Raw genomic sequence first — 56894 nt, forward strand, 5'->3', positions numbered from 1 at the left:
GGCCGGTCCCAGTCCTTCACGCCCAGCCGGTCCAACAGCGTCTTCGCGTGGTGCTCCGTGTCCCAGCCGCCCAGCTGCTCGATGCGGTCCGACAGCGTCGCGAGCTGCTCCATCAGCTTGCCCTGCGCCTCGGTGGGCGTGGTCTCCAGGCGGCGGGTGAGCTCGGCCTGCGCGGCCAGGGCCTCCCTGAGGGGACCCTGGGCCACACTCAACTCCGAGGCCACCGTGGCGCCCGGGGCGAACTCGGGCTCCTGCGGCAGATAGGTGACGCGCGCGCCCCGGCGGAGCTGCAGCTCCCCCGCGTCCGCGCGCGCCACTCCGGCCAATATCTTCATCAGCGAGGACTTGCCGGAGCCGTTCACTCCCACGAGGCCCACGCGCTCACCTTCTTCGATGGTGAGCGTCAGGCCCTGGAAGACGGTACGGCTGCCGAAGGAGAGTTGGACGTCGGCGGCGCGGAGCAGGGTCACGGGTGGTGCCTCGGATGAAGTGCGGAGGTTCTCGTCGCGGGTGCTTCTTTACAGCCACTTGGGCGCGCGAGGCCTCTGGGAAACGGCGGGCGGTGCCGCCGGGGCCGCGGCCGGGGGACGCTGCCCCGACTGGGTCTGCTGGCCGGCCGGCCGGTCGTTCCGGGCCGGACGCGCTGACTCCGCGCTCCGGGGGCCACCCGCGTTCCCGCCGCGTCCACCTCGGCCACCGCGCCGGCGGCGGCCACCCCCGTCACCGGGGCCACGCTGCTCGCCACGGCCCTGGCCGGGGTTCGGCTGGGGCCGGGCACGGACCATGGTCCCGCCTCCGGGCTGGGACTGCTGGCCACGGCTCGGGGCTGGCTCGAGCGACGTGGGCGCGGGGGCCGCCTGGCCCGAGCGGTGCGGATGGGCCTCCACCACCGGCACGCGCCGGCGGATGGTGCGCTCGATGTCCTTCAGGTACGCGCGCTCCTCGGTGTCGCAGAAGGAGAGGGCGATGCCCGCGGCGCCCGCCCGGCCGGTGCGGCCGATGCGGTGCACGTACGTCTCCGGGATGTTGGGCAGGTCGAAGTTGATGACGTGCGTGATGCCGTCGATGTCGATGCCCCGCGCGGCGATGTCCGTGGCCACCAGCACCCGGCAGGCGCCGGACTTGAAGGCCGCCAGCGCCCGCTCGCGCGCGTTCTGGCTCTTGTTGCCGTGGATGGGCTCCGCGCCGATGCCCGCTGCCTCCAGCTGCTTGGCCACCCGGTTCGCCCCGTGCTTGGTGCGCGTGAAGACGAGCACCCGCTGGATGTCGCGATCCGTCTGCAGCAGGTGCACCAGCAGGCCGCGCTTCTGCTCCTTCTCAACGAAGTACAGCCGCTGGTCGATCGTCTCCGCCGTGGTGGCCACCGGCGCCACCTCGACCCGCACCGGGTTCGTCAGGATGCTGTTGGCCAGCCCCTGGATCTCCGGCGGCATGGTGGCCGAGAAGAAGAGCGTCTGCCGCTTCTTGGGCAGCGCCGCGATGACGCGCTTCACGTCATGGATGAAGCCCATGTCCAGCATCCGGTCGGCCTCGTCGAGGACGAAGACCTCCAGCGCCTTGTAGGACACGAAGCCCTGCTGCATCAGGTCCAACAGGCGGCCCGGCGTGGCCACGAGGATGTCCACGCCGTTGCGGAGCGCCTGCTCCTGGGCGTTCTGGCCCACGCCGCCGAAGATGACGGCGGAGGTGATGCCGGTGTAGCGGCCGTAGGCACGGACGCTGTCACCAATCTGCGCTGCCAGCTCGCGCGTGGGGCTGAGCACGAGCGCGCGGATGGGGCGCCCGCGAGCGGGGGGAGGGGGGCGGCCGACGGAGAGCCGCTGGAGGATGGGCAGCGTGAACGCCGCCGTCTTGCCAGTGCCCGTCTGCGCGCAGCCGAGCACATCCCTGCCCTCGAGGACATGGGGGATGGCCTGGGTCTGGATGGGGGTGGGGGTGGTGTAGCCCTCGGCCTTCACGGCGCGCAGCAGGGGTTCAGCGAGCTTCAGATCTTCGAAAGTCATAGGTTCTCGGGGAAGCCCCGGAAGGGCCCGGCGAACAACGGGGAAAGCCGGGCCCGGGAAAATAAAGAAGGCGCCCCCGGGGGAGGCGCCTCCTTCAACAGCCTGGAATTGTCAGGCCTTGGCGCTCGTCACTACTTACGCGCCGCCTGCTCGGCCGCCAGCTTCTCCTTGTACTGCGCCATGAGAGCCTCGGCCTCATTGCGCGGCACCGGGGAGTACTTGGCGAACTCCATCGTGTACTCGCCCTTGCCCTGGGTCGCCGAGCGCAGGTCCGTGGAGTAGCCGAACATGGTGTTCAGCGGCACCTCGGCCACCACCGTCACGTAACCCTCGGCCGTGCTGGACTCGAGGATGGTGCCACGGCGCTGGTTGATCTGTCCGACCACCGAGCCCTGGAAGTCCTCGGGAGCCTGGACCTCCACCTTCATCATCGGCTCGAGGATGATCGGCTTGGCGGCCGAGTAGCCCTCGCGGAAGCCCATGATGGCGGCGGTCTTGAAGGCCTGCTCGGACGAGTCCACCGCGTGGAAGGCGCCGTCGTTGATGACCACGCGCACACCCACCACGGGGAAGCCGATGAGCGAGCCCTTCTTGATGGCCTCCTGGAAGCCCTTGTCGCACGCGGGGATGAACTCGCGGGGGATGGAGCCGCCCACGATGTCGTCCACGAACTCGTACTGCTGCACGGCGTCGGCCGGCAGGGGCTCCACGTAGCCGCACACGCGCGCGAACTGACCGGAACCACCGGTCTGCTTCTTGTGCGTGTAGTAGAACTCGCCCTTCTGGGAGATGGTCTCGCGGTAGGCCACCTGCGGCTTGCCGGCCACCACCTCGCAGTTGTACTCGCGCTTCATGCGCTCGATGTAGATCTCCAGGTGCAGCTCGCCCATGCCCTTGATGATCGTCTGGCCGGACTCCTCGTCACGGTTCACGCGGAAGGTCGGATCCTCCTTGGTGAAGCGGTTGAGGGCCTTGGAGAAGTTGGCCTGGGCGTCGCGGTTCTTCGGGCTCACCGCGAGCGAGATGACGGCGTCCGGCACGAACATGGACGTCATCGTGTACTGCACGGTGCCGTCGGTGAACGTGTCGCCGGAGGCGCACTCGACGCCGAACAGGGCGACGATGTCACCGGCACGCGCGTCGTTGATGTCGTTCATCTCGTTCGAGTGCATGCGGACGAGGCGCGGGACCTTGACCCTCTTCTGGTTGGCCTGGTTGACGATGAAGTCACCCTTGCTCACCTTGCCCTGGTAGATGCGCATGTAGGTCAGCTGACCGTAGCGACCGTCTTCCAGCTTGAACGCCAGGCCCACGAAGGGCTTGTCCGGGTTGGACTCGAGGATGACCTTCGCCTCGGCGTTCTTCTGATCCAGGGCCTCGTTGGTGACCTCGGCCGGGTTGGGCAGGAACGAGCAGATGGCGTTGAGCAGCAGCTGCACGCCCTTGTTCTTGTAGGCGGAGCCGCACATGACGGGCGTCATCTTCAGCGCGATGGTGGCGCGGCGGATGGCGGCCATGAGCTGCTCGTTGCTGATGGCGGCGTCGGCCAGGAACAGCTCACCCAGCTCGTCGTCCACCTCGGCGACCTTCTCGATCATCTCCAGACGGTCGGCCTTGGCCTTCTCGACCAGGTCGGCGGGGATGGCCTCCTCGCGGATGGTCTCGCCGCTCTCACCGTCGAAGTAGAAGGCCTTCATCTGGATGAGGTCGACGAGGCCCTGGAAGCGGTCCTCGGCGCCGATCGGAACCTGGAGGCGCACCGGGTGGTGGCTCAGCTTCTCCTTGAGCTGGGCGGCCACGCGCTCGTAGTTGGCGCCCGCGCGGTCCATCTTGTTGACGAACGCGATGCGGGGAACCTTGTAGCGCTTCATCTGCCGGTCCACCGTGATGGACTGGGACTGAACGCCGGACACCGAGCAGAGGACGAGGATGGCGCCGTCGAGCACGCGCAGGGAGCGCTCCACCTCGATGGTGAAGTCCACGTGTCCCGGGGTGTCGATCAGGTTGATGTTGTACTCGCCCCACATGGCGTAGGTGGCGGCAGACTGGATCGTGATGCCCTTCTCACGCTCCAGATCCATCGAGTCCATCTTCGCGCCGACGCCGTCCTTGCCACGGACCTCGTGGATCTCGTGGATGCGGCCCGTATAGAAGAGGATGCGCTCGGAGAGCGTCGTCTTGCCCGAGTCGATGTGGGCGGAGATACCGATGTTACGAACCTTTTCGATGGGAACTTGGGAGGCCACGAGAGTCGGTCCTTCTGCTGTATTGAAGTCCTGCGAGAACAGGGCAGGGGGCGCCCTTACTTCCCGCCGCTTGAAGTTTCCAGCCAAATCGGCATGGAGCCGGGGAGCCGTCTACTCCCTCTCAAGCCCAAGGGGAAGCCCCCCTGGGTGCTGGGCCGCTGGAGGAGCCCCGCCTACATTCGCCGTGTCATAACCCTGAAGCCACCTGAATACTTCTGTCGCCCCCAGGGATTTCCGGGGGTAAGGGTAGGAGGATACCCCCGGGCGGTTGCCTGGGAGGGGAGGAGTCAAATGGCGAAGCCGAGTGGATTCGACAGGGACATTGGCTACCTGATGCCCTTCCTGGACAGGGTGACCGCCGCGGCCGGCGAGCTGCAGGACGCCAGCGCCCGCGAGGAGCTCCAGCGCCTGATGGCCGAGGAGAAGGCCCGGTGGGCGCGAATCCAGGAGCTGCTCGGTGGCGCCTCCGGGCGGGGCACGTCCTCCGCACCTTCCGCGTCCCGGACCCCTCCGACCGCGATTTCGCGGACTCCGTCTACCGCGCCAGCGGTGGCCCGAGCCCGTGCCGATGAGATCAACCGGGTGCAGCCTCGCGAGGCGGGACTCACCGTGGGAAGTCTGAAGCGGCAGTCCTAGTCCGGGACTCGGGGTGGCGCGGGGGTAGACCCTCACCCTAGCCCTCTCCCAGAGGGAGAGGGGACATCACACGGTGAGGAATCAAGTTAGACCCTCTCCCCCTGGGAGAGGGACGGGGTGAGGGTATGGGGTGTACTCGGGTTCCCCCCAGTGCCTTTGCTCCACGGGTTGGAGAACGGGGTCAGGTACCCTCACCCTGACCCTCTCCCGGAGGGAGAGGGGATTGGGCGTAGCGGAGACCCTCGGAGACCTCGGTGTCGGTGAGGAGCCGGAAGGAGCCCTCGGGCACGTCCAGCTCCACGCCGCCCACGGCCTCGCGATGCAGGGCGCGTACAGGCAACCCCACCGCCCCCAGCATCCGCTTCACCTGGTGGTTGCGGCCCTCGGTCACGGTCACCTCCACCGTGTGCGCGTCGCGGACCCGCACCTTCGCCGGCCGGGCTGGACCGTCCTCCAACTGCACTCCCCGGCGCAGCGGCTCCACCCGCTCCTCGTTCGCCTCGCTGAAGACCGTGGCCACGTAGCGCTTGGTCAGGTGCGTCTCGGGCGACGTGACGTGCGTCACCAGCTTGTCGTCATTGGTGAAGAGGAGCAGCCCGGTGGTGCCCCGGTCCAACCGGCCCACCGCGTGCCACGTGAAGCCGGCCAGCTCCGGTGGCAACTGGGGCAGGAGCACCTCGTAGACAGTGCCCACCCCGTGCTGGCCCACCGTGGAGGTGAGCAGCTCCGCCGGTTTGTGGAAGACCAGCACCCGGGTAGGGGTCTCGAGTGACACGGGCAGCCCGTCCACGCGCACGCTGGCCCCCTGGGGCACCGGGGCGAGGGGTTGCTTCACCACCCGCCCGTTCACCGAGACCCGGCCAGCCTGGATGGCCTCCTCCGCCTCCTCTTGAGGAAGCACCCCGGCCCGCGCGAGCGCGCGCGAGAGCCAGTCTGGTTTCGCCTTGCCCTCCCATCGTCCGGGGTGGACGTGCTTGGAGGGGGAAGAGGGGGGGCGGCGGGCTGGGGGCTTGCGAGGGGGCATGCTCGGGGCACTGTAACGGCCGCGAGTCAGTGCCGCGACGGTTCGTCGAACGCACCGCCCTCGGCCGAGCCGGGCGTCGGGCCGGGCTCGCCCTGGGGCATGTGCCGCTTTTCGCCCTCGGTGCCCTCGGCGGCATTGGGGGTGCGCTTGGGCCCGTTCTCCTTCTCGGCGGGCGCCTCCCGGCTGGGGCGGTTCTCCGGGGTGTCGTTGGCCCCGTCACCAACGGCCATCCGCTCATAAGGCATGCGCCACATGGTTCGCTCCTTCCAGCGTGGAATCTTCAGAGAAGGTAGGGACCTGGAGCGCGCTTCACGGGGGAGCCTTCCTGGCCGCTCGCCGGACGCCAGGGGGGAGGAGCGGACTTGTCACCGGACGCCCGCTCGCTCAGGCTCCCCGGCCCCTTCCCTGGAGGACCCGTGGTGCGTTCCATCCTGCTGCTCATCCTGCTCGCGGTGCCGGCGCTCGCCGCCGAGCCCGCTCCCGTTCCCAAGCGGCCCGTCCACACCTACTCCATCGTGGCGCGTGACCCCGAGACGGGGGAACTGGGTGTGGCGGTGCAGTCGCACTGGTTCTCCGTAGGCTCGACGGTGCCCTGGGCGGAGGCGGGCGTGGGGGCGGTGGCGACCCAGTCCTTCGTGGATCCGACCTACGGGAAGCTCGGGTTGGACCTGATGCGCGCGGGCCGGGGCGCCCCCGAGGCCCTGGCGGGGCTGCTGGCGGCGGACTCCGCGAGCCAGGTGCGGCAGGTGGCGATGATCGACGCGAAGGGCAAGGTGTCGGCCCATACGGGGGAGAAGTGCATCGCCGCCGCGGGCCACATCGTGGGGGAGAACTTCTCCGTGCAGGCCAACATGATGGAGAAGGACACCGTGTGGCCGGCGATGGCCAAGGCCTTCCGGGAGGCGAAGGGCGACCTGGCGGAGCGGATGTTGGCGGCGCTCGAGGCGGCGGAGGCGCAGGGGGGCGACATCCGGGGCCGGCAGTCCGCGGCGCTCATCGTGGTGTCGGGCAAGTCGACGGGGCGTCCCTGGGCGGACCGCCGGTTCGACCTGCGGGTGGACGACAACCCCCTGCCGCTGAAGGAGCTGCGCCGGCTGGTGACCCTGCAGCGGGCCTACAACCTGATGAACGAGGGGGACCTGGCCGTCGAGCGCAACGAGACGGACGCGGCGCTGAAGGCGTACTCGGCGGCGGAGGCGTTGGCGCCGGGGAACGCGGAGATGGTGTTCTGGCACGCGGTGTCGCTCGTCAACGTGGGGAAGGTGGACGAGGCGGTGCCGCTCCTCCAGAAGACGTACAAGATGGACGCGCGCTGGAAGGAACTGCTGAGGAGGCTGCCGAAGGCGGGGCTGATTCCGGACGACCCGAAGCTGCTATCGAAGCTCCTGGGGACCGCGCGCTGACTCCCTCTCCCTTCGGGAGAGGGTTGGGGTGAGGGTACCTGACCCGGTTCTCCAACCCGTGGAGCACGGGGACTCGGTAGGACGATACGTTCGGCTACTTCGCCGTGTTGTCCGCCACCGCAGTGCTTGGAGCAGCGCCCGCGGCGGCCTGCGCCGCCGCCTTCGCCTCGGCGAGGCTCTTCAGCGTGGCGAGTCCCGCCTCGAAGTCCGAGCCCACCATCTTGTCCATGTCCATGAACAGGCAGAACGCCTTGCTCATGAAGTTGTTCTGGCCGGTCATCACCCACGTGACCGTGGTGTCGTTCCCGGCCTGCTTGAAGTGAAAGACCGTCTCGTTGGTGGCCGCGAACGGCTTGATGAACTCGAGCTCGAGGGTGAGTTGCTCGGGCGGGTGGACCGAGACGATCGTCATCTTGCCCTCGTTGGCCTCGGCACTGCTGACCCAGGCGAGCGAGTGGCCCACCGCGGCGGGAGTGCCGGCGTAGGTGTCCTTCCGGGCGGGATCGGGCTTCATGAACGGCGACCAGTCCTTCATGTAGCGGAAGTCGGCCACGAGCGCGTACACCACGTCGGCTGGCGCGCTCACCGTGGTGGAGCGCTCGATCTTGAAGGCGGACGGACGCGTTGCGATGAAGCCGCTGAACGCGACGAGGACAACGACGACACCGAGCAGGATTTTCTTGAGCATGGTGGGACCCTCACGTGGATTTCTGACTCGTCGAACGAGGCCCCGGGAAATCGACACGTCGATGATTTTTTCCGCCACCGTTCCCAAGCGCTTGGAATCACAGGTGTTTCATGAGGGTGACTCCCTCTCCCCCTGGGAGAGGGCCGGGGTGAGGGTCATCCCCCCGCGTCACCCGAGCGAAGCCGTTTCGCCAGGGTGTGCAGGGCGGCGAGCCACAACCGCGCCTCCTTGCGCGTGAGCCGGGAGCGGCGGAGCGGGGCGAACAGGTCTCGGAGCCCGGTGCGCCCCTGGGGGTTCTCATCCACGAGGAACTTCCCGGCGACGAGCGCCTGCTCCAGAGCGGACTCCACCTGGGCCAGCTCGGTGTCCGTGGCGGCCACGGGGAGGGGAGCGGCCGGAGGAGGCGAGGCGGCCAGCGAGGCCATGCGGAGCTCATAGGAGTACAGCAGCACGGCCTGGGCGAGGTTGATGGAGGGTTGCTCGGGGGCGGTGGGGACGGCGGACAGGTCGTGGCAGCGCTCGACCTCGACATTGGTGAGCCCGCTGCGCTCATCCCCGAAGACGAGGGCCACGGGTCCCTGGGCGGCGCGTTGCACCATCTCCTCGGCCACGGCTCGAGGGGACAGCCGCCGCTTGCCCTCGACCTTGCGCGAGCTGGTGCCCACCACCCAGACGCAGTCGGCTACGGCGGCGTCGAGCGAGTCCGCGCGGCCAGCGGCCTCCAGCACGTCCTCGGCGTGGACGGCGAGCCGGCGCGCGGGAGCGAGGTCCTCGGCCTCGGGGTGGACCCAGGTCCACTCGGACAGCCCGCAGTTCTTCATGGCACGGGCGGCGGCACCGAGGTTCTCCGCGTTGCGCGGGCGTAGCAGCACCAGTCGGATGGGCAGGGGCATGGGGCGCGCACCTTAACGCGGCTTGTGCGGGACGGGTTTGCGCGGGCGCGTCTTCGGTGGCGTCGTGGGGGTTGGGGGCCGGGGCCCTCAACGCGGCTCACTTGTAGACGTCTACAAGTGAGTGGCGCAACGGCCGTCATTTCCGCCAAGCGGTCGAAGAGAGTGGCGGGTCGCAATCTTCGGACTCCCATCCGAGGCGTGGACTCGTCCAACACCTGCCTCGTGCGCAAATCCTTGAAATGAGACGGCCTGGTCGTTGGCCCGCCAGGTGCTTTGTCTGGATTCGGGCCGCGAGACGGCAGCCCGGACTGGCCGCACGTCAGCGGCCAACTCCATACAACCTTACTCGATAGAAAGAGGGGGAGACGCAATGGAAGTGACTCAGCAGCCGGCGGTGGTGCAGTTGGCGATCAGCGGTGTCGGCACCGATATGACGCTCGATGAGGCCACCAACAACATGAACATGCTGGTGAAGCAGGGCAGCACCGCCGCCTACCAGATCGGCACCATCTACAACTACGTGGTGCAGAAGAAGCTGGCGGAGATGGCCGGGTACACCGCCCAGGAGTACTTCAGCCAGAAGGTGAAGGCGCTCTCGCAGGCCACCCTGAGTACGTACGGCGCCGTGGCCCGGAGCTTCCCGCAGGAGGCTTGCACCCTGTACGGTGTGTACCACCTGCGTGCGCTCATGCGCTACGCGGAGGCGGCGAACATCACCTGGAACTCGGACCCGGGTGACATCCTCATCGACGTGCTGCAGGACGACGGCAAGAAGGTGGTGAAGAAGCCGTTCGCGGAGTGCAGCGTGGACGAGGTGGAGCGGGCCACGCGGGCCAAGAAGACCCCACCGACGGTACGCGTGCCGGTGCCGGACCAGGCGCGGTTGCTGTTCTTCGCGGACAGCATCTCCCGCAGCTTCGACGGGGTAGCGCCGGTGCGCCTCTCCTCGCACAACGAGGAGGGCAGGACAGTCATCACCCTCCAGAACGTGCCCATGGCGGAGGTGCCGCGGCTCATTCAGGCGCTCCAGCAGGGACTCGAGGCCCAGCCCTCCCTGGCGGGGAAGCAGTAGGGCCACGGCAGAATGAGGTGAGGTAACCGGGCGGGGCGGTACACTGACCAGACATGGCCGGTGTTTCCTCCCCGCCTTTTTCGTTACTGCCAATGGTTCGACCTCAGTCGAGGAACCGGCGTTGCCAGCTACGGAGTTGCTCCCGGGAAAAGTCGAACCAGCGCCGCATGCGCTCCTCGTACAGGCATGGCTCCAGCACGCGAGCCAGGGCTCGGTACGATCCCATCCCGCTCTTCTGCTCGACGTCGCCCATTTCCGGCCCGGATAGCGGAAACGGGCCAAGCGCGTGCCGCTTGTAGACGTCTACAAGTGAGGCGGTTTGATGTGGTATTTTATGCGACATTGCTTGTAGACGTCTACAAGCGAGTGGCGCGGCGACCCTCATTTCCATTTGGCGGAGTGAGGCGTTCCCTTCGTGTTCGTCCGTTGACCATCGTCCGCGAGCCGCCCTAGCGTCCCGGCAAATTTCGCTCGGGGGGGAGGCGATTGCTCGGTGTGCTCCCAGCCGTTCCCCGACAGGCGCGGCGCCCGGCCCTTCGGCTCGCCGCGTGAACAACCCGAGTCGTCATCTTCCGGAGGAGTTCATGGGTCCGCGGTCTGTCCCGATCCCGAAGCCGCCCCGCGCGGGCAGGGCATGTTGGTTGTTGGCGGCACTGTTGGTGGGGGCGCTCGCCGGCTGCAAGAAGGATGAGTCCAAGAGCACCCCGCAGCCGTCCACTCCGGCCTCCACCCCGGGTGCGTCGGCCAGCGGCCCGTCCACGCCGAGCGCCCCTCCCTCGGCCGAGTCCCTCGCTCCCGTCATCCGCGAGCTCGGCTCCGAGGGCATGGTGCCGCGCGAGGTGGTGCTCGAGTTCCCCCGCGCGGTGGCTCCCGAGGACAACGAGGTGCGCAAGGGCACCGTCGTCACCGTGACGCCGGACGTGCCGGGCTCGCTGACCTTCCGCGGCGGCTCCACGCTCGTCTTCACCCCGCGCGACAGCTTCGCCTTCAAGACCGATTACACCGTCTCCCTCGACGCGCTGGAGCTGGGCGACGGCACCGTGGTGAAGCCCAAGGCCTCGGGGGAGTGGAGCCGCACCTTCACCACGCCCGCCTTCACCTTCCTGCGCCTGTCTCCCCGGCAGATGGACGTGAAGAAGGGCAAGGTGGAGACGGACCTCGTCTTCTCCGGCCCCGTGGACATTGCCACCGTGCGCCGCTTCGCCGCCTTCTCCGTGGACGGCAAGGCGCTGTCCGACGTGAAGCTGCGCACGTTGCCCACCGACCGGAACACCGTCGTCGCCGCGCTCGGCGGCGCGAGCCTCAAGCCGGGCTCCGAGGTGCGCTTCTCCCTCAAGCCGGGCTTGACCTCCACCGTCCGCAATGGGGGCACCGCTCCCGCCGGGGAGGGCTCCTTCAAGCTGCTCGTGGGCAAGCGCCTCGACATCACCAATGCCTACGTGCAGGAGGGCGCCACCGGTCACTACATCGAGGTCCGTTGCCGCGAGGTGGACGGCGACGCGGCGCGCAGCGAGGAGGAGGGCGAGGAGGACTACGACTACTACGGCGGCAGCGGGAACCGGTGCAGCCTGGATGACGACGTGGCCGCGGAGGCCATCCACTTCAACCCTGCGGTGAAGCTCTCCGTGTCGCCCTCGCGCTGGGGCTTCCGCGTCTTCGGTGACTTCAAGCGCGGCTCCTACGCCATGCGCATCGACGCGGGCGCCGTGTCGACGACGGGGGGCACCCTGCTGTCCACCTACGAGCGCTCCTTCTCCATCTCCGCGCGCAGCCCGCAGCTCAGCTTCGGCACCACCGGCCGCTACCTGCCGCGCAGCGCTTGGCGCAACCTGCCCCTCAACCACCTCAACCTGGATGCGGTGGACATCGTCGTGCGGCACGTGCCCCAGGAGAACCTCCTCTTCTGGATGAGCTCGGACGGCCAGGAGGCCGCCGACGAGCGCACCTCCAATGTGCTGCTGCGCAAGCGGCTCCCGGTGCAGGGCGCCCAGGACACGCTGGCCACCACCTGGCTCGACGTGGGCAGCCTCGTGCCCGCCAGCACCAAGGGGCTGGTGGAGATCACCGCCTCGGGCAACGCGGGAAAGTCGGCGGCCTCGCGCATCCTCCTCACGGACCTGAGCCTCGTGGCCAAGCGCGGTCTCGCGCCCAGGGGCTCGGACGCGAAGGAGGAGGTCTGGGTCTGGGCGCTCGGCATGGAGACCACCGAGCCGCTGTCCGGCGTCGAGGTGTCCCTGGTGAAGAAGAGCGGCCAGGTGGTGACCCGCTGCACTACCGGTGGCGCCGACGGCTGCAAGCTGACCGTCCCCGCTCCGGGTGTGGACACCGCCGAGCCCTTCGCCCTGCTCGCGCGCAAGGGCGACGAGTTCACCTACCTCAAGTACAGCGAGCTGAAGACGGAGATCGCCAACTCGGACGTGCAGGGCGAGCCGTACCGCTCGGACAGGCCGTACCGGGCCTCCCTGTACTCGGACCGGGGCGTGTACCGCCCGGGTGACACCGCGCACGTGGTGGCGCTGCTGCGCGGCCAGGACGACGTGGCGCCGCCGGCGGGCATGCCAGTGGAGCTGAAGGTGGTGGACCCCCGCGAGCGCGACCTGAAGAAGGTGACGCTGAAGACGAACGAGGCGGGCCTGGTGTCGCTGGACGTGCCCTTCGAGGCCTACCAGGACACGGGCGCCTACCGCGTGGTGCTGAGCGTGGCCGACAAGCAGGTGGCCGCGTATGGCCTCAACGTGGAGGAGTTCGTCCCCGAGCGCATGAAGGTGACGGCGCGCGCCGAGAAGCCCGGCTACCTGCAGGGGGAGGAGGTACCGCTGACGGTGGAGGCCGCGTACCTCTTCGGCGGCTCGGCGGAGAGCAGCCCGGTGGAGGTGACGTGCCGGCTGGTGCCGTCCGTCTTCAGCCCGAAGGACAATGCCCAGTACGCCTACGGCGTGTGGCGTCCGGAGGGCTCGGAGGTGAAGGCCACCGTGCTGGGGCAGGTGAAGGGCGAGCTGGACGCGAAGGGCCGCACGCTGGTGCGCTGCCCGGCCCAGCAGGACGCGGGCGGCTTCAAGGGCCCGGCGAGGCTGGTGGCCCAGGCCAGCGTCTTCGAGGCCGGCAGTGGCCGCTCCACGCAGGGCGAGGCCACCGTGCCCGTGCACCCGGAGGCGTACTACGTGGGCCTCCAGGCCAACGTGGACAAGGTGAAGGCCGGCCAGCCCTTCACCGTCACCGGCGTGGTGGTGGACTGGCAGGGCACTCCCTACGGCAAGGCGGTCAAGCCCCTCGAGGTGGAGTACCTGCGGCTGGACGAGGAATACGGCTACTTCTACGACGAGGAGTCCGGCGAGGAGCGCTACCAGCGCCACCTGCGCCCCGTGCGCGAGGGCCGCACCACCGCGAAGCCCGAGGGCGGCAAGTTCTCCTTCCAGGTGACGCCCTCCACGGACGCCGCGGGCTACGTGGTGCGCGTGAAGTCCGGCGCGGCGCAGACGGACCTGCAGCTCGAGGGCAACGGCCGCTACTACTGGTCGGATGAGTCCTCCTCGCGGGTGGACCAGACGCCCCGTCCGGCCCGGCCCACGTCGCTCGCGGTGGAGCTGCCGGGCTCGGCGAAGGTGGGGGACTCCATCACCGTGAAGGTGAAGGCGCCCTACCGTGGCCGCATGCTCTTCACCGCCGAGACCGACGGTGTGCAGGCCGCCGAGTGGAAGGCCGTGGAGCCCGGTGAGGTGTCGTGGAGCTTCAAGCCCTCGGCCTTCGCGCCCAACGTCTACGTCAGCGCCTTCCTGGTGAAGGATCCGCACCTCGAATCCGCCCAGGCCTTCATGCCGGACCGGGCCTTCGGTGTGGCCAGCATGACGCTGGAGCCGGTGGACTACGTGCAGTCCGTCACGTTGAACGTGCCCAAGGAGGTGCGCTCCAACGACAACCTCCCGGTGGACCTGGAGCTGGGCTCCGTGGAGCCGGGCACCTTCGCCACCGTGGCCGTGGTGGACGAGGGCATCCTCTCCCTCACGCGCTTCCAGAGCCCGGACCCCCTCCAGACGCTCTTCACCAAGCGGGCCCTGGGCGTGCAGACGTACGAGACGCTCGGGTGGACGCTGCTGATTCCGCCCGCGGGCGCCAGCCGCTCCACCGGTGGTGACGAGGGCGGTGACGCCTCGGGCCGTGTGCAGCCGGTGAAGCCCGTGGCCCTCTGGAGCGGCGTGCTGCCGGTGCCCTCCAACGGCAAGCTGCGCGTCCCCTTCAAGCTGCCCCAGTACCGAGGCGCGGTGCGCGTCATGGTGGTGACGAGCGGCCCCAAGCGCATCGGCCACGCCAGCGCGCAGGTGCTCGTGCGCGACCCGCTCGTGCTCCAGACGACGCTGCCCCGCTTCCTCAGCCAGGGTGACGAGATTCAAATCCCCGTCTTCGTCACCAACCTCTCCGGCAAGCCGCAGGACGTGAAGGTGTCCCTCTCCGCGGAGAACCTCGCGGTGCCGGGCATGGCCATGCCCGCGTCCATGGCCTCACCGCTGCAACTGCTCGGCAAGAGCGAGGGCAAGGTGCGGCTGGAGGACGGCAAGGCGGCCACGCTCGTCTTCCAGGCCAAGGCGGTGCAGGCCGTGGGCGCCGCCCGCCTCAAGGTGACGGCCGAGGGCGGTGGACACACCTCCTTCGAGCAGCTCGACGTGCCCTTCCTCCCCTCGGGCCCGCGCGAGCGCAAGGTGCAGCGCATCGAGCTGGCCGCCGGCACGTTGGACCTGTCCCAGTACCTCGAGGGCTGGCTGCCCACCAGCGAGCGCTCGACGATCTGGGTGACCACCAACCCCTACGCCGAGTCCTTCCAGCACCTCTCGTACCTGGTGCGCTACCCGTACGGCTGCATCGAGCAGACGACGTCCTCCACCCGCCCGCTGCTCTACGTCTCCGAGCTCATCGACAGCGTGGACCCGACGCTCACCGCCAGCGCGAAGCTGGAGGACATGGTGATGTCGGGCGTGAACCGGGTGCTCTCCATGCAGACGCCCTCGGGCGGCTTCAGCTACTGGCCGGGTGCCACCGAGCCGGTGGAGTGGGGCTCCGCCTACGCCACGCACATGCTCCTGGACGCGCAGAAGCGGAAGTACGCCGTCCCGCAGGACCGCATCGACAGTGCGATCGAGTGGATGAACCAGCAGGTGTCTCGCCGCGAGGGCCGCTCCGGCTCGGGGTCCTATAACGATGGCTCCGAGGCCTACATGCACTACGTGCTGGCCATGGCCGGCAAGGGCCACAAGGCGCGCGTGCAGAAGCTCATCGATCAGCTCGGGAGCCAGAAGTTCTACAGCAACAGCCAGCGCGCCGAGCAGGACTTCATGCTCAAGGCGGCGCTGTACCTGGCGGGGGATCGCCGCTACGAGAAGGACCTGCGCAACCCGGACATCTCGGTGGTGGCGGACGAGCGGTGGAACGGCTGGTCCTTCTACTCGGACCGGCGCCGGCGCGGCTTCATGCTGAGCACGTTCCAGGACCTGTTCGGGGACGACCCGGCGGGCGAGCCGCTCGCGCAGCGCGTGGCCGAGGCCCTCAAGGAGCCGCACAGCGGCTACTACACCACGCAGGAGCTGGTCTGGGGCATCACCGGCCTGGGCAAGCGCGTGACGGGGGCTGCCTCGAAGTTCTCCCCGCCCGTGTTGACGGCGGACGGCAAGGAGGTGGCCACCAAGGACGGCGTGAAGCAGCGTGCCTCGGACCGCACGTGGGCGCTGGTGCGCGCGAGCGAGCGCAAGGGCCTCAACCTCAAGGTCCCGGAAAAGGGCGAGGGCAAGCTCTACCTGGTGCTGGCCAGCGAGGGCGTGCGCGCGGACGGGCAGTACCGCGTGGGCGGCGAGGGGCTCACCCTCGAGCGCTCCTACCGCAACCTGGAAGGCGACACGCTCGACGTGCAGGGCAGCGGTCCGGTGAACCTGGCGGACCTCGTCTACGTGCAGGTTCGCATCAAGAACACCTCGGGTGAGCGCATCCAGAACATCGCCCTGGTGGACCGGTTGCCGGCGGGCTGGGAGATCGAGAACGCGCGGCTCGGACGCGGCGGCCAGGTGGAGTGGGCCTCCAGCGAGGAGCAGTGGAGCGCGGACTACGTGAACATCCGGGACGACCGGGTGGAGGTCTTCGGCAGCCTGGACGCGGGCGAGACGAAGACGGTGGTCTACGCGGTGCGCGCGGTGACGTCCGGGAAGTTCACGCTGCCGCCGGTCGAGGCGGAGGCGATGTACGACCCGCGTATCTGGGCGCGCGAGGCGGGTGGCACCGTCGAGGTCTCCGGACCCTGGGCGGACTTCCTGCTGTAGTCACCCGGAAGACGACCGGCGCGGCTGCCAGGACTGGCCGCCGCGCCGGTGTGGGGGGATGGGGAGTCTACCTGCCCTCCCTGCCCGCGCCGCGCAGCCGTGTCCGTACCAGCTCCTGGAGCTCCTGGGTGGAGAACGGCTTCTCGAGCCGGGAGTTCCCGATGCGCTCCATGAACGCGCGGGCATCGGGCGTGAAGGCACCCCCCGTCATGAACACCATGCGCTCGGCCAGCTCGGGCAGGCGGTATGAGAGCTCCAGGTGCAGGTCCATCCCGCTCATCTCCGGCATCATCAGATCGCTCAGGATGAGGTCGAAGTGCTCCCCGCCCTGTAGCCGCACGAGGGCTTCACGCGCGCTCGTCAGCGTGACGACCTCGTGGTGGCGCTGAAGCGAGCGGCGCACGGCCATGCCGATCATCGGCTCGTCATCCACGACGAGGATACGGCCCCGGGCGGGCGCCTCATGGACCTGCTCCTGGGGAGCGCGTTGGGCCTGGAGGGGCGCGGTGGCGGCGCGCAGGATGAGCCGGAAGGTGCTCCCCCGTCCCACCGTGCTCTCCACCTCCATGCGTCCACCGACGCTGGTCACGATTTCACGGCAGATGGACAGGCCGAGTCCCGTCCCCACGCCCACGGGTTTGGTCGTGAAGAACGGCTCGAACACCTTCTCGAGCAGGTTCGCCGGGATTCCCGAGCCCGTATCGCGCACTTCGATCGCCACCCCCCCGGGATGGCGCCGCGTGACGACGCGGATCTCGTTCCGCTCCACGCTTCCTTCCGGGATGGCGTGCGCCGCGTTCACCAGCAGGTTCAGGACCACCTGCCCCAGCCGGCCCTCGTCCGCCTCGGCCAGGAGCGGCTCCGAGTAGTCCCGCACCAGCCGCGCGCGGTGCCGCAGCTCGTTCCAGGCCATGCGGATGGAGCCCTCGAGCACGCGCTGGACGTCCACGGGCTCGGGCCGCGCCTGCTCCTCCGCTCGCGAGAACATCTTCAATTGCCGGACGATGTCGCGCACGCGAACGAGGCCCACCTGGGCATCGGAGACCAGCTTGCGGATCTCCTCCTGGTCACCACCGGACGCCACCAGGCGCGGGAGCACGTCCGCCTCCAGGTGGCTGAGGTTGGTCATCACGTAGGAGAGCGGGTTGTTGATTTCATGAGCGATCCCCGCGGCGAGTGTTCCCAGCGATGCCATGCGGTCGGAGAGCATCAGCCGGGCTTGCATCTGCTTGCGCTCGGTCAGGTTCCTCACGATGCGCACCAGGCTCGGCTGGCCATCGAACACCACGGAGAGCTGGGCGATCTCCACGGGAACGATGTCGCCCTCCTTGCGTAGCAGGCGCAGCTCACACGGAGGAACCGGCCTTCCTTCCCGCTGGGCCTCGCGGAACTCGAGGGTGAGGCGCGCCTGGTCGTCCGGGTGGAAGAGACTCTCCTCCAGCTCGCGCACCGAGCGCCCCACCAGCTCGTTCGGGGAGTCCCACCCCACCAGCCTGACGAGCGCGGGGTTGGCATAGACGAGCTGCTCGCCCTGGAGCACGCAGATGCCATCGGGCAGCCGCTCGATGAGCTCGCGGAAGCTGGCCTGCGACCGGCGCAGCGCCTCCAGCATCCGCGCGTGCTGCAGGGTGTAGCGGATCGACCGCTCCAGCAGCTCCGGGGTCAGCTGCGACTTCGTGAGGAAATCGGCGGCTCCGGCTTCCATCGCCCGGTAGTCGACCTCGTCGTCCGCCGCGCCGGTCAGCAGGATGGCCGGGCCCTGCCACCCCTTGCCCCGGGCCTGAGCGAGCAGCTCCAGCCCCGTGCTCGCGCCGAGGCGGTAGTCGAGCAGGCAGATGTCGTAATGCCCCAGCTCCATCTCCGCGAGCGCCTGCTCGCAGGTGTCCACCCACTCGAGCACCACCCGCCTCGGGAGGAGGGACTGCAGGGCATCGCGCACCAAGACGAAATCATCCTCGTCGTCCTCGACGAGCAGGACACGGATGGGGTGCGTGTCTTCCTCAGGCCTCGTCAGGGACGTGGGGGCGTGGGAGTTCGACGATCTGGAACCAGTGTTGGTCGAGCACCTTGACGACATCGACGAGCCCCTCGAAGGAGACCGGCTTGGTGATGAAACAGTTGGCTCCCAGGTTGTAGCTGCGCAGGATGTCTTCCTCGGCCTTGGAGGTGGTCAGGACGACCACGGGGATGTGCTTGAGCGTCGGGTCGGATTTGATCTCCCGCAGTGCCTCGCGGCCATCCTTGCGAGGCATGTTCAGGTCCAGGAGGATCAGCCCGGGCCGTGGAGAATCCTTCGGGTTGGCATGGCGGCCCCGGCGGTACAGGTAATCGAGCAGATCCTCACCGTCCTCGACGCACCGGAACTCGTTGGCGAGCCGGCTCTCCCGCATCGCGGAACGGGCGAACTCCCGATCATCCTCATCGTCATCCGCCATCAAGATGGTGACGGGTTTGCGTGATGGCTCCATGGACTCCTACCTGGGGTTGGACTGCCTGAGTGGCAGCGTGACGATGAAGGTCGCACCGTGTCCGGGAGAGCTCCGCGCTCCAATGTGCCCGCCGTGCCGCTCGGCGATCTTGCGGCAGATGGCCAGGCCAATCCCCGTGCCCTCGTACTTGCCGCGCCCGTGCAGGCGCTGGAACACCTCGAAGATGCGGTCGAGGTATTTCTCGTCGAAGCCGATGCCATTGTCCTCCACCACCAGCTCGAGCTCGCCGGACGCCTCGTGAATCGTGCCGCGGGCGGAGATGGCGGGCGCCACGTCTTCCCGGCGGAACTTGAGGGCGTTGCTCAGCAGGTTCTGGAGCAACTGCCGCAGTTGCAGCGGATCCGCCTCGAGCGTTGGCAGCTCGCCGAGCGTCACGGTCGCGCCCGACCGTTCGACGGCCGTCTCGAGATCCTCCAGCACCTCGCGAGCAATCCGCCCCAGGTCCGTCTGGACGAAGGGATTGCCCTTCGAGCCCACCCGGGAGAAGGAGAGCAGGTCCTCGATCAACCGGCGCATGCGGGTCGCGGCATTCATCATGCGCTCGAGGTAGTCGCTCCCCTCGGGGCCCAGCGTGGCGGAGGTGGTCGTCTTCAAGCGCTCGCCGAAGGTCTGGATCTTCCGCAGGGGCTCCTGCAGATCGTGTGAGGCCACGGAGGCGAAGCTCTCCAGCTCGCGGTTGGATTGCTCCAGCCGTTGCTGCACCCGCTTGAGCTGCGAGATGTCCGTCATGATCATCGTGAAGCCGATGATCTGGCCGCCGTTCCTGATGGGCCCCACCCGGCACAGGAACCACTCGGTGCCGCTGCTCGGGACGGACTGGGCCTCGTAGCCGGTGGGCTCGCCGGTCTCGAGCACCCGCTGGATGATGCCGCGGACCCGCTCGGCGTCGTCCGCGCGGATGTACTCATAGATGGAGTGGCCGATCGTCTCGGAGGGGCTGGAGCCCGGGGTCGTATAGTTGAAGAAGCGGATGTTCGAGTCGGTGTCACACGCGAGCATCATGTTCGGCGACTGCTCGACCAGCGCCCGTACGCCAAAAAGCTCGGAGGTATCGGTCCCGCGTCGCTCGAGCTGGGTGGCCAGACGGTTGAGTGCCGCGGCCAGCGGCGCGAGTGTTCCCTCACCGATACGGCACCGGGCATGGGGCTCATTGGCCACGAGCCGGGCAATCATTTGCAGCAATTCCTCGAGCGTTGTCTCGCCGGTCGAACCCGTGCTGGATGCCTTTTCACTGCTCTGGGTCATCACATCCGCCTCGCGGTTCGCTTCCAGGAGAAGACCCCGTTGGGACCTCCGCCAGGTCACAGAATTACAGTGTGAGGTCAAAATCTCAGCGACACTCTACCACGGAGTGCTGAGTAGGTGACAGTTGGGTCAAGCCGAACCTCGGTTCCCGAAGAAAAAACTTGCTTATCCAACAAGAGCTGGATTCACGGCCCGTATTTCCTGTTTGGCCTTTGTTTCACGTGCATCGAGGGTGCGCTGATCTCTTTCAATGTGTGCAGGCTCGCATTGATAAATGAAGGAATGTCAGCGAGCTCGCTGTCACGGAAACGGGAACGCTCGGATAAGCTGAAAGCTCGAATCCAAGCCAGGGCCCTGGCCACGACAGAAAGAGAAAGAGCCCGCGCATGTCTCTCAAGACACGGTGGCTCGCAAGCATGTTGGGGGTCGTGCTTGCTGGGACAGTCATCACCACGCTCATCAGCTCCAACATCAGCTTCTATGTGGCTGGGAGGACCTCCTCCGCGTGGTTGTCCGCCACCCAGAAGAACGTGAATGCCTCCATCCACCAGCAGATCTTCACGCGGCTCGAGGTGCAGGCCCGGCTCCTGGCCGGGCAGCCGGTGCTCGTGGAGGCCTTCTCGACGGAACGGGCCTCGGAGCTTCACTCCCGGATGGACGCGCTCGTGAAGCTTCCGGCGGGAGATTTCTGGGCCGTGGTGGGTGGGGACGGCTCGGTGCTCGCCACCAGTCTGCCCGACTGCCATGTGGAGGGAGCGGGAGAACGGCCGCCGCCCGGCGCCGCGCCAGCGCGGTCCTTCGTGATGTGCGGCCGAGTCCCGGCGTTCGCCGTCACGACCGCGTTGACGGCGTCATCCGGTGCGCAGGGCTGGCTCGTCCTGGGCTTCCTGATGGGGGATGGGTACGCGGATCTCTTCTTCCTGGCCACGGGGGTGGAGGTGATGCTGCTCGACCGGGAGGGGCTGATCACCAGCTCCTTCCATGACACCTCGGGCAAGCGCGTCTCTCCGGGCCTCGGAGCGATTCCCCAGGAAGCCTTGTGGAGTGCCGAGCCCCGCATCGGGAAGTACGTGCTCGAGGTTCCTCGCTACCGGGGCTACTTCGGCGTCGTGCCGCCGCACGAGCCAGGAGACGACTCCCTGCCGTGCTACCTGCTCTCGCTCCCCCTCCTCCCCGAGCAGCCGGGGATTCCGGTCAGGCTCGTGCTCACCAACGCCAGGATCGTCACGGAGGTTGGCGCCGTCTACAGCACGGTGATCATGATCGCCTGGGGCCTGCTGTTGCTGCCGCTCCTGGGGTTCGTGGTGTGGCGCCTGGTCACCGGCTTCGCGCAGCCCATCTCGCAGCTCGGGAAGATGGCGGCCCGGGTCGCGGAGGGCGACCTGGAGTGCACGGTCCCCGTGTCGCGCCAGGACGAGCTGGGCCAGCTCACCCGGGACTTCAATGACATGGTGCGCAAGCTGAGGGAGACCCAGCGCCGGCTCATGCATACGGAGAAGATGGCCGCCGTCGGCCAGCTCGCCGCGGGAGTGGGACATGAGATCAACAACCCGCTCGCCTACGTCACCGCCAACCTCGGCTTCGCGACGGAGGCGCTCTCGGCCCTACCGCCCGACCACCTGCCCCCCGAGGTGGTCCTGGAGCTGCGTGAGGTCTCCCAGGTCCTCGATGAAGCGCAGGACGGAGCCAGGCGGGTCGCCCGGATCGTCCGGGACCTGCGCACCTTCGCCCACGACGACAAGGACGAGGAGAAGCAGGTGATGGAGGTCCGCCAGGTCGTCGAGGCGGCGTTGAAGTTCGCGTCGAACACCCTGCGCTACCGGGCTCGCGTCACCTGTGACTTCCAGGAGACGGCCCGGGTGGAGGCCAACGAGGCCCGGCTGGCCCAGGTCTTCATCAACCTGCTCGTCAACGCGGCCCAGGCCATCCCCGAGGGGCATGCGGACGAGAACGAGATCCGCGTCACCACGGCCATGGATGAGGGCGGCTTCGTGGTGGTGGAGGTGAGCGACACGGGCAAGGGGATGGGGCCGGAAGTGCTCGGGCACCTCTTCGAGCCCTTCTTCACCACCAAGCCCATGGGCCAGGGCACGGGGCTGGGGTTGTCCATCTCCCGGAACATCATCGAGGGGCTTGGAGGAAGTCTCACGGTCCGGAGCACGCCAGAAAAGGGCAGTACCTTCCGTGTCTCCCTGCCCCCGGCCCGACAACAGCCTGCGGAGAGCCCGCCGAAGCCCCAGGCGTCTCGCGCCGGACGGAAGAGCGGCTGCGTCCTCGTGGTGGACGACGAGCCGCTCGTCGGAGCCTCGGCGAAGCGAATCCTGCGCTCCTTGTGTGACGTGGTCGTCGTCACCAGCTCCCGGGAGGCCCTCGCGCTGGTGGAGGCGGGGCGGCGGTTCGACCTCGTGCTGTGCGATCTGATGATGCCTCAGATGACGGGCATGGAGCTCCATGCGGAGCTCTCGCGCCGCGCCCCGGAGGTCGCCGCCAGGATGCTCTTCCTCACCGGCGGTGCCTTCACGTCGGACGCGCAGCGGTTCCTCTCGCAACGGCGGTGGCTCCAGAAGCCCATCGACAACGAGGCCCTTCGGACCTGTGTCTCCGAATGGCTGCGCTAGTCACGGCGGACCTTCCACGAAGGTCAGCACCTGCTCGAACGGCACGTCCGACAGCAGGCCGAACAGCTTGTGTCGGGTGAGTCTGGCGCGGGTGGCGCTCGGCGAGCTGATGCCACAGAGGAATCTCGCCAGCTGCCGGGCGGACGCGAGGGCCTCGTGGCCCTCGGCGCGCAAGGGCTTCAGCATCGCGGCTTCCCGGGCTCCCGGCGGTCTGACGGCGGAGGGAGGCAACTTGCCGGGGCGCTCGCCCGCGCACCAGCCGCAGTGACCGCAGTCGCCCCCCAGGTCCTCGCCGAAGTAGTCCATCAGCAAGCGGGTGCGGCAGCCTTCATGGTCGGCGAAGTCCAGGACCTGCCGCAGCCTCCGCATGTCCCGGCTCTCGCGCTCGTTGAACCGCTCCACCATCGTCCGGGTGAGCCCGTCGACGTCGAAGTCGGTGCGCTTCAGACGGTAGCCCTGGCGTACCCCCGTGACCTGGAGCTTCAGGGCCTCCTGCTCCTCGAGGTAGTTGAGCGCGGCGATGATGCGCTGGCGCGGCTCGCCCAGCTTCCGGGCGATGTCGTCGAGCTTCAGCCGCGACCAGGTCTTCATGGGCTCGGCATGGGCGAACACCTGCCGCAGGAATCCGGCACGAGGGGCGTCGAAGCCGGCGATGACCTCGTCGAGCGGCCGCAGGGCCTGGAACTTGTACTCGGTATAGAACGGGCCGGTGGACTCGAGCAGGCCGTCCAGCTCGAGGTAGGTCATCATCGTCTCGATGACCAGCGGACGGACGTCGTGGGCTCCGGAGAGCTCGTGGATGGAGATGTCGAAGGTCTCTCCCTGTCCGAGCACATGCCGCAGCACGCCGGCCACGGCCTCGGGCGTGGGCGTGTCTCCGTAGGTGAAGTTCTCCAGCACCGTCACGTCTTCCATGGCCGCCAGCAGCTCGCAGGTGGAGGGCTTGCCGTCGCGGCCCGCGCGGCCGATCTCCTGGGCGTAGTTCTCCAGGCTCTTGGGCAGGTTGCAGTGGTAGACAGACCGGATGTCGCTCTTGTCGATGCCCATGCCGAAGGCAATCGTGGCGACCACCACCGCGTCGGCCGAGCCCATGAACCAGTCCTGCACCTGGTGCCGCACCTCGGGCTCCATGCCGGCGTGGTAGGCCCTGGCGGCGAAGCCGTTGCCGGAGAGGAAGTCCGCCGTCTCCTCCGCCGTGCGTTGCAGCGTGACGTAGACGATGGTGGGTCCGCGCGGGCGGGAGCGCAGGCGCGACAGCAGCAGCTCCCGGCGCTCGTCCCCTCCCTGGGTGGGCGTGACGTGCAAGGAGAGGTTGGGCCGGTGGAAGCCGGTCTGGATGACATCCCCGGCGGCGATGTCGAACGCGGCGGCGATGTCCCGGGCAACCGAGGGCGTGGCGGTCGCGGTCAGTGCCAGCACCCGCTCCACCTTCAGCGTCCTCGCGAGCGAGGCGAGCTTCATGTAATCGGGCCGGAAGTTGTGACCCCACTCGCTGATGCAGTGGGCCTCGTCCACCGCGAGCATCGCGATGCGCAGGCGGCGGAGCGTCTGCAGGAAACGCTCATTCGCCAGGCGCTCTGGCGCGACGTAGAGCAGCTTGAGCGTCCCCGCCCGCAGGTCGGAATAGAGCTGGCGGATCTCCTCCGGCCCGAGCGTCGAGTCGAGCCGGGCGGCGGGGATGCCTCGCCGGGTGAGGAAGTCGATCTGATCCTTCATCAACGCGATGAGCGGAGAGATGACCAGCGTGACGCCCTCCAGCATCAGCGCTGGGAGCTGATAGCAGAGGCTCTTGCCAGCACCGGTGGGGAAGACCGCGAGAACGGACCTGGACTCCAGCAGCCGCGAGACGACCGCCTCCTGCCCCTCGCGAAAGTCGGGGAAGCCGAAGACGGAGTGGAGCACTTGGGAGGCGGAGCGCATCACGGACCTTGGAGGGGAGAAGGGGGGCGCACCTTAACCGCGCGCCAGCGGGAAAGCAGTGAGGCGTCATGAAGGGCCAGCGGCCAGGGATGCGCCAGCCCCGTCGCCCGTGCCGCGGCGTCACACCCGCGACGGGGGCACTCCCTCCAGGTCGCACGGTTCCTTCGCCCGGGTGCACCCATGTCCTCACTTCACGACCAGATCGTCTCGTGTGCCATCCACCCCGCCATCGGCATCGCGCGGGTCGGCAGCTCGTTGACCGGGCTCTTCCCAGGCCCGGAAGTGCCAGGGGCCCGGCCTCCCCCCGACATGCGTTTCAAGGACGAGGAGGGGCGCATCAAGCGTCAGGTCGCGCGCTTTCGCATCTATGGTTTCGACGCCCAGGGCAGGGTGGTGAAGGAGCTCACCGCCGACGAGGCCCGGATCGAATGGCGTGTCCATCTGGCCAACCGCAAGGCGGCCTGGTACGAGTTCCTCAACGCGATGGACCTCGGGCCGCTGGCCCTGCAGGCTCCCCGGCGCAACGCCAACTTCCCGCTCCCCCGCGAGGCGCTCGTCATCGACCCGGGGGCTCGGGTCATCAGTGGCATCCACACGCAGGGGCCCGGCTTCCAGTTCAACAGCGGCATGTTCGTGGATCGTCAGGTGTACCTGGGCGAGCTGCGCACGGACGACAAGGGCCGGCTCCTGGTGCTCGGCGGTCGCGGCCAGTCGGGCTCGCTCGATGGCTCCCTGCCCACCACCTTCGCCAACAACACCGGCTGGTTCGACGACACCTCGGATGGGCCGGTACGCGCGACGGTGTGGCTCGGCGACCGGACCCTGGAGGCGGAGCCCGCCATGGTCGTGGTCGCGCCGCCCAACTACGGGCCGGGGCTCTACTCGGTGGTCACCCTGTATGACCTGGTGCTGGACCTCCACACCCGGCTGGGCAACCTCGCTCCTCCACCGGAGACGCCCTCGTTCTGGCGCGACATCTTCCCCCTCTTCGAGCGGATGGTGAACCTGGGTCACGTCAACCGGGGCATCTTCACCCTCTTCGGAACCGGTTCGCCGAGTGAGCTGCTGGCACCAGCGCTGCTCCAGCAGCTCGCGGATCCCTCGGACGCGTCGGCGCCCGTGCGCCAGCGTCTGTTCGACTGGTTCAGGGAGCCGGACTCCGCCGTCGAGCAGCTGGCCTACCTGCCTCCCCTCTATGGCGATGCCTTCGGCGACTTCCAGGGCGTGCCAGCCACCGGCCTCTCGGTGACGCGGACCCAGTACGCCATGCTGCGCGCGTGGGCGGAGGGCCGCTTCACCCACGACCCGAGCGATCGCCCCTGTCCGCCCGCATCCGTCGAGGAGATCTCCCTGGCCGATCAGCCGCACGCGCTCGATCGGGCCAACCTGGAGGAGTGCCTCGGCGGCCCCTTCCACCCGGGGATCGAGCTGACGTGGACGCTCCGCATTCCGAGGATGTGGCGCAAGCCCTTCCGGCTCAACGTGCTACCCGAGGGCACCCCGGTGAGGATGGACTTCGGCGAGGTGCTGACCCCCGAGGTCGCGCTCGGGGCCGGAGGCCCCCACGAGGCGAGTGGCCCCGGGACGCTCACCCGGTTCATGGGAGTGCCCTGGCAGACCGACGAGGCGAGCTGCCTGTCGGGTTACGAGCTCGGCACCTATCTGCCCGTTCCCAGCTTCTGGGCGGCCCGGGTCCCCAACCAGGTCCTGCCGGAGAACGCGTATCAGCGCCTCATGAAGGAATCGCTGTCGGTGGCCCAGCGGCACAAGCACCTCAACAACCGGCCGGACTGGCTGCGCCACCTGTCGGATCAGTTCCTGGACCGTATCGCCAACATGGTCTTCCTGTGGGATCGGATGGGCATCGCCGCCGAGCGGCCGGGGCCCCAGGACTTCGCGGAGGCGGAACTGCCGGAGCGCTTGTGGGTGGAAACGGAGATCGGACCGGAGCTGACGGCCAACGACGCGACCTTCACGATGGCCCTCATCGCCGAGGGCGATGCGCAGCCGGGCATCCCCGCGCCGGTGCCGGTGAAGCTCGTGGCCAGGGCCGCCGTCGCCGCGAAGCCCGCGGCCGCCCCGAAGGCCCCCGCTGCCGCCCCGGAGAAGATCCATGGCCGCATCATCGCCAGACGCGACCAGCACTGAGCCAGGTGGGGTCAGTCCTTTCAGGAGGGAGGTCCCGGGCGCGCTCGGGAGCAACTGGTCCGACAGTCGGACCAGTTCGTCCGGAGCGCGCCCGGAAGGTGCCCCGTCCTTTTCCCGCAAGAGCACCCCTGAAAGAACTGACTCCAGCTGGCCTGGTCCGAGGGGGCACTCGCGTCCCCCGAGGGTCCTCATCGCGGGAGGGGGCCCCGGGGGCGCGGCCACGGCCATCGCGCTGGCGACGCATGGCATCCAGGCCCTGGTGCTCGAACGGACCGAGGGCCACCGGCCCAAGCCGGGGGAGTGTCTCTCTCCTGGTTTCAAGCCGCTGCTGGCCCGGCTGGGATTGACGGACCTCTTCGCGTCGGGAACGCACCGGCCCTTCACCGGCATGGCCGCCGCCTGGGAGCGGGCCGAGCCGACGGAGCGCAACCTGCTCTTCGAGGTGAGCGGTGAGGGCTGGCTGCTCGACCGCGCCGCCTTCGAGGCCCGGCTGGCCGAGGTCGCGCGAACCCGGGGCGCGCTGTGGCGTCAGGGCTACCGGGTGGCGGGTGTCACCCGGAACGGGCACGACCGATGGCGGGTCTCGGTGGAGGGCGAGCGGGGAAGGTTCGAGGTCGACACCGACTTCATCGTCGATGCGACGGGGCGTGCCGCGGCGGTCGCGCGGATGCTCGGGGTGGAGCGCCAGCGGTTCGACGGGCTCGTCGGAAGCTGGGGCCTGCTGGAGCCCATCGGCGGTGCTCCTCCGCCCGCCGCGAGCCCCATCCACATCGAGGCGATGCGGAATGGCTGGTGGTATGTCGCCCGGCTTCCGGATGGACGCTTCTCCGCGGTGCTGTTCGCGGATCGGGCCGTGCTCGAGCCAGAGGCGTTCCTGGCGGCCCTGCGCGGGGCCTCGCATGCGCTGGCCCTGCTCGGTGGGCGCGCCTTCCGTCTCTCCGGGCCGCCCACGGCGCACCCGGCGCACAGCTCACGGCTGGAGCGGGCCTGTGGCCCGGGATGGTTCGCCGTCGGCGATGCCGCGGCGTCCTTCGATCCCCTGTCGTCCTATGGCATCGGCTCGGCGCTCGGGACCGGGTTCTATGCCGCCCAGGCCATCGTCTCGGCCTGGGCGGGGGGGGCCACGAGCCTCGAGGCCTACCGCTACCTCATCGACAGCCGCTACCCGCACTACCTCGACACCCTGGGCGAGCGGTACCGGGCGGTCTCCCGGTGGCCGGACTCGCCCTTCTGGGAGAGGCGGCGATGACGCGGTCAGGTGTGGCGGCTTGCTTCAATTGCCAAAGACTTCCACCTCGTAGATGGAATACCCATACCCCGTGTTTCGCTTCGTTCCGTGGATCCTCAAGAACCGGCCGGTGGCGGAGAGCCCGGTGAGCTCATCCAGGCCACCATCCCCGCCCACCACCGTGGAGATGGGGGTCCAGGTGGAGGCATCGTTGGAGACCTGGAGCTGGTAGTCCTTGCCGTAGGCGGCCTCCCAATGGATGCGCACGCTGGTGAACTTCTTCGAGGCGCCAAAATCGAGCAGGAGGTACTGCGGATCGGAGAAGGCGCTGCTCCAGCGGGTGCTCATGCTCCCGTCGATGGCCTTCTCCGGACCCGTGCCGCTGTTCTCCGCGGACGAGGACATGGCCAGCACGGGCGTCAACCGGCCCGTCTGCGTGCCGCCAGCGGCGGGCAGGCTGACGTACAGCTGCCCCAGCTCCGTCAGCTGACCCGAGGCGCCGAGCAGGTTGATGTTGGGAATCTCGTTGTTCCGGCCGGAGAACCACGCGTAGCGGAACACGGCGGGCTCGTTCTCCAGATAGGTGACCGCGTCCGTCATGTACTTCTTCTGCACGGCCAGGGTGATCTGATCGTGCGGCATGTCTCCGCAGGCGAACTCGGTCAGCCAGATGGGCTTGTTGTACTTCTTGAACCGGCCGATGTACCACTGGAGGGCCGAGAGATCGCAGGCGTACCAGTGCACGGCGATGTAATCGACCTTGCAGTTGGTGCAGGCGGCGAAGAACGCATCCAGATAGGTCACCGGATCGGAGTAGGTCACGCCTCCTTCCGACACGCAGTCTCCGCAGTAGTTGACCGCGGGGGCCACCAGCTTCAGGTTGCGACGGCGGGCCACCTCTTCCAGGACGGGCCAGCGTGCCGCGGCCTGGCTGGGCGTCATGTTGGACTGGTAGATGAAGTTGGGCTCGTTGAAGCCCAGCAGGTACTGGGCACCGGCGGGGATGGCGGCGGCCAGTTGGTCCGCGTTCGGCGTGCCTCCCCAGACCATCGGCACGAAGGACACGCCCACGGACGTGTAGACGCTGGCGGCTCCCGCTTCCGGAGTGGGGGACCAGTTGTACCACCAGCTCATGCCCTTGGAGAGCGCCTTCATGTCCTCCGCGGAGTGGTACCCATAGCCAAGGCCTCTCTTGGTGCTCCGTGTCTGCGCTTCGGCGGGTTGCCAGGCGAGGACCACCAACAGGATGGCTGAGAACGCGGCTCGAAGAGTGCTGTGCATGGTTCGGAGGGGCTTAGCATGAAACCGCTTTCAAGCGGAATATCCGCTCATTCGAGGATTCTGGGAAAATACGGTGGCTGACAGTGCACGCCCGCCCTCTCCGGGTGGAGCTGATAACGTGGAGTCGGTCCTCCGGTTCCCATGCCGTTACTTCGTCTCTCCGGGAAGAGGCTCCTCCAGGGGGCCCTCTCCCTCCTGTTCCTCGTTCTCGCCGTCCTGTGCGCGGCGTGGCTCGTCCCCCTGCCCGAGCGCCTCTCCGAGTCGCACTCGGTGCTGGTGGAGTACCGGGACGGCACGCCGGCGCACGTCTTCCTGGCGCCGGACGAGCGGTGGCGGGTGCCCACGGTCCTGGCGGAGGTGGACCCGGCGTATGTCCAGGCCCTGCTGGCGTTGGAGGACAAGCGCTTCCACTGGCATGGCGGGGTGGATCCGCTCGCCATCGTCCGCGCGGCGGTGACGAACGTGTCACGGGGCCGGCGGGTGTCCGGGGCCTCCACGCTGACCATGCAGCTCGTGCGGGTGCTGGAGCCTCGGCCCCGCACGCTCACGTCCAAGCTCATCGAGTCCCTTCGCGCGGCGCAGCTGGAGCTGTGGCTGTCCAAGGAGGAGATCCTCTCGGCGTACCTGCAGTTCGTGCCCTACGGGCGGAACGTGGAGGGGGTGGAGGCGGCGGCGCTGGCGTACTTCGGGCACCGGGCGACACACCTGAGCCCGGCGGAGATGGCGACGCTGCTGGCGGTGCCGCAGAACCCCAACCGGCGCTTCCCCTCGCCGGCGAACGCGGCGCGGCTGAAGGTGGCTCGGGACGACGTGGCGCAGCGGCTCTTCGACGCGCGGGCGCTGCCGCTGGGGCCGGAGGGCGCCCGGGTGACGGCGGAGGCCGCGCTGGCCGAGGTCCGTGCCACGCGGGTGCCGGAGCGGCTCACCCCCTTTCCCCGCGAGGCCCCCCACGCGGCGGTGTGGCTGCGGGCTCAGCGGCCGGGACAGGCCCGGTTGCGCACCACGCTGGACGCGGGCGCGCAGCGGCTCGTGGAGCGGGTGATGCGGGACGCCGCGCCGGAGCTGGGCGCCAGGGGCATCCACAACGGGACGGCGGTGGTGGTGGACCGCGAGCGCGCGGAGGTGAGCGCGCTGGTGGGCAACTTCGACTTCTTCGACACGGAGCACGGCGGGCAGCTCGCGGGCTTCGCCACGACGCGCTCGCCGGGCTCGGCGCTCAAGCCGCTCATCTACGCGCTGGCCATCGATCAGGGGCTGGCCGGGCCGGAGCAGCTGGTGGCGGACATCCCCGCCGCGTACGGCACCTATGCGCCGCGCAACTTCGACGGGCGCTTCCAGGGGCTGGTGCGGCTGGAGGACGCGCTCTCGCAGTCGCTCAACATGCCCTTCGTGAAGCTGCTCCAGCGGCTCGGGGTGGAGCGCTTCCTGGGCGCGCTGCGCCAGACGGGGGCGACGAGCCTCCAGCCGGACCCGGGCTACTACGGGCTCTCGGCGGCGGTGGGGGGCATCGAGCTCACGCCGCTGGAGGTCGCGGGCGTCTACCTGGCCATCGCCGAGGACGGTCACGCGCGCCCGCTGAAGTTGCTGGAGGAGGGCCGGCCCGAGGCCAGTGACCAGGTGCTCTTCTCCCCCGGGGCCGCATGGCTCACCCGGCGCGCGCTGTCGCTGAAGGACCGGCCGGACTTCCCGGCGCGCCGCAAGCTGACGGGTCTGCCGCCCCGGGTGCACTGGAAGACGGGAACGAGCTTCGGTCACCGCGACGCGTGGGCGGCGGGCTCGGGGCCCCGGCACACCGCGGTGGTGTGGTTGGGCAACTTCGACAACTCCCCCAGCGTGCACCTGGTGGGGGCCGAGGCGTCGGGGCCGCTCCTCTTCGACATCCTGGAGGCACTGGGGCCCCGGGGTCGGCTCGAGGACTCGGACGCGGTGGTGCCCTCGGAGCTCACCCAGGTGGAGGTGTGCGCCTACTCGGGCCACCTGCCCACGGAGGCGTGCACGCAGCGGCGCATGGTGTTCGCCAGGCGCAGCCACGTCCCCACCGAGTCCTGCCCCTACCACCAGCGGGTGGAGGTGGACGTGAAGACGGGGTTGGCGGTGAGCCCCGCGTGCCGGGCCGGCCGGAGCACGGAGTCGCGCGTGTACCTCACCTGGCCGGCGAGCATCCGGCGCTGGTTGGTGGATCAGCACCGGCTGCTGCCCCAGCCTCCCTCCTACGCACCCGGCTGCGAGCCGGGGGGCGCGCTGCGGGCGCCGGAGATCATCTCCCCCGGACATGGGCAGGTGTCGCTCCTCATTCCGGGAGTGGCGGCGGATCAGCAGGAGGTGCCGCTGGAGGCCGAGGCCGACGGAGACCGGCAGCTGACGTGGTTCGTGGACGGGGCCTTCCTGGCCTCGGCGAAGGCGGACGAGCGGGTGTGGTGGGCGCCCTCGCCGGGCACGCACGAGATTCTCGTCTCGGACGAGCGGGGGCTCAGCGCGCGCCGGACGCTGGTGGTGCGCGAGCGCCGCTGAGCCTCACGTTCCATCGCAGCGCGGTGAAGAACAGGGCGGACGCCAGCCGGGCGTGGAACACGAGCAGGGAGTGCTGGAGGGCGCGCATGGAGCGCATTGTCCCTCCCCACTCTGACGGGAAGTCCCTGGCGTTCCGCCCCTCACCCGGCTGCCTGGCATCCGCGTTTCCTGTTCCGTCCCAGTTCCATGCTTACCCTCGGAGCGGAGCACCCACCTGGGGTCCGTTCGATGAGCTACAGCCGGCTTCAGCCTCTCGCGGTGTTGGCGGTCTCGCTGGTGTCGACGGTCGCGCTCGCCTGCCCGGATTGTCCTACCGCGCGCGGGGTGAGGGCCTCGGTCATGGGCGAGGACTTCTGGGGCCATCTGATGGTGGTGGTCGTCCCGTTCCTGCTCATCGGGGCGCTCAGTGCCCTGCTGTACCGCGTCGGACTGTCGCCGCGAGACGTGTCCGCGGCACGGGCCCGCGAGGAATCCGAAGTCGGCTCGTGAGGGGAGGGCGTGATGGCGGACAATCCTCGGCATCAGGGGGCGGTCATCTCGGCGGGCGTGCTGCTCGGCACCGGCCTGGGAGGCTTCGTCGACGGCATCCTGCTGCACCAGTTGCTCCAGTGGCACAACATGCTCTCGTCCCGCCTGCCTCCCACGGACCTCGTGGCGATGAAGGTCAACATGTTCTGGGACGGCCTCTTCCATGCCTTCACGTGGCTCGTCACGGCCATCGGCATCGGCCTGCTGTGGCGCGCGGGCAAGCGCCCCGAGGTGCCCTGGTCCACCCGCACCTTCGTGGGCTCGCTCTCGCTGGGGTGGGGCGCGTTCAACGTGGTGGAGGGGCTCATCGATCATCAGTGGCTCGGCATCCACCATGTCCACCCTGGCGCGAACCAGCTCGCGTGGGACGTGGGCTTTCTCCTCTTCGGCGCTCTGCTGGTGGTCGGGGGTTGGGCGTTGATCCGGGCGGGCCGTGAGCACTCCCGCCCTCGAGGCGCTCCCGTGCGTCGCGTGGCCGGGGAGCGGTTGGCGGCGGGGCGGACCTAGGGACATAGGGGAGGCCGGACATGGCGAAGCGGGTCGTCATCGCGGGTGGAGGGCTGGCGGGGCTCACGTGCGCCAAGTACCTCGTGGACCAGGGCTTCTCGGTGACGCTCGTCGAGGGCCTGCCGTACCTCGGGGGGCGAGCCTCCACCTTCCGCGACAAGGACGGGGACTGGGTGGAGCAGGGGCTGCACCTCTTCCTCGGGGTGTACTCCGAGCTCAAGACGCTCCTGCGGGAGGTCGGGAGCGATCCGGACGCCGCGCTCTTCTGGATGCAGGAGGTGCGGCTGCAGGACCCCGACGGAGCGCAGGCGACGTTCTTCATCAACCCGCTGCGCTCGCCCGTGAAGACGGTGGTGAGCATCGCGGGGCAGAACGATTACCTCGGGCCCCTGGACAAGCTGTCGCTGTTGCCCCTCGCCGCGCCGGGGGTGCTCTCCCTGGAGCACCTGCGCGCCCAGCACGATGGCGAGACCATCGTCGACTGGTGGGAGCGCGTGAGCGGAGACGTCACCGTGCTGGAGCGCTTCATCCGCCCCTTCTGCCGCGGCATCCAGTTCAGCGAGCCCGAGCAGTTCTCCGCCTACAACTTCCTCGGGTGGATCCACCACATCGCCCATGACCTGCCGCATGCGCTGCTGGGGGGCTATCGCGGCGCGCGCGAGGAGCTCTTCTTCCAACCGCTCGCGAACTACCTGCGGGACCGGGGCGCGGCGATCCGCACCGGCGTGAAGCTGCGGGAGATCCTCTACATCCCCGGAAGGGGGGGCGGGGCGGTGGACGGTTTCGTCCTCGAGGACGGAGAGCGGCTCCAGGCAGATGTGTACGTCGCGGCCATTCCCGTCTGGGCGCTGGTGCCGCTGATCCCCGCGCCCCTGCGGCGGGAGCCCTTCTTCGAGCGGCTCGCCGCGCTGCCGGTGGCCCCCGCCATCTCCGTGCAGCTCTGGTTCGACCGTGACGTCGTGGGCGGCACCCAGGCCTTCACCCTCGTGGCCCACAGCCATGCGTGCGTCTACCAGGACCAGTCGCGCAACGCCTACCCCTATGGCGAGGGCAGCCGCCTGTCGGTCATCGTCTCGCCCGCGGATGATCTGCTCGGGGATCCGGACGAGGTCCTGGTGCGGCGTGTGTGTGATTCGCTCGGGAAGGTGCAGCCCGCCATTCGCGAGGCGAAGGTGGTGAAGTCCGTGGTGCTCAAGCACCACAAGCACCTGGTGCGCCCGCTACCGGGGGCCATGTCCCAGCGTCCGGCCCAGGCCACGCCCGTGCCCAACCTCTTCCTCGCGGGAGACTGGACGCAGCAACCCTTCTTCGGCAGCCAGGAGGGGGCCGTCCGGGGCGGCAAGGCCTGTGCGCAGGAGGTCCTCCGCTCGCTCTCCGAGCGGAAGGACTGAGCCTCCGCGCTCGTCATGTCCGGCATCACACGGCGCGCCAGCGCTCTCCACCTGAACCAGATAGGGCGTCCTCCTTCGAGGACGACTGGTCACCGGAGAGTGCGATGCGCAAGACCGACAGGAAGAAGACCTTCATCGACTACGAGCTGCCCACGAAGGACCTGGAGCAGGTGCGGGGTGGCCGCGAGAAGGTCACCACGCTCGCGGAGGGCGAGGAGGGCGGTACCGTCACCACCCAGGCCCTGGGAGAAGAGGGTGGCTGCGGCTTCACGACAGAGGCGGTGGGTGAGGAGGGCGGCACGTATTGAGCCCTCGTGGCCCCTCGCATGATTGAAGGCTCGCGCCAGTGGTGGGGGGCACCCCCAACCCAACCCCCCCAAGGCCCTTCGCCACTGGCGCGAGCCTCTCTCTCTCCGCTCACCGGCAGCCGGTGACGGAGGGCGGGAGCTGGTAGCTGAAGCGATCGAACACGCCGCGCTGCCGCCACCCCTCCCAGCGGACCTCCACCGCGTGCCGCAGGTCGCGCTCGAAGCTCTCGGCGAGCGCGCGGGCGAGCTGGGGATCCTCGACGACCAGAGCCCCCTCCTCGAGCATGGCGTTGGATTGGGGCTCCAGGTGGGTGGAGCCCACGGCCGTCAGCCGCTCGTCCACCAGCAGGGTGCTGGCGTGCAGGGAGGCCGGTTGGTACTCCCAGAGCCGGACGCCGTTGGCCAGCAGGCGCTCATAGGTGGCGCGCTGCGCGGAGAGCACTCCCCGGGAGTCTCCTCGGAGCAGGCCGGGCACGAGGATGCGCACGTCCACGCCTTCCTGGGCCTTGCGGATGAGCGTGTCCACCGTGGCGGCGGTGGGGATGAAGCAGGCGTTGGTGAGCCACAGGCGCCGCCGGGCGGAGGCGGCCAGCACCTGCACCATGCGCTCGGAGTGGCTGAGCGTCGGTGAGCCGGTGCTCGCGACGAAGCCGGCGCGGGCCTCGCCCTGGGGCTCGAGCCTGGGAAAGGCCGACTCCGGGAGCAGTCCGCCGCCCGCCTCCAGCCAATCCCTGGCGAAGGCCTGCTGCAACTGGCGCACGGCCGGGCCCTCCACGTGGACGTAGGTGTCCCGCCACGTCCCGGCCCCGGTGCGCTCCTTCTCGCCGCGCCACCAGGACGGCCCCACGCCGGAGCCTCCGGTGAGGCCACTGCGTCCATCGCGGATGACGAGCTGGCGGTGGTTGCGCGCCTTCAGCCGCTCGTCGTCGAACACCACCGTCTCCCCGATGAGGGGCCGGAAGGTGCGCACCTCGCATCCGGCCTGGACGAGCCGTGGCTGCATGTCGTCCACGAAGTCCGGGCTCTCGAAGGCATCCACCAGCACGCGGCACACCACCCCCGGTTGGCGCTCGGCGAGCGCTCGCAGGAGACGCTCCGAGGCCTCGCCCGGCTGCCAGCTCGACACGAGCAGGTGGAGCGATTCACGTGCCTGGCGGATCTCCGCCTCGACGGACTGGGGGATGCGCTCATCCTGCACCAGCTCCACCACATGGCCCGGACGCAGCCCCACCCCCACGGACTGGTAGAGGGCGAGCGACAGGTCCGGGCCCGAAGCCGGCAGGTCCTCATGGACGCGCAGCGCCTGCGGGTGGTCGCGGTGGATGCAGGCCGTGCCGAGGAGCAGGCAAGCGAGCAGGAGATGTGGAAGAGGCTTCACTCCACCCAAGCTAGGCATCCGCTCGCGGGCCGCGCAGGGGAGCGAGGCGGGGGCCGTGGGCAGACGACCGGGTCCGCCTGCCTGTCATGAGCGGGGAGCGCATCCTACCTTCGGTCAAGTGGCCTACCAGCGTGGAGGGAGGCGAAATGGAATCCTGGAATCGGATGTCGGCGGATGCGGTGCGCACGCATACGCCGGATGGGGTGAACCGGCGGATCGATGAGCGGGTGGAGAAGTGTGTCCGGCACATGGCGGAGCAGGAGCGCTCGGCCATCAGCGAGTACCTGGCGAAGCTGGAGCACCAGTGGGACCTGAACCGCGTGGTGACGGTGGCGGCGTCGGCGGTGACGGTGCTGGGGCTGGTGGCGGGAGCGAAGGATGGCCGCGGGTGGCGGGTGCTGAGCGGGGTGGCGGCGGGGCTGCTGCTACAGCACGGCATCTTCGGCTTCGGCCCGCTGTCGGAGCTGGTGCGGGTGCTGGGAGCGCGGACGCGGCGGGAGATCGACCTGGAGAAGTTCGCCCTCAAGGCGCTGCGAGGCGACTTCGAGCGCATTCCGCACGAAGGCGGCCCCCTGGCGCGGGCCAACGCCGCGCTGGTGGCCGCCCAGTCCTAGAACGAGGGCAGATCGTTGGCCAGGTGCGACGACAAGCCGCCGTCGATCACCAGCGCGCTGCCGTTGATGTAGCCCGCGAAGGGCCCGACGAGGAAGGCCACCAGCCTGGCCACCTCCTCGGGGGTCGCGAACCTCCCGGCGGGAATCCGTCGCAACAGCTCCTTCCTCATCCCGGGGTCCGCCTTCGCCAGCATCTCCGTGTCGGTGTAGCCGGGGCACACGGCATTGCAGGTGATGCCGTAGGGCCCCCACTCGGCGGCGATGGCCTTGGAGTAGCCGATGAGCGCGTGCTTGGTCGCCACATAGGTGGAGGAGAGCGCGCCGCCGAACAGGCCCTGGATGGAGGAGATGTTCACGATCCTCCCGTAACCGCCCGCCTTCATCCGGGGGAGCGCCCACCGGCAGAGGTGGCGGACGCCATCCACGTTCACGCCGAACAAGGTGTCCCACTCCTCCTTGGAGACCTCGTCCACGCGGTGGAAGGGTCCGCCATAGCCGGCGTTGTTCACGATCACCCCGGGAACCCCCAGGCTCGCTTCGATCTTGCCGAGCGTCGCGTTCACCGCGGCCTCGTCCGCGACATCACAGAGGAACGACCGCACCTGGGCTCCGGTGGAGGTCAGCTTCTTCTCGACCCTGGACAGGGCCTCCTCGTCACGTCCCCACAGGGCCAGCCGGAAGCCGTTCTCCGCGAGAACCTCCGCGATCGCCGCGCCAATCCCTCGGCTGGCTCCGGTGACGAGTGCGAACGTCGCGCTCGGTTGCCGCTCCATCACAGGACTCCCTTGGGGGGAAGGAGGCGGATCTCATCGACCCGGACGTTCAAGGGCTTCCGGGCGATCTCCCAGATGCTCTGGGCCACTTCCTCCACGGACAGCATGTCGGCCGGGCTGAACTCCGGGCGCGTTCTCCAGAAGGAGGTATAGACGGCGCCCAGCGAGATGAGCGTGGCCCGGATGGAGTAGGGCTTCCCCTCCTCGTTCAAGACGCCCGTCAGGCCTCGGACCCCATGCTTGGACGCGGCATAGGCCCCGTTCATGGGCAGGGCGAGGTGATCGCTCACGGAGCCAATGTGGATGAGCCTCCCGCCTCCGTGTGCCTTCATCCGCTTGAACGCTTCACGCGCGCAGAGGAAGGTCCCCGTCAGGTTCACGTCGAGGGTCTTGCGCCAGTCGTGGAGCGACATCTCCTCGAGTGGCGTGAAGGCCCCGAAGCCAGCGCAGTTGACCAGGAGGGCGAGGGGGCCCAGCTGCTTCTCCGCCCGGTCGAACAGCGAGATCACGGAGGCCTCGTCCGTGACGTCGACCCGCATCTCGTCGGGCGTCTCCTGCCGCACGTCGTTCGAGGCGCACACGACGCGCAGGCCCTCCGCCCGCAGTCTGGCGGTGACTGCTTTTCCTATGTCGCCGGTTCCACCGACGACGATCGCATTCCGAGCGCTCATGAGCCGTGTCTCTACCTCAGGTCGCCAGTGCGGGTGTGAAGAACGGTATGGCCGTGAAGCCGCCGCAGGAGTTCTCTCCGGCGCGTCCCACCAGCGCGGGTGCTCTCGGGGTGATGCCGAGCCGCCGCCGCAGCAGGTCCAGTGGCATCTCCAACAGGGCCTCGAAGCGCTCGCCCAACAAGGACGTGGCGGCGGTCCCCCGCTCGAAGTCCTCCGTCTGGATCTCTCCCGCGTAGATGTCGCGCAGGTGCTTGTAGCGCTGCTGCTGGATCTCCGGATGGACCGCCGCCTCCGCCAGGAAGACGGCGAGCGCTACGGGGGCCATGCCGAACACGAACGACTGGACGGCGACCTCGTCCTCGTCCGACGTCTCATACGCGCCCAGCACGTGGAGGAAGTCGTGGCACTTGTTGAGCCGGTGGACGGCGTACTGCGTGGGAGTCGCGTCCGCGCCGATCCGCGTCTGGATGGGGAAGAAGTCGGGGGACAGCCGGTAGTGCTCCATGTAACGCGCATAGGCGTTTCCGAACGAGCCCACCGGCATCGTCACGAGCGCTTCGGGCGCCAGGGGAGCGGGATCCCATCGCTCGGTATAGAGCCGCTGGAAGCCAGGTATCGCGAGCAGGAGGGCATCGCTGGCGGCCTGGAGTCCGGAGGTGGACAGGACGGGGATGGCTTCCGCGAGTGTGGCCCGCCGCTTCGTCAGCTCACGTGCGAGCGCGTCGGGGGACTGTTCGGGCACTGGTGCCTCCAAGTGACGACGCCCGGGCACGACGTGTGCCCGGGCGTCTCATCCACCCAACGGTATGTCCTTCCGGGTGGGGCCTTCAAATCCCCAGTGCACCGCCCCGGTTCGTTCAACCCCTGAGCATCATCTTCCGCCCACGTACATGCCGCCGCCGCCGAGCGTGACGGGAGGCGCGGGGGCCTTCTTGGCGCCGGGAGGCGCCCCCTGGTTCTTGAACAGGTACCCCTCGAGCCCGGCCATGCCGATGGAGAACTGCGTCACCCACTTGTCCGAGGGACGGCCGGCGGGGGCGCTGATGTCGAACGGGTAGGCGAAGTGCAGGCGGAAGAGGATGGGGCCGAGGCCGACGTTGATGCCGACGGCGGCATCGAGCACGCGGCGGTTCCACAGCTCCCGGGCCGAGCCGCCCACACCACCGACATCGAAGCCCGCCACGCCCATGATGGTGTTGAGGAAGGCGATGCGGATGAGCGCGTCGAGCGGCACGCGCAGCTCCAGGGTGGAGTAGAGGTAGTGCTGGCCGAGCAGCCACTGCTCGTTGCCGAACTGCACGCCGCGCAGGGTGTCGAAGCTGGACAGGAAGTAGGAGCGGGCGAAGCGTCCGCCGAAGCTGCTGCCCGCGCCACCGCGCAGCAGGACGTGCGTGCTGCCCAGGGGGATGGGGAAGTAGCGCTCGGCGTCCAGGCGGACGTTGCCGAAGACCTCCTGGTTGAAGGGCTGCACGCCGGTGGTGAGCTCGCCGAGGAACGAGGTGCCGGCGATGGGCACGCCCGTGTAGTGGTGGCGCAGGGTGTTGTAGCCGAAGGCCACGGACGCCTCCGTCTGGAAGCGCGCGCCCCGGTTGGCCTCTTGCCACGGCGTGTAGAGGTCTCCGACGCCGTTGACCTCCGGCAGGTTGAGGATGAAGGCGGTGCCGCGGTCGAGGAAGTACGACACGCCGCCGATGCTGAGGTTGCCCTCCAGGAAGGTGAAGGTGCTCAGCGGGTAGCGTGCGATGCCGGTGGCGCCGAAGAAGCGCTCACCGGAGATGAGCGCGTAGTAGGGCAGCTGGTTGCCGGCCGCCTCGCGCAGCGTCTGGTCCACGCGGAAGCGCAGGGACTGGAAGGGACCGCCGCCCCACGTCGTGCGCTGGGACTGGTTGAGGTAGAGCAGGTAGCCGTCCGTCAGGTCGATGGAGCCATACACGGCGACCTGGAGCAGCACGGCGTGGTTGCGCAGCCGGTCCGTGGCGGAGGCGAAGGCCTGGCCCACGAAGCCGCCGCCACCCGCGCCGGCGAAGCCGAGGATGGGGCCCAGATCGATGTTCTCCCGGGCGAAGGGCCGGTAGGCCTCGGCACCCGCCAGCGAGCGCTGGGGCAGGGGCGCCGGTGCCTGGTCCTCGGCCTGGGACGGCGCGGCCGTGGCGATGGTCATCAACTGCTGGGCCTTGAGCAGCGCCGGCTTGCGCTCACCGGACAGGTGGTAGAGCAGCCACAGGTTGCCATCCGGCGCGGGGCACGGCTCGAAGAGGCCGGTGGTCACGTCCGTGCGCCGCACGACGGTGCCCCCGCCGGTGTACTCGTGCAGGTCCGAGCGGCTCTTGTCGTAGGCCACGAAGAAGAGGCGGCCGTCCGGCAGCACCGTCGGATCCGAGTGGTCGCGTGCCTCGGTGGTGAGGCGCTCCACCTTCTCGGGGCTCTCCGGCTTCACCCGGAAGAGGTTGTAGTAGCCGTGAGAGGTGGCGTCCGAGGCATAGACGATGCCGGCGGGGCCCCACGCGAGGCTGCGCTCGCCGTACACGTCATGGGTGAGCTGCTGGGGCGCCACGTCGGGGCCATCTTCCAGGGACACCACGTACAGGTCGCGCGTGCCCGCCTCGCTCAGGCCGATGAAGGCCAGCTTCTTGCCGTCCGGAGAGAAGGCCGGCGAGTACGCGGCGATCAGCCCGTGGTTGGTCAGCTTGTAGGCCACGCGCTCGCCCAGATCGAAATCCACCCGGTACGGCGTCCGCTTCAGCCCGCTGGGGTTGCTCATGTAGGAGCTGCGGCCCGAGGGCAGCGTCCCGGTCATCGTCACGGGCTCGGCCTTGTGGGTGTAGGACTGGATGTAGATGGTGTCGCGTGCGAGCGACTCGGCGACGAAGGCCACCTTGTCCGCGCTGAGGGCGAAGTTGCGCCCGAAGACGGGGTGCAGCGACTCGTAGCCCGGCACGCCGTCACCCTGCACCTTCACGTACTCGTCGGGGGCGCGCGGATCCACCAGGATGAGCTGGCTCTCGCCCGTCTCCGGGACGATGCTCCGGTAGATGAGCACGCGGCCGTCGGGCGAGCTGTTGAGCGCGGTGACGATGCCCTTGCGCTCGCGCAGCAGCTCCATCGTGGGCGTGGACTGCTCGGCCTTGAGGTAGGTGCGGTAGGCGCGCTGCTTCAGCCAGTTCTCGAACTTGGCGGACACCTGCTGCGGGTCATCCCCGGTGAGCAGCTCGATGAGCCCATCGAACTGCACGGTGGGCTGGTTGCCCGTGCCGGAGACGAGCTTGGGCGAGTTGTCCAACACCTTCTGGATGAAGCCCGCCCCGTACGTCTCCTCCAGGAACTGGCAGCGCGCCTGGCCCACCTTGTAGATCCACAGGAAGCCGTAGGGCCCGGGCGACCAGAAGTCGAGGAAGGCGTAGCCGCGCGCCAGGTCCGGGTTGATGAGCAGATCCCTCACCATCATCTCGCCCTCGGGATCCAGACCGCCCTTGGCGTAGAACTCGGCCAGACCCTCGATGAACCAGAGCGGAATCCCGTTGAGCGGATCCCCTCCCACCTTGGCCTGCTCCGCGAGGAAGCGGACCTTCTGGATGGTGAACTGGTGGGCCATCTCGTGGGAGCTGATCTCCGAGAAGAGCCGGTGATCACCCAGGTAGGGCAGGGTCAGCTCCAGCTTGCCCTGGGTGCTGGTGACGCCCAGCGTGCCCTCGGAGACCGCGGTGATGTTGGTCTGCAGGAACTCCTGGTAGCTGCTGTAGAGGATGTAGGGGAACGTCTGGGTGGGGACGAACTTGAAGCGGTCCACCAGGTAGCGGTAGGCGTCCTCGAGCTGGGGCGCGGCGTACTGGGCCACGTTGCGCTCGCTCTCGTAGAAGTAGAAGCGGACGCCGCCGCTCTTCATGCCCAGCGACGTGGCGTAGGACGGGCCTCCGTCCGGCACGCCGCCGTCGGGCAGGGCGATGGGGACGTAGAGGTCGCTCCCGCTCGCGATGCGCTCATCGGGCGTGCCGCCGTCGGTCTGTTTCGCCACGGGCGTGGGGCTGCCCGGCTCGATGGATTCCATGGAGCCGCCGCCGGTGCCGGGCTCGGAGTCCTGGCCGGGAGGCGTCTGGGTCGACGGGGGAATCTTCGTCGCGTCCACCGTGGGGCCACTGGGCGCGCGCATCTGCGCCTGGTTGGGGGTGGTGGGGGTGGGGCCACCCGGAGCTCCGGGCGGCTGGGTATGGGCCCGGTGTGCCGGGGGCGGGGCCACCCCCTCGGCCTGGGGTCCGACGAGGATGTCCAGATGCCGCCACTCGAAGTCATAGGTGCGGACCGGCGAGCGGTAGGCACGGCGCGGCACGACGTAGACCTGGGCCAGGGCCGCATCGGGCAGCCAGAAGGCCAGGAGGGTGACGATGAGGAGACGGCGATTCACAGGGACGACCTCCCGGGAGGGGAGACGGGGAATTGACCGAACCTAGGCAGGCTCCCTCATATAGACGAGTGGGCGGCCGAGCGCTTCGGCTCGATTGCTCAGCGGTGCACGTCCCCTCCTCTCCGGGTGTTGGGTGAACCAATGCTTTCGTCCCGCTCCGGTGCCCGGTATGCATGCCGCATGAATCGTTTTCTGGTTGCCACGACAGGGGCCCTGTTCCTCGCCACCACCGGCTGTGGGAACACGGAGGAGCCCGAGAAGAAGGAGTGCCAGCTCGAGGCTTTCGACCTGTCCGCTTGTGACCGGTCGGGGTTCGCCACCGTGAAGACGGATGGCATCTGGCACGTGAACGTGTCGCTGTCGGGCTCCACCACGCCGGGGGCGATGAGCCTGCGCGAGCAGGGGTTTCTCTTCGGCGTCGCGCTCACGGAGCGGCAGCTGGGGGGCGACACCTTCTTCCTGGGCAGCGACTTCCAGCCCACGGGCTACCAGCCCCTGCGCTTCGCGCTCGCGGGGTGCCAGTCCTCCACGCCGGATCAGGTGAAGGGCGAGTTCCGCCGGTGCGTGAGTGGCGCGGCGGACCTGAAGGGCACCTTCGAGGCGGTGCGCCTGTCGCGGCTGGCCGGGGAGGCGGAGGCCTCCGGGTTGGAGCTGGTGTCGGAGGTCGCCCTGCCGCGCGGCTCGCCGGTGGATGTCTTCGTCGCGGGCGGGTACGCCTACGTGGCGGCGCAGGCGGACGGGCTCTTCGTCTACAAGCTCGACGGCACGGCCGTGCCCGAGAAGGTGGCTGAGGTCACCCCCGTCAACGACATCTGGCACCAGGTCTGGGTGAAGGGGCAGACGCTCTACGTGTCCAGCAGCGTCCAGGGCATCCACGTCTACGACGTGAGCAGGCCGCAGGCCCCCAAGTGGCTCAAGACGCTCCCGAGCTCCGCCGTGGAGGTGTGGGGCCTGTTCGGGGAGGGGGATCGGCTTTACGCGATGTCGCCGTCGCCCCGGGCCGAGGTGCTCATCTACGACGTCTCGGCGCCCGAGTCGCCCCTGCTGAAGTCGCGCTACATCGTGGAGGACAGCAACCCCAACGCGTCGGAGCTGCCCTTCGGGGGCATGGCCTTCGACAACCGGCTCTACATCGGCCACTGGCGCTACGGGCTGGCGGTGGCGGACGTGACGGATGTCACCAAGCCGTCATCGCTGGGCCGCTTCCGCTACGAGAACGCCACGAGCCGTCCGGTGGCCGTGGGCAAGATTGGAAATCAAACCATCGCCTTCGAATCCAGTGAAGGCTGGGGTTCTCGGGTGCGTGCGCTGGACGTGACGGACCCCAAGAACATCACGGAGCTGGGCAGGTACGAGCTGAGGCCGGAATCGACGGTGAGCGGACTGACGTTGGTGGGGTCCAGGTTGTACGTGGCGCACAACGTGGACGGACTGAGGGTGTTGGACGTGTCGGACCCGAGGAATCTCCGGCCCGTGGCGTACTACAATACGTGGAGGGAGACGGACCCGGGCCGTGGACGCGCGTTCCTCGACGGCCTCAGCGGAGTGAAGGTGCCGGGTGATGGACTCATCTACGCCACCGACACTTCGCGCGGGTTGCTCGTCTTCCGTGAGCCATGAGTGAGGAGCATGAGCCAGACCGAGTCGAAGAAGTGTGAGCGTTGCCAGACCCTTCCGGAGAAGCTGGAGCTGGAGGGGCCGGGACGGCTCTTCCTCTGGCTTCCCCTGGGCCACAGCTACGGGAAGTTGGTGCGGATGCTGGGGGACTCGGGGCGCGAGCACCAGTCGCTGCCGCAGGCCCAGTGCGTGGCGGTGCGGTTGGATGGTGCGCACCTGAGCGGCTTCGTGGCCGATGTCCTGGGTGCGCTGACGGGCGAGGAGGCCAAGTCCACGCGAGCGCTCTTCGTCGAGGGAGGGGGCGAGCCGGGGCTCGGGGATTTCCCCCGGGTGGTGTCGCTGCCGCAGTTCTTCACCCTGACGCGGGCGGGCTGGCTGGTGGACCTGCTGGCCGAGAAGCGGGTGACGAGCTTCTACCAGCCCATCGTGCACGCGAAGGACACGCGCCAGGTGTACGCCTACGAGGCGCTGCTGCGCGGCCTGGAGCGGGACGGCTCGCTGGTGTCACCCGCGAAGATGCTGTCGCTGGCGCGCGACGCGGACATGCTCTTCCAGCTGGATCTGGCGGCGCGGCTGTCGGCGGTGCGCGAGGCCGCGCGGCTGGGCATCCAGGCGCCGCTCTTCATCAACTTCACGCCCACGGCCATCTACGATCCGGCGTACTGCCTGCGCTCCACGGTGGCCGCCATCTCCGAGCTGGGGATTCCCCCGTCCAACGTGGTCTTCGAGATCATCGAGTCGGACCACACGCCGGACGCCAACCACCTCAAGACGCTGATCGCCTACTACCGGCAGGCGGGCTTCCGGGTGGCGCTGGACGATCTGGGAGCGGGGTACTCGTCGCTGAACCTCATCCACCAGCTGCGTCCGGACATCATGAAGCTGGACATGGAGCTCATCCGCGGCATCCACCAGGACGCCTACAAGGCGTCCATCACGGAGAAGCTGCTGGAGCTGGCGCAGAAGCTGGGCATCCTCACGGTGGCCGAGGGAATCGAGACCCCGGAGGAGCTGCGATGGGTGCGCGCGCACGGGGTGGACTTCGTGCAGGGCTACCTCATCGCGAAGCCGTCGAGCCCGCCCGTGTCGGCCACGCCGCACTTCATTGATTGACGAGCGTGGTGTCCTGGCGGTTGATGCTGAGCCGCCAGGCCTCGTGCAGCTCGAACCCGGCGGCCTGGAGCTGTCGGCGTGCCACGTAGAGGTTTCGCTGCGCCACGTCCTCGTCGACGGTGGACAGGCGCGCGAGAGCGCTCTGGATGAGGCGCACGGTCTGGCCGCGGCCGGTCTCGTCGGCGATGGACAGGGCGGTGGAGAGCTCCTGGCGCGCGGAGACGAGGGCCGGGCCGATGGATTGCTCGCCGCTCTCGAGCTGCTGGTCCGCGGAGATGAGCCACTCGTAGGCACGCGCGAGGCTCGCCACGCGCTCCTGACGCAGCTGCTCCAGCTCGGTGGCACGGGCCTGCTGGGTCTCCTGTTGTTGCTCCAGTGACTGGAGGCGGCTCTGCTCCTCCTCCTGCTGGGCCAGGAGCTGGGCCCGCAGGGTGGCCACCTCGAGGCGGAGCTCCTGGAGCTCCAGCTCCTGGGCGGCGCGCACCTCCTCCTCGGAGGGTTGGCGCACCAGGGCCGGGTCCTGGGTGTCAGGGGAGTCCGCGGGGGTGTCCGTCGCGGGCGTCTGTCCGAGCAACAGGGTCAGGGGGAGTGCGAGCCAGGCATTCATCCCCACGAACCTGTTCACCGGGGAACGTTCCGGCACCGCCAGCTCCCTCTCCCCCTGGGAGAGGGTGGGGGTGAGGGTCTGCCTGCCCGTTCTCCTCAAATATCGATGCGGAGCCCCACGCCGGCCTGGACGGTGGGAGGAGCGACGACGATGGGGGGGATGACCTGCTGACCCATGCGAGTGGAGGGCAGGTCGAGCGCGAAGCGGAACTCGCCGCCCTTCTGGCCGTAGTTGACGGCGACGAAGGCCTCGACGCTGAGGTAGCGCAGGGCGCGGTGGGTGACGTCGAGGCGGGTGGTGAAGGAGCGGTCCGAGAGGTTGCCCAGGTTGGACAGGATGAAGTTGGTGTCGTCCCAGGAGCCGGGCCCGGCGAGGAGCGCGTAGACGGAGGCGTAGTGCTGGCCGAGGTAGAAGGGCTGAAACTGGCCCTGGAAGATGAGGTACGGGTAGGCCAGGGAGGTGGGGTAGCCGGTCGAGTTGTAGAAGTACTCGACGCCCACGGTGGCGGTGTCGTTCTCCGAGTAGGCGAAGGTCCAGGTGGCGCCGCCGCTGACCTGGGGGGTGTAGCCGTCGGGGTAGTACGCCTCGATGGGGAGCGAGCCCAGGTCCGCGGGCGCGCCACCGCCCTGGACCTGGCCGAGCAGGTCGCCGAGGGAGACACCCTCGGGTACGCGGTACATGGGCGTGTCGGAGCCCTTCTTGAGGGCCAGCTCACCGTAGATGTCGATGGGGCCGAGGGCGGAGGAGAAGTCGAAGCCGACGCGGGGCTTGCGGCCGCGCTGGAGCACGGCATCGAGGCCCAGCTCCATCTGGCCGAGCACGACCTCGGCGCGAGCGGCGCCGCCGATGCGGCCGAGGGTATTGGCGGGGCCGGCGTTGTCGAGCAGGCCGATGGCGTAGAAGTTCCAGCCCTTCTCCTCCCAGGGCACGTGCACCTTGAGCATGGTGGCGCCGGTGCGCGTGTCGAGGAGGGCGAGCGGATCCCTGCGCTGGGGGCTGAGGAAGTCGGTGGGGTTCCAGAAGCGGGAGGTGCCCCACTTCACGTGCTGCTTGCCGGCGGTGATGAAGAGCTTGCGGCCCACGTCGAAGCGCAGCCACGCCTGGTCCAGGAGAACCTGGGGGGCGGCGGAGATGTTGGACGTGGAGGTGCCGGTGGGGATGAGGCTGCCCGAGCCCTCCTTGCGGGTCGGGTCGAAGGTGAGCCGTCCGAGCACGAAGCCGCGCAGGCGGTCGGTGGGGCGGGCATCGAGGTAGCCATCCACCAGCATGGGGGCGGAGAAGGAGGTGTTGCCGAAGGACACTCCCTCGCTCCCCTGGGTGGAGGCGCGCAGGTAGAAGCGGCCGCCGATCTTCAGCGGATCCTCGACGGCCTCCTCCGTCTCGAAGGCGTCGGTGGCGGCGGGGCCGTTGAGCGCCTGCGCGTCACGGTCCTGTTCGGAGTTGGCGGCGGGCGCCTGCGCGGCCTCGGGCTGCTGCGTGGAGGCCGGAGCGGACGCGGGGGCGTCTCCGAAGAGGGCGCTCTCGTCGGGGCGGGGCTCCTCGGCCGGGGCGGGCGAGGGCTTCGCCTCCGGGGAGTCCCCACCGAAGAGGTCTCCCTCGTTGGGGCGCTCCTGGGCGAGCGCGGGCAGCGCGGCGAGCGCCGCGGCGAGGGCCAGGGTGGTGCGGGTGCTCATCGGCTTTTGCTCTCGAGCCAGGCCTTGGTGAAGATGTTCTCCTCGAGCGGGCGCAGGTCCACGGTCTTGATGACCACGACGGTGGAGTTGGCCTTCTCCACCTCGTCATAGAAGCGCATCTCCTGGGGGTACCAGACGTCGGCCTTCTTGGACTCGCTGAAGAGCTTCTGCCACTTGGGGTAGTAGGCGGTGCGCATGAGCCGGCCGGAGAGGGCGAACTCCTGGCGCTTGAGGATGTTGGACGTCTCCTTGTCCACCCACAGCTTCACCACGGGGTAGGCCACGTCGATGCCCTCCTTGGCCTTGAGGGAGAGCTTGTAGGTGGTGAACTTGCCGAGCTTCTCCTCGCCCTCGAAGGTGGAGTCGTACTCCTCGGCCAGACGGGACTCGTCGAAGTCGGCGCGGCGGCTGTCGGTGCCGGCGATGCGCTCGCGCTCGGTGCGCCGGTCCCACTTGCCGGTGTTCGGGTCGTAGCTCCAGAGGTTCTTCTCCATCCGCAGGTAGCCCTTGCCGGACTCGCCCTTGGGCTTGGTGAAGAGGATCATCAGCTTGTCGTCGGAGTCGCGGCGGTAGATGAGCGCCTCGCGCACGACGTCCGCTTTGTCCTTCTCCTTGGTCTCCAGGTACATGAGCGACTTGTAGTCGCCGCCGTTGCGCTGCCGGTCGTCGAGCGTCTGCAGCAGCTTCTTCATCTCCGCCGCGTCGAGCGCGGAGGCGGCCGGAGCAGCGAGGAGCACCGCGGCGAGCGCGGCGCCCAGGAGGTTGCGCGGGGTCATGGCAATCATCCGATGTGGTGCATCGCCGTGACGGGCTTCATCCGCGCGGCGAGGAAGGAGGGGATCAACGAGATGAGGGTGGTGCACAGCGTGATGAACGTGATGGCGCCCATCATCGAGCTGGGGTTCACGACCAGGTGAAGCTTCTCGGACATGATGAAGACCTGGACGACGACGGGCACGGAGAGGTCCGCGGCGTTGAAGGCCAGGCACACGCCCAGGCCCACCAGCGCGCCCACCGCGGTGCCGATCAGCCCCAGCACGAGCGCTTCCAGGAGGAACATCACCAGCACGTACTCGCGCTGCATGCCGATGGCGCGCAGGGTGCCGATCTCCCGGGTGCGCTCGCGGATGGCGATCCACAGCGTGTTCATGATGCCGATCGCGATGATGACGAGCAGCACGATGGTGAGGGCGAAGGTGAGCGCGTCGAGCGCGGACACCGTCCATTTGATGAAGGAGATTTCGTCCTCCCAGTTGGTGATGTCGATCTTCTGCCCCGTCCAGGCCTCGCGGTTGACGGTCTCGAACTTCATGAAGAAGGGCTGGGGGTTGTGCTCCATCATCTGGTAGCCCAGCTCGGGCAGGCGCTTGAAGAGGCGGGCCTGCACGGCGGGGATGTCGGCCATGTCCCCGAGGTAGAGCATGAGGGCGCCGGTGGCGTCCTCGCGCAACTGGTAGAGGCCGCGCAGGCTGGCGTTGGGCACGTAGACGTTGAAGGAGCTGAGCATGCCCACGTTGGCGGCGATGGCCGCCACGCGCACGTCCACCGTGTTGTTGGTGCCGCGCATGGTGGGCGCCGACAGGGTGACGGTGTCACCCACCTTCACGTCGAGCTTCTTGGCCTGCTCCTCGAAGAGGAGCAGGGTGTTGGGCTGGGCCAGGTCCTCGAGCTTGCCCTCGCGCACCTGCACCACCTTGCGGAAGCCGGTCTCGGCCTCCACGTCGATGCCGCCCACGCCCACCTGGATGGAGCCCGTCTCGCTGACGAGCTTGACCCAACCCCGTGCGCGCTGCACGGAGTACTCCATCTCGGGGACTTCCTTGCGCAGCTGCTCGAGCAGCTTGGGGTAGCTGGTGACCACGGGCGCGGCCTGGCCGGCCGTGACCTTGTAGAAGCCGGCCACGTTGACGTGTCCGGTCATCAGCGTGGTGGCGGACTCCAGCATCGTCGCCTTCATGCCGTTGGACAGGCCCATGAGGATGACGAGGAGCGCCGTGACGCCGGCGATGGCGCCACCCAGCAGCAGGGTGCGGCGCTTGTGGGTGCCGAGATTGCGAACCGCGATGAGGAAGAGCTGTTGCATGGCTTCACTCGTCCGTCTGCATCGCCTGGAGAGGCGAGACCCGGGTCGCGAGGAACGCGGGGTAGAAGGTGGAAAGGGCGGACACCACGAGCACGATGACGAAGGCCTCCACGAGGTTGGACGCGTGCAGGCTGGGGAAGAGCCGGGGCCCGGAGAAGAAGAAGTAGAGCGCCTCGTTGCCGGCGGGGATGCCCGCCGTGCCGAGCATCCGCATGATGACGCCGCCCACGGTGGCGCCCATCGTGCCGAACACCAGGCCCAGCACCAGCGTTTCCACCAGCACCATGTTCAGCACGAAGGAGCGCTGCGCGCCGATGGCCCGCATGGTGCCCACCTCGCGCACCCGCTGGAGCGTGGCCATCATCATCGCGTTGTTGATGATGACCAGGGCCACCACGAAGATGATGAAGACGGCGGCGTAGAGCACCAGCTTGGCCACCAGGACGAACTGGCCGATGAGGCCGGAGGCCTTCTGCCAGGAGACGACCTTGAGCGGCAGCCCCGAGCTCGTGCCCGCGGCCTGGAGCTCGGCCATGGTCTGCTCCAGCTGCTCCGGATCCTTCAGGAGGATGGCGGCGCTGAGCACCACGCCGTTCTCGAGCTCCTGCTGGGTGTACACGCGGTTGGCCAGCTCCTCGCGGCGCAGCTTCTGGGCGAGCCCGTCGAGCTGCTGGTCCTCGTCGATGAGGCCGGGGGTGGCCTCGGCCACCAGGGAGGCGCTGCCCTCGTCGCCGAAGAGCGCCGACTCGGCGTCCTCGCGCTTCACCTCCTGCACACCGCTGGCCTTCTGCAGCTCGGACAGCTCGGCCTTCTTCTCCGCGGTGAGGTAACCGTAGAGCTCGCGGAAGGACATCAGGTCCATCAGGTTGAGCGAGCCGGCCACCGCGGACTTCTCCAGGCCCTCGAAATCGTAGGTGCCGTAGATCTTCACGTTCACGCTCTGCACGTAGCCGGTGCGCGTGAAGGCGGTGATGGTGAGATCGTCCCCGAGGCGGATGCGGTACAGGTCGAGCAGCGGTGCCAGCTCGTCGTAGAACTGCTTGTAGCGGGCGTCGAAGTTGGCATCGGTGATGGCGAAGAAGGCGGGCAGCAGCTTGCCCAGCTCCGTCTCCTGGCTGCCCAGCACGCGCTGGAGCCGCTCCGTGGCCTGCTTCGTCTTGATGGGATCGAGCTGGAAGAGGATCTCCCGGGTCTGGGACTGGTTGTCCTTCACCCAGCGCTCCAGCTGCGGATCCATGGCGATGGTCTTGTGGTTGAGGTCGCGCGCCTCCTTGATGAGGTCCAACCGGCGCGCCGTCTTCAGCTTGAAGGACTCCTCGTAGAAGAACTTGGACAGGAGCATGCCGCGGCGGCCCGCGGGCACTGGCGCGCCGTCCACGATGCGCATGCGGTCGAAGGTGTTCTGGAAGTTGACCAGGTCGGTGCCCACGTAGCGGATGTAGAGCATGTCCCCATCCGTCACCTGCGGGGCGATGCGGTTCTCCAGGAACTCGAGCGAGCCGAACGGGTCCTTGTCGAAGTCGGCCCAGAAGGACTCGGAGCGCGCGCGGGCCAGGGCCTCCACCTCGGCGGGATCCGTGGCCTTCTCGTCGACGATCTCACTGCGCCGCTTCAGGTCCTCCTCGAGGAGGGAGATCATCTGGCGCACGTGGGCCTGGAGGCTGAGGATCTGCTCGCGCAGCTCGGGCGTCTCGCCCTGGGCGGCCTTCTTGTAGAGGTCGCGCAGGCGGGCGAGCGTCAGGTCCACCGTGTTGCCGGAGGTGATGAGGGCGCCGCTGGTGCCCATGGGCACCACCGTCTTCACGTTGGGGTGCTGCTGGACGACCTCCTTGATGCGCGCGAAGTCATCCAGGGCGGACAGGTCCGGCTCGCCGCCCATCTGCCCGAAGAGGGCCAGCTCGTCCTTGGACCGCTCCGAATAGACCTGGAGGTGGCCCGCGACGCTGCCGATGATGCTGCGGCTCATCGACTCGTCCACGCTGTCGACGAGGGCGCCGCCCACCACCACCAGCACGGTGCCGAAGAAGATGATGCCGCCGATGAGGAGGTTGATCTTGCTGACGAACAGGTTGCGCAGGGCGACCTGAAGCAGGAGCTTGAGCTGGCTCATCAGTGTCCTCCGGCGGCCAGGGCCTGCTGGGCCTCGGCCGGGGAGACGCGGCCGAGGATCTTCCCGTCCGCCAGCTTCACCACCGCGTTGGCGTGGTTCATCACCTTGGCGTCGTGGGTGGAGAAGATGAAGGTGGTGCCCTCCTTGCGGTTGAGCTCCTTCATCAGGTCGATGATGTTCTGGCCGGTGACGGAGTCGAGGTTGGCGGTGGGCTCGTCGGCCAGCACCAGCTTGGGCCGGGTGACGAGCGCGCGCGCCACGGCCACGCGCTGGCGCTGACCGCCGGACAGCTCGTTGGGGCGGTGCTTCGCGTGCTTCTCCAGGCCCACCTGCTCCAGCAGCGTCATCACCCGCTGCTGGCGCTCGGTCGCGTTCAGCTTGCGCTGCAGCAGCAGGGGGAACTCCACGTTCTGGAAGACGCTGAGCACCGAGACCAGGTTGAAGCTCTGGAAGATGAACCCGATGGTGTGCAGCCGCAGGTTGGTGAGCTGCCGCTCGGTGAGCAGCTTGGTGTCCTGGCCGTCCACCTTCACCACGCCCGAGCTGGCCGTGTCCACGCAGCCAATCAGGTTGAGCGCGGTCGTCTTGCCGCTGCCGGACGGGCCCGCGATGGAGATGAACTCGCCCGGGTACACCTCGAGGCTCACGCCGCGCAGCGCGGGCACCTCCACCTTGCCCAGGGTGTACGTCTTGGTGACGTCGGTGAGGGAGACGATGGGCTGGGCGCCACCGGGTACGGAGGAGAGCTGGGTCATGGTGGATGCGGTCCTTTCTGCGAACCGTGGGAAAAGGGAAGGAAGGCTAGCGGGTACCGCTCCGGCGCTGGCGGGCGGAAGGGGAGGGGGCTCGGGTTGCCTGGGTGCCGGGCTTGCGGGCGAAGCGGGCGCGCCAGCGCTCGGCGGCACCGGACAGCTCCTCGCTGTAGAACGCGCAGAACTCCACCGTCTCGCGCAGCTTGACGCGCTTGCCCCGGCCGGGGCTGGCGAGCGCGTCCTGGCACAACCGGCTCAGCGCATCCATGGCGGAGACCGCCAGCTCGAGCCGGTGGTCCCAGCCGACGCTGTTGAAGACGTAGTAGTGCCGGCGATCACCGGGGATGCTGGCGGGCTCCACGGTGCCGCTGGTCTGAAGCTGGCGGATGTTGGTGGAGACCGAGGCCGGGCTCACCCGTAGCAGCCGGGCGATCTCGCCCAGCGCCAGCGGCTCGTCGGCCAGCAGCAGCAACCCGAGGATGCGGCCGCCGATGCGTGGAACGCCCTGGCGCTCGAAGAACAGGCCCATCGACTCGATGAACCGTTCCTCCTCGGCGCTCATACCGGTACGACCCATGCGCGGCATCCCCCCCCCCAATGGGAAGTCGCGCCCGGTCTACTGGTGTCAGGACGTTCAGTCAATACTGAATGGACTGATGCCCGGCCCACGTGGGCCTGGGTGGATGTGCGTGGCGGTGGCCTCACATACCATGAAGAGATGCTCGCGGCACCGGAGGGGGGCCGCGAGCGAGAGGAGGTTGCCCGGGGGCAACCTGTTCCAACCTGGTGGGACGCGACACCTACTTGTGAATGTCGCCGGAGCCGCTCTCGTCGCCGGAGCCGCCCACGTCACCGCCCAGGTTCTGGTCCTTGTCCATCCCCTGGTCCAGGCCCGAGCCGCCCGTGTCACCCGGCTGCTGGTTGATGCCCTTGTCGGAGTCCAGGCCGCTGCCGCCCATGCTGGTGTCCAGCGAGATGCTCTTGGCGACGTTGCTGTCCTTCTCCACGGTGAAGCTGGTGCGTACCTGCTGGCCCTCCTTGAGGTCCTTGGCGCCCTTGACGCCGGGATCCTGGAACTTGGTGTCCTTGTTGATCTTGATGGCGATGACGCCGTTGTCCGTCAGCAGGCTGAGCTGGTTGGAGCCGCTCTTCACCACGGTGCCGGAGATCTGCTTCTCGCCCATCTGCTGGGTGCCGCCCATCTGGCCCTGCGCGCCGGCGCCGCCAATGGCCTCACCGCCCATGGGCTGACTGCTCTGGGTCTGCGTATCCTTGCCCCTCTCCTGGTCCCCGGCCAGCGCCAGACCAGAGCCCAACAGCGCCACGGACGCGACCAGCCCCACAAGCTTCTTCGTCATGAGATGTTTCTCCTCTTCGAGCGGGGCCGTGCCCCCATGGACGTGTTCCCCCGCTGGGCAAAACCTAGGTGCGGTGTGGGTAGCGGCCAGGGACGAGGCTGGAAACGGTCGAGCCCGGTCCCTCCCCGGGCGTCTCTTCGTTGAACGGCGCGCTGCTCGTAGGGCAGGCGGCTTGAACCGGGAGGGCCTTTTCCCCTACCGTCGGGGAATCCGACAGCGCCGACCTTCCGGCCGGCACACACAGGAGCCTTCTTCCACCATGCCTCCGCCGTCCAAGCAGACCGCGCCCGCAGCCGATGCCCTGCCCACGCCGTCCTTCCCGGCCATCGAGACCTTCATCGAGCGCGCCACCGCCGAGGAGGTCCAGTCGCTCTTCTCACCGGTGAAGAACGAGCTGGCCAACCTCAAGGGCCCCAAGGCTGAGCAGGCCAAGAAGGTCCAGGCCGCCATCTCCCGGACCGAGGAGCTGCTCGGCGTGCTCCTGGAGACGCGCGAGCGTCTGGTGGCCGAGGCGAAGTCCAAGGGCCGGAAATAACTGGAGTTTTTGGTGGGCTGATCGTTTCCGGCCGGATCACACGCAACTGCGTCGGACGATCACCGATAATGCAGACAGAGAGCGCCGGACCCGCCGGGCTCTGAACCTTGGTCGTTGCATTGCCTGGAGAGGAACCATGACGAAGATCGACAGCTCCCTGAACATGCCGCGGATGTCCACCAACATGACGACGGCTCGGGTGACGCCGGACACCAGCTTCTCCGCTCGCGTGCAGTCGGGCGTGGGCACCGCGGCCAACGTGGTGGCCGGTGGCGTGGGCATGGCGGCCAACCTGGTCCCCGGTGGCTCCGTGGTGTCCGCGGCGGTGTCGTCGCTGACCACCTTCGGTAACTCGAGCGGCTCGGGCTCGGCCCCCTACTACGGCGCGGCCCTGGCCTCGGGCGGCGTGCCCATGAACACCACGGTGGGTGCCAGCAGCGGCGGCGCCATCCCCGGCGCGAGCGGCCCCGCGGTCTCCAACAACGGCCAGGTCAGCCTGCCCGGTGGCGGCGGCGTGAGCGGCGGCGAGTTCAACGGCGAGATGCAGAGCATGTTCGCCGAGCAGAAGAAGCTGCTCAACGTCCAGATCTCCATGCAGCGTGAGAACCAGGTGTTCTCCACCATTTCCAACGTGCTCAAGACGCGGCACGATACGTCCAAGAACGCGATCGGTAACATCCGCTAGCGCCCACGCGCTGGTGGTTTCACGGGTCCGGCGCCCGGGGGGTGGTGGTTGCTCCCTCCGGGCCGTCCCGGACTTGGAAAGGAAGCGGCACTCAGATGGCGGAGACTTCGGAGATCTCGGGCAGCCTCGTCCCCCTCGCCAGGCGCGAGGCCATGATTCTTCTCGAGGCGGGCTACCTGTGGCTCGACATGGGCCAGTTCGAGAAGGCGCGGGAGGTCTTCGCCGGGGCGGCGGTGCTGATGCCCAAGAGCGAGGTGCCCCAGCTGGCGCTCGGTTCTCTCGAGTTCGCCCAGGGCCGCCACGACAAGGCGCTGCAGGCCTACCGGGCCGCCCAGCGGCTCGCTCCCAACTCCGGTCTTCCCCGGGCACACGCGGCCGAGGCCCTGCTGTTCATGGGGAAGGTGCCCGAGGCCCTCAAGGAGCTCAAGGCCGCCGTGGATGCGGACCCCGAGGGTGATGGGGCGCGCCTGGCCAAGGCGCTGATGGACGCGAAGGACGCAGGGGCCCTGCCCCCGCCCTCCGCGAAGAAGTAGAATGCTTCGATAGGAGGTCATGCCGATGTCGGTCGGTGGAGTTGGACGAGGCGGCGGAAAGGGACGTGCCGGGGGCGCCAAGGGGCCCTCAGGCAAGGCGCCAGCCGGCAAGGCAGAGTCGTCTTCGTTCGGCGGTGCGGTGGACCGCGCCTCCGGACTGGTCGGCCCGTCGGGCGCGGTGGGCTCGGGCAACGTGCAGGGTCCGCAGGCCGCGGATCCCATCACCGCCCAGGCGCTCGCCATCGCCAAGCAACTGAAGAATGGGAACTTCAAGAGCAAGGACGAGGCGACGCGCAAGCTCGTCGCCGAGGTGCTCAAGGAGAAGCTGCGGATGAAGTCGACGGCCTTGACCAGCAAGATCGCCGACGCGCTGCAGGATGACCCTCGTCTGAATCAGGCCCTCGAGCGGTTGTGGTCGAAGGCCGAGTGAGCGGCGCTCTTGGGTCTCGGGGAAGACAAGAAGGTTCTTCTGGAGAAGTACGGCCCCTACGTGCGGTCGCTTGCGTCGACCGTGCGCAGGCAGTTCTCCGCCCAGCTCGAGCTCGATGAGCTCATCGCCTACGGTCAGATTGGCCTCCTCGAGGCCGCCGACCGGTTCGATCCCAAGGTAGGCGCCAACTTCCTCACCTTTGCCCACTACCGCATCAAGGGGGCCATCTACGATGGCCTTCGCAAGATGGGGGTGCTCAAGGGGGGAGATGCGCGCAGCGCCTACGCGGGCGAGCGTGCGACGGCGTATCTGGGAAATCTTTCGGATCGCGAGCAGGGAGGAGGCAACCGCGGGGGGTCCATTGACGATGATGTCATGGACATCTCCAACGCGGTGGCGGGGCTGGCGATGGTGTTCGCCACCAGCCTCGAAGGGGCGGATGGGCTGGGCTTCACGGACGAGTCCCTGCCGGTGGATCAACGGCTGGAGCTCGAGCAGCAGCGGATCCGTGTGAGGGCGGCCATCGACAAGCTGCCGGAGAAGGAGCGCCGGTTGCTGCAGGGTTACTACTTCCAGGGCAAGACGCTGGAAGAGGCGGGGGCGGAGATCGGGCAGTCGAAGAGCTGGGCGTCTCGCCTGCATGCGCGGGCGATCGAACGGCTCAAGGAACTGTTGAACGAGGAGGAGTCTTCCTCCCCTGAGGATACAAGGAGGCAGTCACATGGCGGGTCCGATGGCCGGCGTGTCGGCGGCGCAAATCGCCCAGCAGAAGTTGCAGGACCAGGGCGCGCAGCAGGTCAACAAGCAGGGGGCGTCGAAGTTCGACGCGGCCCTCGCTAACAAGGCTCAGGCCGCGGGCGGCCCGGAGCAGGTGCAGCAGGCCCAGGCCGCTCAGAAGACGCAGCGCGCCGAGCAGGTGCGCCAGACCGAGTCCGTCAACAAGACGGAGAAGGCGGCGCTCAACAAGGTCAACACCGCTGCCCAGGAGCCCGCCACCGCGCGCGGCGCCGAGGCCGTCGGTGGCAAGCAGGAGACCGCCAAGACCGGCAACAACATGCTGTCCCACGTGGTCAGCGAGCTGGAGAAGGGCCAGGTCAACATGGAGAAGCTCATCAAGGCGGGCGC

At 68.6% G+C, this 56894-nt stretch carries 46 protein-coding genes (2 of these 46 only partly in view); 21 read left to right on the top strand and 25 right to left on the bottom strand.

Annotated features, from left to right (window positions below; genetic code table 11):
* The 3 genes from JRI60_RS15690 to fusA all read right to left on the bottom strand — a co-directional run.
* Nucleotides 1-470 carry the 5' portion of an ABC-F family ATP-binding cassette domain-containing protein gene (locus tag JRI60_RS15690; RefSeq protein WP_204226674.1) on the bottom strand. 1456 nt of this gene lie to the left of the window's left edge, so 470 of the gene's 1926 nt are visible here — the first part of the coding sequence; the start codon lies at nucleotides 468-470; its stop codon lies off the left edge, out of view.
* 48 nt (nucleotides 471-518) lie between these two features.
* Complete coding sequence (locus JRI60_RS15695; RefSeq protein WP_204226675.1) at nucleotides 519-2003, bottom strand: DEAD/DEAH box helicase; 1485 nt, start codon at nucleotides 2001-2003, stop codon at nucleotides 519-521.
* 131 nt (nucleotides 2004-2134) lie between these two features.
* Nucleotides 2135-4249 carry an elongation factor G gene (gene fusA, locus JRI60_RS15700; protein WP_204226676.1) on the bottom strand — a complete coding sequence of 705 codons (2115 nt, stop codon included), beginning with the start codon at nucleotides 4247-4249 and terminating at the stop codon, nucleotides 2135-2137.
* A 291-nt stretch (nucleotides 4250-4540) separates the two neighbouring features.
* On the opposite strand from fusA, the gene JRI60_RS15705 reads away from it, so the two are divergent.
* On the top strand, nucleotides 4541-4885 hold the full coding sequence (locus tag JRI60_RS15705) for a hypothetical protein (protein WP_204226677.1): 345 nt from the start codon (nucleotides 4541-4543) through the stop codon (nucleotides 4883-4885).
* Nucleotides 4886-5066: 181 nt separating this feature from the next.
* Here JRI60_RS15705 and JRI60_RS15710 read toward each other — a convergent pair whose 3' ends face one another.
* Both JRI60_RS15710 and JRI60_RS15715 read right to left on the bottom strand, forming a co-directional pair.
* Complete coding sequence (locus JRI60_RS15710) at nucleotides 5067-5909, bottom strand: pseudouridine synthase (protein ID WP_204226678.1); 843 nt, start codon at nucleotides 5907-5909, stop codon at nucleotides 5067-5069.
* Between the two features lie 26 nt (nucleotides 5910-5935).
* A complete protein-coding gene (locus JRI60_RS15715) occupies nucleotides 5936-6163 on the bottom strand; it encodes a hypothetical protein (protein ID WP_239470539.1) in 228 nt (75 codons plus the stop codon).
* Nucleotides 6164-6325: 162 nt separating this feature from the next.
* Here JRI60_RS15715 and JRI60_RS15720 point away from each other — a divergent pair, with 162 nt between their 5' ends.
* Nucleotides 6326-7312 carry a DUF1028 domain-containing protein gene (locus JRI60_RS15720; protein ID WP_204226679.1) on the top strand — a complete coding sequence of 329 codons (987 nt, stop codon included), beginning with the start codon at nucleotides 6326-6328 and terminating at the stop codon, nucleotides 7310-7312.
* A gap of 94 nt (nucleotides 7313-7406) precedes the next feature.
* Here JRI60_RS15720 and JRI60_RS15725 read toward each other — a convergent pair whose 3' ends face one another.
* Nucleotides 7407-8000 (bottom strand): SRPBCC family protein, encoded by a 594-nt coding sequence (locus tag JRI60_RS15725; RefSeq protein ID WP_204226680.1) that lies wholly within the window; start codon nucleotides 7998-8000, stop codon nucleotides 7407-7409.
* 155 nt (nucleotides 8001-8155) lie between these two features.
* The gene (locus JRI60_RS15730) at nucleotides 8156-8893 is read right to left on the bottom strand and encodes an RNA methyltransferase (protein WP_204226681.1); all 738 of its coding nucleotides are present in this window, start codon (nucleotides 8891-8893) and stop codon (nucleotides 8156-8158) included.
* A 370-nt stretch (nucleotides 8894-9263) separates the two neighbouring features.
* Here JRI60_RS15730 and JRI60_RS15735 point away from each other — a divergent pair, with 370 nt between their 5' ends.
* Both JRI60_RS15735 and JRI60_RS15740 read left to right on the top strand, forming a co-directional pair.
* Nucleotides 9264-9965 (top strand): hypothetical protein, encoded by a 702-nt coding sequence (locus JRI60_RS15735; RefSeq protein WP_204226682.1) that lies wholly within the window; start codon nucleotides 9264-9266, stop codon nucleotides 9963-9965.
* Nucleotides 9966-10549: 584 nt separating this feature from the next.
* On the top strand, nucleotides 10550-16264 hold the full coding sequence (locus JRI60_RS15740) for an Ig-like domain-containing alpha-2-macroglobulin family protein (protein WP_204226683.1): 5715 nt from the start codon (nucleotides 10550-10552) through the stop codon (nucleotides 16262-16264).
* A gap of 67 nt (nucleotides 16265-16331) precedes the next feature.
* Here JRI60_RS15740 and JRI60_RS15745 read toward each other — a convergent pair whose 3' ends face one another.
* From JRI60_RS15745 to JRI60_RS15755, 3 genes are all read right to left on the bottom strand, one after another.
* Nucleotides 16332-18203 (bottom strand): ATP-binding response regulator, encoded by a 1872-nt coding sequence (locus JRI60_RS15745; protein WP_239470799.1) that lies wholly within the window; start codon nucleotides 18201-18203, stop codon nucleotides 16332-16334.
* 61 nt (nucleotides 18204-18264) lie between these two features.
* Nucleotides 18265-18732 (bottom strand): response regulator, encoded by a 468-nt coding sequence (locus JRI60_RS15750; protein ID WP_204226685.1) that lies wholly within the window; start codon nucleotides 18730-18732, stop codon nucleotides 18265-18267.
* 6 nt (nucleotides 18733-18738) lie between these two features.
* Nucleotides 18739-19926, bottom strand: coding sequence for a sensor histidine kinase (locus tag JRI60_RS15755; RefSeq protein WP_239470540.1), 1188 nt, complete (start codon nucleotides 19924-19926; stop codon nucleotides 18739-18741).
* Nucleotides 19927-20384: 458 nt separating this feature from the next.
* Here JRI60_RS15755 and JRI60_RS15760 point away from each other — a divergent pair, with 458 nt between their 5' ends.
* Entirely contained in the window at nucleotides 20385-22616 is a 2232-nt protein-coding gene (locus JRI60_RS15760; RefSeq protein WP_204226687.1) for a hybrid sensor histidine kinase/response regulator, read from the top strand.
* Here the strand turns inward: JRI60_RS15760 and JRI60_RS15765 are convergent, their stop codons facing one another.
* Nucleotides 22617-24536, bottom strand: a complete 1920-nt coding sequence (locus JRI60_RS15765) for a RecQ family ATP-dependent DNA helicase (RefSeq protein ID WP_204228954.1) — start codon at nucleotides 24534-24536, stop codon at nucleotides 22617-22619. It lies immediately after the preceding gene.
* Nucleotides 24537-24716: 180 nt separating this feature from the next.
* On the opposite strand from JRI60_RS15765, the gene JRI60_RS15770 reads away from it, so the two are divergent.
* Both JRI60_RS15770 and JRI60_RS15775 read left to right on the top strand, forming a co-directional pair.
* Complete coding sequence (locus JRI60_RS15770; RefSeq protein WP_204226688.1) at nucleotides 24717-26684, top strand: LodA/GoxA family CTQ-dependent oxidase; 1968 nt, start codon at nucleotides 24717-24719, stop codon at nucleotides 26682-26684.
* A complete protein-coding gene (locus tag JRI60_RS15775) occupies nucleotides 26650-27933 on the top strand; it encodes a tryptophan 7-halogenase (RefSeq protein ID WP_239470541.1) in 1284 nt (427 codons plus the stop codon). The genes JRI60_RS15770 and JRI60_RS15775 overlap by 35 nt, the downstream gene beginning before the upstream one ends.
* A 24-nt stretch (nucleotides 27934-27957) precedes the next feature.
* Here JRI60_RS15775 and JRI60_RS15780 read toward each other — a convergent pair whose 3' ends face one another.
* A complete protein-coding gene (locus JRI60_RS15780) occupies nucleotides 27958-29067 on the bottom strand; it encodes a glycosyl hydrolase (protein ID WP_239470542.1) in 1110 nt (369 codons plus the stop codon).
* Between the two features lie 267 nt (nucleotides 29068-29334).
* Between JRI60_RS15780 and pbpC the strand changes: the two genes are divergently transcribed.
* The 5 genes from pbpC to JRI60_RS15805 all read left to right on the top strand — a co-directional run bounded on the left by pbpC (nucleotide 29335) and on the right by JRI60_RS15805 (nucleotide 34438).
* Complete coding sequence (gene pbpC, locus JRI60_RS15785) at nucleotides 29335-31704, top strand: penicillin-binding protein 1C (RefSeq protein WP_204226691.1); 2370 nt, start codon at nucleotides 29335-29337, stop codon at nucleotides 31702-31704.
* Between the two features lie 228 nt (nucleotides 31705-31932).
* Complete coding sequence (locus tag JRI60_RS15790; protein WP_204226692.1) at nucleotides 31933-32193, top strand: hypothetical protein; 261 nt, start codon at nucleotides 31933-31935, stop codon at nucleotides 32191-32193.
* 12 nt (nucleotides 32194-32205) lie between these two features.
* Nucleotides 32206-32739, top strand: a complete 534-nt coding sequence (locus JRI60_RS15795; protein ID WP_204226693.1) for a DUF2243 domain-containing protein — start codon at nucleotides 32206-32208, stop codon at nucleotides 32737-32739.
* Nucleotides 32740-32759: 20 nt separating this feature from the next.
* A complete protein-coding gene (locus JRI60_RS15800) occupies nucleotides 32760-34130 on the top strand; it encodes a hydroxysqualene dehydroxylase (protein ID WP_204226694.1) in 1371 nt (456 codons plus the stop codon).
* 104 nt (nucleotides 34131-34234) lie between these two features.
* Nucleotides 34235-34438 (top strand): hypothetical protein, encoded by a 204-nt coding sequence (locus tag JRI60_RS15805; protein WP_204226695.1) that lies wholly within the window; start codon nucleotides 34235-34237, stop codon nucleotides 34436-34438.
* Between the two features lie 109 nt (nucleotides 34439-34547).
* Here JRI60_RS15805 and JRI60_RS15810 read toward each other — a convergent pair whose 3' ends face one another.
* Nucleotides 34548-35816: a phospholipase D-like domain-containing protein gene (locus JRI60_RS15810; protein ID WP_239470543.1), complete on the bottom strand. Its 1269-nt coding sequence runs from the start codon at nucleotides 35814-35816 to the stop codon at nucleotides 34548-34550.
* Between the two features lie 146 nt (nucleotides 35817-35962).
* Between JRI60_RS15810 and JRI60_RS15815 the strand changes: the two genes are divergently transcribed.
* Nucleotides 35963-36430 carry a DUF2892 domain-containing protein gene (locus tag JRI60_RS15815; RefSeq protein WP_204226697.1) on the top strand — a complete coding sequence of 156 codons (468 nt, stop codon included), beginning with the start codon at nucleotides 35963-35965 and terminating at the stop codon, nucleotides 36428-36430.
* Here the strand turns inward: JRI60_RS15815 and JRI60_RS15820 are convergent.
* The 4 genes from JRI60_RS15820 to JRI60_RS15835 all read right to left on the bottom strand — a co-directional run bounded on the left by JRI60_RS15820 (nucleotide 36427) and on the right by JRI60_RS15835 (nucleotide 42273).
* Nucleotides 36427-37203: an SDR family NAD(P)-dependent oxidoreductase gene (locus JRI60_RS15820; RefSeq protein ID WP_204226698.1), complete on the bottom strand. Its 777-nt coding sequence runs from the start codon at nucleotides 37201-37203 to the stop codon at nucleotides 36427-36429. The two genes, JRI60_RS15815 and JRI60_RS15820, sit on opposite strands and share 4 nt — an antisense overlap.
* Nucleotides 37203-37874 (bottom strand): SDR family oxidoreductase, encoded by a 672-nt coding sequence (locus JRI60_RS15825; protein ID WP_204226699.1) that lies wholly within the window; start codon nucleotides 37872-37874, stop codon nucleotides 37203-37205. The genes JRI60_RS15820 and JRI60_RS15825 overlap by 1 nt, the downstream gene beginning before the upstream one ends.
* Before the next feature lie 16 nt (nucleotides 37875-37890).
* A complete protein-coding gene (locus tag JRI60_RS15830) occupies nucleotides 37891-38616 on the bottom strand; it encodes a Coq4 family protein (RefSeq protein WP_239470544.1) in 726 nt (241 codons plus the stop codon).
* 129 nt (nucleotides 38617-38745) lie between these two features.
* Nucleotides 38746-42273: a PD40 domain-containing protein gene (locus JRI60_RS15835; RefSeq protein WP_204226701.1), complete on the bottom strand. Its 3528-nt coding sequence runs from the start codon at nucleotides 42271-42273 to the stop codon at nucleotides 38746-38748.
* A gap of 180 nt (nucleotides 42274-42453) precedes the next feature.
* Between JRI60_RS15835 and JRI60_RS15840 the strand changes: the two genes are divergently transcribed.
* A complete protein-coding gene (locus JRI60_RS15840; protein ID WP_204226702.1) occupies nucleotides 42454-43893 on the top strand; it encodes an LVIVD repeat-containing protein in 1440 nt (479 codons plus the stop codon).
* 9 nt (nucleotides 43894-43902) lie between these two features.
* Nucleotides 43903-45003, top strand: a complete 1101-nt coding sequence (locus tag JRI60_RS15845; RefSeq protein WP_204226703.1) for an EAL domain-containing protein — start codon at nucleotides 43903-43905, stop codon at nucleotides 45001-45003.
* Here the strand turns inward: JRI60_RS15845 and JRI60_RS15850 are convergent.
* From JRI60_RS15850 to JRI60_RS15885, 8 genes are all read right to left on the bottom strand, one after another.
* Entirely contained in the window at nucleotides 44993-45646 is a 654-nt protein-coding gene (locus tag JRI60_RS15850; RefSeq protein WP_204226704.1) for a hypothetical protein, read from the bottom strand. The genes JRI60_RS15845 and JRI60_RS15850 overlap by 11 nt on opposite strands.
* Before the next feature lie 59 nt (nucleotides 45647-45705).
* Nucleotides 45706-47283 carry a hypothetical protein gene (locus JRI60_RS15855; RefSeq protein WP_204226705.1) on the bottom strand — a complete coding sequence of 526 codons (1578 nt, stop codon included), beginning with the start codon at nucleotides 47281-47283 and terminating at the stop codon, nucleotides 45706-45708.
* Nucleotides 47280-48059 carry an outer membrane lipoprotein-sorting protein gene (locus JRI60_RS15860; RefSeq protein WP_204226706.1) on the bottom strand — a complete coding sequence of 260 codons (780 nt, stop codon included), beginning with the start codon at nucleotides 48057-48059 and terminating at the stop codon, nucleotides 47280-47282. The genes JRI60_RS15855 and JRI60_RS15860 overlap by 4 nt, the downstream gene beginning before the upstream one ends.
* 5 nt (nucleotides 48060-48064) lie before the next feature.
* Entirely contained in the window at nucleotides 48065-49366 is a 1302-nt protein-coding gene (locus JRI60_RS15865; RefSeq protein WP_204226707.1) for an ABC transporter permease, read from the bottom strand.
* A 4-nt stretch (nucleotides 49367-49370) separates the two neighbouring features.
* Entirely contained in the window at nucleotides 49371-51476 is a 2106-nt protein-coding gene (locus JRI60_RS54510; protein WP_204226708.1) for an ABC transporter permease, read from the bottom strand.
* Nucleotides 51476-52231, bottom strand: coding sequence for an ABC transporter ATP-binding protein (locus tag JRI60_RS15875; protein WP_204226709.1), 756 nt, complete (start codon nucleotides 52229-52231; stop codon nucleotides 51476-51478). The genes JRI60_RS54510 and JRI60_RS15875 overlap by 1 nt, the downstream gene beginning before the upstream one ends.
* Before the next feature lie 46 nt (nucleotides 52232-52277).
* Nucleotides 52278-52805 carry a GbsR/MarR family transcriptional regulator gene (locus JRI60_RS15880; RefSeq protein WP_239470545.1) on the bottom strand — a complete coding sequence of 176 codons (528 nt, stop codon included), beginning with the start codon at nucleotides 52803-52805 and terminating at the stop codon, nucleotides 52278-52280.
* Between the two features lie 223 nt (nucleotides 52806-53028).
* Nucleotides 53029-53586: a hypothetical protein gene (locus JRI60_RS15885; protein ID WP_204226710.1), complete on the bottom strand. Its 558-nt coding sequence runs from the start codon at nucleotides 53584-53586 to the stop codon at nucleotides 53029-53031.
* 259 nt (nucleotides 53587-53845) lie between these two features.
* Between JRI60_RS15885 and JRI60_RS15890 the strand changes: the two genes are divergently transcribed.
* The 6 genes from JRI60_RS15890 to JRI60_RS15915 form a co-directional block, all read left to right on the top strand.
* Nucleotides 53846-54121: a hypothetical protein gene (locus tag JRI60_RS15890; RefSeq protein ID WP_204226711.1), complete on the top strand. Its 276-nt coding sequence runs from the start codon at nucleotides 53846-53848 to the stop codon at nucleotides 54119-54121.
* A 136-nt stretch (nucleotides 54122-54257) separates the two neighbouring features.
* A complete protein-coding gene (locus JRI60_RS15895; RefSeq protein ID WP_204226712.1) occupies nucleotides 54258-54806 on the top strand; it encodes a hypothetical protein in 549 nt (182 codons plus the stop codon).
* 95 nt (nucleotides 54807-54901) lie between these two features.
* Nucleotides 54902-55339 carry a tetratricopeptide repeat protein gene (locus tag JRI60_RS15900; RefSeq protein ID WP_204226713.1) on the top strand — a complete coding sequence of 146 codons (438 nt, stop codon included), beginning with the start codon at nucleotides 54902-54904 and terminating at the stop codon, nucleotides 55337-55339.
* A gap of 25 nt (nucleotides 55340-55364) precedes the next feature.
* The gene (locus tag JRI60_RS15905) at nucleotides 55365-55769 is read left to right on the top strand and encodes a hypothetical protein (RefSeq protein ID WP_204226714.1); all 405 of its coding nucleotides are present in this window, start codon (nucleotides 55365-55367) and stop codon (nucleotides 55767-55769) included.
* 9 nt (nucleotides 55770-55778) lie between these two features.
* Nucleotides 55779-56609, top strand: a complete 831-nt coding sequence (locus JRI60_RS15910; protein WP_204226715.1) for a sigma-70 family RNA polymerase sigma factor — start codon at nucleotides 55779-55781, stop codon at nucleotides 56607-56609.
* Nucleotides 56491-56894, top strand: the 5' portion of a protein-coding gene (locus JRI60_RS15915) for an ATP-dependent helicase HrpB (protein WP_239470546.1). The gene runs 142 nt beyond the window's last position; only the first 404 of its 546 coding nucleotides appear in the window; the start codon lies at nucleotides 56491-56493; its stop codon lies beyond the right edge, outside the window. The genes JRI60_RS15910 and JRI60_RS15915 overlap by 119 nt, the downstream gene beginning before the upstream one ends.

This window comes from Archangium violaceum (assembly GCF_016887565.1).
Taxonomy (GTDB): Bacteria; Myxococcota; Myxococcia; order Myxococcales; family Myxococcaceae; genus Archangium; species Archangium violaceum_B.

What these genes read in the sequence shown, in the direction of transcription:
- JRI60_RS15695 (WP_204226675.1), bottom strand. Translation starts at nt 2,003, where the DNA reads ATGACTTTCGAAGATCTGAAGCTCGCTGAACCCCTGCTGCGCGCCGTG.
- JRI60_RS15705 (WP_204226677.1), top strand. Translation starts at nt 4,541, where the DNA reads ATGGCGAAGCCGAGTGGATTCGACAGGGACATTGGCTACCTGATGCCC.
- JRI60_RS15710 (WP_204226678.1), bottom strand. Translation starts at nt 5,909, where the DNA reads ATGCCCCCTCGCAAGCCCCCAGCCCGCCGCCCCCCCTCTTCCCCCTCC.
- JRI60_RS15715 (WP_239470539.1), bottom strand. Translation starts at nt 6,163, where the DNA reads ATGTGGCGCATGCCTTATGAGCGGATGGCCGTTGGTGACGGGGCCAAC.
- JRI60_RS15725 (WP_204226680.1), bottom strand. Translation starts at nt 8,000, where the DNA reads ATGCTCAAGAAAATCCTGCTCGGTGTCGTCGTTGTCCTCGTCGCGTTC.
- JRI60_RS15730 (WP_204226681.1), bottom strand. Translation starts at nt 8,893, where the DNA reads ATGCCCCTGCCCATCCGACTGGTGCTGCTACGCCCGCGCAACGCGGAG.
- JRI60_RS15735 (WP_204226682.1), top strand. Translation starts at nt 9,264, where the DNA reads ATGGAAGTGACTCAGCAGCCGGCGGTGGTGCAGTTGGCGATCAGCGGT.
- JRI60_RS15740 (WP_204226683.1), top strand. Translation starts at nt 10,550, where the DNA reads ATGGGTCCGCGGTCTGTCCCGATCCCGAAGCCGCCCCGCGCGGGCAGG.
- JRI60_RS15750 (WP_204226685.1), bottom strand. Translation starts at nt 18,732, where the DNA reads ATGGAGCCATCACGCAAACCCGTCACCATCTTGATGGCGGATGACGAT.
- JRI60_RS15755 (WP_239470540.1), bottom strand. Translation starts at nt 19,926, where the DNA reads ATGATTGCCCGGCTCGTGGCCAATGAGCCCCATGCCCGGTGCCGTATC.
- JRI60_RS15760 (WP_204226687.1), top strand. Translation starts at nt 20,385, where the DNA reads ATGTCTCTCAAGACACGGTGGCTCGCAAGCATGTTGGGGGTCGTGCTT.
- JRI60_RS15765 (WP_204228954.1), bottom strand. Translation starts at nt 24,536, where the DNA reads ATGCGCTCCGCCTCCCAAGTGCTCCACTCCGTCTTCGGCTTCCCCGAC.
- JRI60_RS15770 (WP_204226688.1), top strand. Translation starts at nt 24,717, where the DNA reads ATGTCCTCACTTCACGACCAGATCGTCTCGTGTGCCATCCACCCCGCC.
- JRI60_RS15775 (WP_239470541.1), top strand. Translation starts at nt 26,650, where the DNA reads ATGGCCGCATCATCGCCAGACGCGACCAGCACTGAGCCAGGTGGGGTC.
- JRI60_RS15780 (WP_239470542.1), bottom strand. Translation starts at nt 29,067, where the DNA reads ATGAAGGCGCTCTCCAAGGGCATGAGCTGGTGGTACAACTGGTCCCCC.
- pbpC (WP_204226691.1), top strand. Translation starts at nt 29,335, where the DNA reads ATGCCGTTACTTCGTCTCTCCGGGAAGAGGCTCCTCCAGGGGGCCCTC.
- JRI60_RS15790 (WP_204226692.1), top strand. Translation starts at nt 31,933, where the DNA reads ATGAGCTACAGCCGGCTTCAGCCTCTCGCGGTGTTGGCGGTCTCGCTG.
- JRI60_RS15795 (WP_204226693.1), top strand. Translation starts at nt 32,206, where the DNA reads ATGGCGGACAATCCTCGGCATCAGGGGGCGGTCATCTCGGCGGGCGTG.
- JRI60_RS15800 (WP_204226694.1), top strand. Translation starts at nt 32,760, where the DNA reads ATGGCGAAGCGGGTCGTCATCGCGGGTGGAGGGCTGGCGGGGCTCACG.
- JRI60_RS15805 (WP_204226695.1), top strand. Translation starts at nt 34,235, where the DNA reads ATGCGCAAGACCGACAGGAAGAAGACCTTCATCGACTACGAGCTGCCC.
- JRI60_RS15815 (WP_204226697.1), top strand. Translation starts at nt 35,963, where the DNA reads ATGGAATCCTGGAATCGGATGTCGGCGGATGCGGTGCGCACGCATACG.
- JRI60_RS15820 (WP_204226698.1), bottom strand. Translation starts at nt 37,203, where the DNA reads ATGGAGCGGCAACCGAGCGCGACGTTCGCACTCGTCACCGGAGCCAGC.
- JRI60_RS15825 (WP_204226699.1), bottom strand. Translation starts at nt 37,874, where the DNA reads ATGAGCGCTCGGAATGCGATCGTCGTCGGTGGAACCGGCGACATAGGA.
- JRI60_RS15840 (WP_204226702.1), top strand. Translation starts at nt 42,454, where the DNA reads ATGAATCGTTTTCTGGTTGCCACGACAGGGGCCCTGTTCCTCGCCACC.
- JRI60_RS15845 (WP_204226703.1), top strand. Translation starts at nt 43,903, where the DNA reads ATGAGCCAGACCGAGTCGAAGAAGTGTGAGCGTTGCCAGACCCTTCCG.
- JRI60_RS15855 (WP_204226705.1), bottom strand. Translation starts at nt 47,283, where the DNA reads ATGAGCACCCGCACCACCCTGGCCCTCGCCGCGGCGCTCGCCGCGCTG.
- JRI60_RS15860 (WP_204226706.1), bottom strand. Translation starts at nt 48,059, where the DNA reads ATGACCCCGCGCAACCTCCTGGGCGCCGCGCTCGCCGCGGTGCTCCTC.
- JRI60_RS15865 (WP_204226707.1), bottom strand. Translation starts at nt 49,366, where the DNA reads ATGCAACAGCTCTTCCTCATCGCGGTTCGCAATCTCGGCACCCACAAG.
- JRI60_RS54510 (WP_204226708.1), bottom strand. Translation starts at nt 51,476, where the DNA reads ATGAGCCAGCTCAAGCTCCTGCTTCAGGTCGCCCTGCGCAACCTGTTC.
- JRI60_RS15875 (WP_204226709.1), bottom strand. Translation starts at nt 52,231, where the DNA reads ATGACCCAGCTCTCCTCCGTACCCGGTGGCGCCCAGCCCATCGTCTCC.
- JRI60_RS15880 (WP_239470545.1), bottom strand. Translation starts at nt 52,805, where the DNA reads ATGGGTCGTACCGGTATGAGCGCCGAGGAGGAACGGTTCATCGAGTCG.
- JRI60_RS15885 (WP_204226710.1), bottom strand. Translation starts at nt 53,586, where the DNA reads ATGACGAAGAAGCTTGTGGGGCTGGTCGCGTCCGTGGCGCTGTTGGGC.
- JRI60_RS15890 (WP_204226711.1), top strand. Translation starts at nt 53,846, where the DNA reads ATGCCTCCGCCGTCCAAGCAGACCGCGCCCGCAGCCGATGCCCTGCCC.
- JRI60_RS15895 (WP_204226712.1), top strand. Translation starts at nt 54,258, where the DNA reads ATGACGAAGATCGACAGCTCCCTGAACATGCCGCGGATGTCCACCAAC.
- JRI60_RS15900 (WP_204226713.1), top strand. Translation starts at nt 54,902, where the DNA reads ATGGCGGAGACTTCGGAGATCTCGGGCAGCCTCGTCCCCCTCGCCAGG.
- JRI60_RS15905 (WP_204226714.1), top strand. Translation starts at nt 55,365, where the DNA reads ATGTCGGTCGGTGGAGTTGGACGAGGCGGCGGAAAGGGACGTGCCGGG.